The following is a 52,648-nucleotide window of genomic DNA, read 5'->3' on the forward strand; positions in this document are numbered from 1 at the left end:
GGGTGATGTCCTGGGCGGCGGCCGAGGCCGAGGCGGAGCCCGTGGCGGACGGGCTGGACGCCTGACCGGAGGAGCAGGCTCCCAGGGCCAGGGCTGAAGCGGTCACGAGTGCGAGCGCCGACAGCGTCTTCTTCATTGCGTTCCTTTCGGATGGTGCGGGCGATGGGCGGTGGTTGCGGCGGGGTCAGGCGACCCCGAGTTCGTTGAGCAGGACGAGGGCGGCCGCGCCCAGCAGCACGGCGTCCTCGCCCAGGGCGGAGGGGGTGAGTTCCAGCCGGGGCCGGAACTCCGATCGGGTGCGCGCCACGATGCAGTCGCGGGCGGCGTCGAGCAGGGCGGCGGTCGTGATCTCGGGCGGGCCGCCGACGACGATGTGCTGCAGGCCGAGCATGCCGACGACGGGCGCGAGGGCGAGCCCCAGCCGATGTCCGGCGGCCGCCAGGGCGGCATCGACGGCTGCCGAGTCCGGAGCGGCCTGCAGGCGGGCCCGCAACGCCGGCACCGACGCCCAGGTCTCCAGGCAGCCGGTCTTGCCGCAGCCGCACAGGGCGCCGTCGGACCCGATCGCCACGTGGCCGATCTCGCCGGCGTCACTGGCCGCGCCGTGCACCAGGACGCCACCGACCAGCAGCCCGGCGCCGACACCGCGCGACAGGTGCACCCGCACCAGGTCGTCCGGGGCGCCGGCGAAGCGGCGTTCGGCCAGCACCGCCACGTTGGCGTCGTTCTCCACCCGGACCGGCAGGTCCAGGTCGCCGTGCAGCAGTTCGCGTAGCGGCAGGTTGGCCCACTGCAGGTTGGGTGCCGACAGCACCGTGCCGTGCCGGTCGACGGTGCCGGGCGTTCCCACCCCCAGGCCGAGGATCGGGTGCGTGGCGGCGGCGGCCAGTTCGGCCGCGAGGCCTCGAGCGGCGGTCAGTGCGGCCTCGCCGGTGGCGCCGTCCAGCGGCGTGACGCGGGTCAGGATCGGCGTGCCGTGCAGATCGAGGACGGCGCCGCGCAGCCGGTCGCGCGCCGACAGGTCCATCGCCAGGATGTCGCGGCCGGACGGGTTCAAATCCAGCAGCGTGGAGGGCTTGCCGGGGCGTCCGACCTCACTGGTGCCGCTCTCGACCACCAGTCCGTCGTCGAGCAGTTCGCCGACCAGGTCGGAGATGGTCACCTTCGTCAGGCCGGTCGCGCGAGCGAGATCGGCACGCGAGGCGAGGGGGGAGTCGTTGAGCTCCTGCAGCACGAGCGCGAGGTTGCTGCGCCGGGCGTCCTCCGGGCGTAGCTTGCGTCGCTGCGTCGTCTGCATGGTAGTTAGTAAACCTTACTAACAATCAGTCGGGAACAACCTTCCCGTCCTGTTACCAACTCGTTATGGACTGGCTGTGCGTTGCCGTGGGGGCGTCGCCGCCGGCCCTGGAGGCGTTCCGGCCGGGCGCCTGACAGGATGAACACATGCCAGAACTCCCGCCGCGCGCCATCGCCTGGGCCGAGACGATGGCCGGACACAGCGGTGCCGGGGTGGTCCGCGCCCACGCGAGCCCCGGCGTCCGGCTCGAAGTGCCACGGGCCGTGCTGCGCGAGCAGCGGGAAGCTCGCGAGGAGCAGTTCCTGGTCGCCGGTGCCACCCGGGCCGTCGGAGCGGGGGAGCGGGCGCGCGAGGAGGCTCCGGACGCGGAGCGCACCTGCTTCGAACGGGACCGCGACCGCATCGTCCACTCGACGGCGTTCCGCCGGTTGGCCGGCAAGACGCAGGTCGTCGTGCACCCCACCGATCACCAGCGCACCCGGCTCACCCACGCGCTCGAGGTCGCGCAGGTCGCCACCTCGATCGCCCGCGGCGTCGGGGTGAACGTCACCCTGGCCGAGGCGATCGCACTGGGTCACGACTGTGGCCACGGCCCCGGGGGGCACGCCAGCGAGGACGCCTTCGACGCCTTCCTGCCCGAGGGGTACGACCACGGTCCGTGGGGCGCCGATGTGGTGCTGACCCCGCTCAACCTGTGCGTCCAGACCCTCGACGGCATTCGCAACCACTCCTGGTCGCGGCCCACGCCGGCCACGGTCGAGGGCGAGATCGTCAGTTGGGCCGACCGCATCGCCTACTGCGCGCACGACCTCGAGGACGCCATCGTCGCCGGCATCGTCACCGTCGCCGAGGTCCCAGACGCCGTCGTCGAGGTGGTCGGCGCCACCCGCCGTGAGCAGTTGAGTCGCTTCATCCGCGAGGTGATCGCCACCACCGTGGCCACCGGGTCGGTCGGTATGCGCACCGAGGTCGCCGACGCGCTCGCGACCCTGCGGGCGTTCAACTACGAACGCATCTACACCCGCCCCGAATCGCTGGTCCAGTCGGACGCCGTGATCGCCGTGCTGCGGGCCCTGGTGGAGTTCTATCTGGAACATCCGGTGGTCCTGCCGGAACCGCCCGAGGACCCCGAGCGGCTCAACCACGCCGCCGTCGCCTACGTGGGCGGGATGACCGACCGGTTCGCCTTCGACACCGCGGTGGCGCTGCTCGGTTGGGATCCGGACCGGCTGCCCCGTCCGCAGTAGCCGCCCGCGACCTCGGCCGGGCCGCCGAACAGAGGCGGCCGCTGGCGCTGGAACTGAGAGGGGGGGCGTCGTGCCCGTCAAAGAGGATCTGCTGCGGAGCCTGCCGGGCTACGCCGCCCGCAAGGGCCGCTTCGACGTCGTGAACCTGCCGGCCAGGCGGTACCTGATGATCGACGGGCACGGTGACCCGAACACGTCCCCGGCCTATGCCGATGCGCTGGCCACCTTGTATCCGGTGGCCTATCGGCTCAAGTTCCTCAGCCGGGCAGCCGGGCAAGACTACCGGGTGATGCCGCTCGAGGCGTTGTGGTGGGCCGACGACCTGGCTGCTTTCACCGCAGCCAGGGACAAGTCGGCCTGGAAGTGGACGGTGCTGAACCTGGTCCCGGACTGGATCGTCGGTGAGCAGGTCGAGCAGGCCCTCGCCGGTGTCCGGGACGCCGGGAAGGCGCCGGTGCCGGAGCGGCTGCGGGTCGAGTCGTTCACCGAGGGGATGGCGGTGCAGACCCTGCACGTCGGCAGCTACGACGACGAGGGGCCGGTGCTGGAGCGGCTGCATCACGAGGTGATCCCGGCCCACGGGTTGCGGCTGACTGGCCGCCACCACGAGATCTACCTCAACGACGCCCGGCGGACCGCGCCGCAGCGGCTGCGGACCATCCTGCGACAGCCGGTCGTCGGCTGATCGGCGTCCGACGCACCGGTGCGGCTGCGTACACTGACCGGCGTGCCTGGGTTGATCAACGAGGAGGATCTGGCGACCGTCCGAGAGCGCAGCCGGATCGAGGACGTGGTCGGCTCCTACGTGACGTTGCGCCCCGGCGGCGGGGGCGCGCTGGTCGGCCTGTGCCCCTTCCACGACGAGAAGACACCGTCGTTCCGGGTGACTCCCGCACGCGGCTTCTACTACTGCTTCGGCTGCAACGCCGGCGGTGACGTGATCGGCTTCGTCCAGCAGATCAACAACTGCAGCTTCGTCGAGGCGGTCGAGTTCCTGGCCGACAGGGTCGGCGTCCAGCTGCGGTACACCGAGGGTGGTGGGCCGCGGGTCGAGCCGGGGTTGCGCTCGCGCATCCTGGAGGCGAATCGGCTGGCGGCCGACTTCTTCGCCGGGCAGCTGACCAAACCGGACGCCGTCGCGGGCCGGCAGTTCCTCACCGAGCGGGGCTTCGACCGTGACGCGGCCGAGCATTTCGGCGTCGGCTTCGCGCCCACCGGCGGTCGCGAGCTCGCCAAGCACCTGCGCGCGCACAAGTTCAGCGACGACGAGTTGATCAAGGCCAGCCTGATCCGCGAGGGCGGCTGGGACTACTTCCAGGGCCGGCTGTTGTGGCCGATCAGGGATGCCGGACGCTCGGTGCTCGGCTTCGGCGCCCGGCGGATCTTCGACGACGACCGGATGCCGGCCAAGTACATCAACACCCGCGAGACGCCGGTGTACAAGAAGTCGCACGTGCTCTACGGGCTCGACCTGGCCCGCCAGCACATCGCCAAGAAGAACCAGGTGGTGGTGGTCGAGGGCTACACCGACGTGATGGCGGCGCATCTTGCCGGCGTCGACACCGCGGTGGCCTCGTGCGGTACGGCCTTCGGCGACGATCACGCCAGGCTGTTGTCGCGGCTGATCGGGTCGACCGATGCCCTCAAGGGCGAGGTGATCTTCACCTTCGACGGCGACGCGGCCGGGCAGGCCGCCGCGCTGAAGGTGTTCTCGGGCGACCAGCACTTCATCTCGCAGACGTATGTCGCGATCGAGCCGAGCGGGCTCGACCCATGTGACCTGCGTATTCAGCACGGCGACGCGGCGGTACGCGAACTGATCGGACGCCGCGAGCCGCTGTACCGCTACGTGATGGCCAACACGATCGGCGGCTTCGATCTGGACCGGGTGGACGGCCGGTTGGGTGCGTTGCGGGCGGCGGCGCCGCTGGTCGGCAGCGTCCGCGACCATTCGCTGGTCAATGGCTACATCCACGAGCTGGCGAAGATGCTGGGTACCGACGTCGACGAGGTGCGCCGCGAGGTCTCCAGGGCCGGACGTCGCACGCTCCCCGCCGCACAGGCGCGTCACCGGGAGCCCCCCGCCTACGACGAGCCGCCGCCCGAGGACGACGAACCGCAGCTGCTCGGACTGCCGATGCCGAATCCCCGCGACCGCACCCTGGAAGTCGAACGCGGCACGCTGAGGCTGATGGTGCGGGCCCCCGAAGTGTTCACCGACGCCTGGAACGGGGTCGCAGTCGAGGACTTCACCCATCCCACCTATGCGGCCGTCTTCGGTGCGATCCTCGCCGCCGGAGCGGCACAGGCCGACTGGCCGCAGCCGGTGCTGGCCCGGTTGGACGACGCCTCGGCGTCCTCTGTGGTGGCGGCGCTGGCGACCGAGCCACTGCTGCGTCCGGCCAGTCCGGCCTACGCCGCCGAGTACGTCGCCAAGCTGAGGCTGCTCGCGGTCTCCCGGTCGATCGCCAACCTGAAGTCGAAGCTGCAGCGCACCAACCCGGTCGACGACCAGGTGCGCTACAACCGCATGTTCGCCGGCCTGCTCGAACTGGAACAGCAGCGCCGCGAACTCAACGACATCGCGGCCGGCCCCGCACTCTGAGCGCCTGCCGGGCCAGCATGGCGAGACCGCGTCCGCTGGGTGTGCCTGTATCCCCCCAGCACTTCGGGGGAGGGTTGCAAACGCCGCCATCCCGGGCCCGCCCCGGGATCTCGTCAGTCATGCCTGCGTCCTCCGCGCAGTCTTTGGCCGCCGTCCCGGCCTGCTGGTCAATCCGCTCGGCCGCCCGTACCGGGGGTTTGGCGTTCTCTCCAACGCCTACTGCTTTCGGGAACGGTGACTGTTCTCGTGTCGTGACGTGAAAGTAGTCGCCGAAGCTGCGAGTAGTCGGCGTTGATGAGAACCCTCGGCCCCGGGGTTCGGCGTTCTCTCCAACGCCTACTGCTTTCGGGAACGGTCACTGTTCTCGTGTCGTGACGTGAAAGTAGTCGCCGAGGCTGCGAGTAGTCGGCGTTGGTGAGAACGGACGCCCCCGGCGGCTTCGGGGTTGATGAGAACGGGCGGCCCCGGCCGGCTTCGTTCACTCCGGGCTCGGGTGCTGAGCCGTCGGCACTCCGCACCCCCCGCCCAGCATTTTGTGAGCCGGCTGCGAAATCAGTGTTGTCGCGGTGTTGCCTCCCCAGGTACGCCCGCGCCGTTCCACCGACGAGACCTCTGCCGCAAGGTCGGCGTCATGGACGAGAACGCGACTGTGTTGGGGGCCGCCGAGGAGATCCGGCTGGCCAGGGCTATCGAGGCCGGCCTGTTCGCAGGCGAGAGGCTGGCCGACGGCGGCTGCTCGTCGGCCAGCGCCGGCGAGTTGGAGGCGCTGCAGCAAGCAGGACGGCAGGCCTGGCAGCAGTTCCTGCTGGCAAACCTGCGGCTGGTGCAGAGTGTGGTCAACCAGCACTCCTCCCGCGCGATCGGAGCGTCCGACGAGCTGTTCCAAGAGGGGTTCCTCGGCCTGGCCGAAGCTTTGCTGCGCTGGGATCACGCCGCCGGCTTCCGGTTCAGCACCTACGCCATGCAGTGGATCCGCCGCAGGGTGACCAATGCCTCGGTCGAGCAGCGGGTTCCCGGCTCGGCCCGGACGGCGTTGCGGGCCCGCGCCGTCCGGGGACTGGCCGACGAGCTGGGTGGCCGGCTGCGGCGGGACGCCAGCGACGCCGAACTGGCCGAACTGGTCGGGCGCAGCGAGCGCTGGGTGTCCCGGATGCGGCAGTTGCGCCCGCTGCAGTCGCTCGAACCGGAGGCGCTCACCGAAGCGCCCTGGATCAGGGCCGAGCCCGCCCCCGATGTGCTCAGGCTGCTGCCGGCGCTGCCGCCCACCGAGCAGCAGATCGTGCGGGTGCGGTTCGGGCTGGACGGCGGCGCGGCCCGGCCCCAGCGGGCGGCAGCCGCCGAACTCGGCATCTCGCTGAGCACGCTGCGACGGCACGAAACCCGGGCGCTGCGGCGCTTGCGCTCCCACCTGCTCGCCCAGCAGGCCGCCTGAGGCGGTGATAATGGCCGCATGGGCCTCTTCGACCGCGCCGGGTTGCCACCGGCCGACTACCGCAGCCTCACCGACGCGCTGGGCCGTCGCGTCCGCGTGCTCGCCTGGGCGTCGGCAGATGAAGGTCCGGTGGCCGGTCTGACGGACGCCCTCGCGGTGCGCGGACCGGACGCCTGGCGCTTCATCGGCTGGCACGAGATCACCTCCGGCGGCTGGGACGCCGAGACGGGCCGGCTGCGCTGGCGCACCTCCGACGGTGTGCAGGAGGCAGTTGCAGTGGGCGACCCGGGTGCCCTGCCCGACCTGTTCCGCGAACGGGTCGAGGCCAGCATCGTGGTGCAGGAGCGGATCGAGCTATCCCGGGGACGGGCCGCGGTGATCGTTGCCCGCCGCCGACTGGGCGGTGGCGGGGAGGCGCTCGAATGGGCACTCACCCGGCACGGCGGCAGCTTCGACGACGACCAAGTGCAGGCGGCCGAGGCGGGGCTGGCCCGGCTCCGGGCCGAATACGACATCGCGTGACTGTTCTGGTAACGTTTCTTCTCGCGCACAGCGCGATCCCCTGTAGCTCAATTGGCAGAGCATCTGACTGTTAATCAGAGGGTTCCTGGTTCGAGTCCAGGCGGGGGAGCCCTCTCAAAGGCGTTCTGACAAGGCAATGAGCCAGTCGGGACGCCTTCCGCACGTTGTCTGCCGGAAGTCAATGGGCACCAGTGCAGCTCCCACCAACGCATCCCGGCGCGGAAATGGCGTCGTCGCGGATCATCCAGGTCCGTCGCTGGATGGGCGGTGAGAGCTCCCGAGTCGCGGGGTCTGGTGGGGCAAGCGCTCGCCCAACTACCGAGCGCTCGCCAAGCTTGGCGGCGAGCCCTCGGTAGTTAGGCGAGGGTCGGGGGTCGGGCGCGGGACTGCCTCAGCGCCGACGGACGGCCTGCACCCCCAGATCGGGGTTGTCGGTGAAGAAAGCGTCCATACCGGCGCGCAGGAACACCCGGATCTCACCCACCAGGTCGCCGATGCCGGCCGGGTCGGTGCCGTGCTGGAAGTCGGCCGGCAGGAAGCTGTTCTCCCGCCGGAACGTCCAACCCACCACGGTCAGGCCGGCCCGGTGGGAGTCACGGATCACCGAGGTCGGCCTGCCTAGCGTGTTGTCGGCCTTGCGCGGAATCATCAGGTTCTTGCACAGTCCGACCTGATCGGCGTACCGGCTGACGCGGCGCAGACCGGTCGCGGTCACCATGTCGGCGTAGCTGACGTCGTTGCCCGCGACGACCTGGTCGTAGGGGGAGCCCTGGCAGTCGACGAGCTGGACGAGCCGGACCGACGTCATGCGGTTCAGTCGCTGCAGGTTGGTGATCTCGAAGCTCTGGATCACCACCGGGTCGCGGCGGCTGTGCAGCCCGAACCGGTTCAGCATCGCCACCACCTGGGGCTCGAGGTCGAAGCCCTGCTGCCGGAAGAAGGTGGAGTGCTTGATCTCGGGAATGACGGCGACCCGCTTGCCCGAGCAGGTGCGCGACGAGGTGGCGAGTTTCAGCACCTCGGCGAACGTCGGCACCTGGTAGCGGCCGTCGTAGGCGGTGTTGTCGGGCCGCAGATCGGGCAGCCGCTCGATGGCCCGCAGGGTGCGCAACTCGGCCAGGGTGAAGTCCTCGGTGAACCAGCCGGTCACCGGGTTGCCGTCCAGCACCTTGGTGGTCTTGCGGGAGGCGAACTCGGGATGGTCGGCGACGTCGGTGGTGCCGCTGATCTCGGGTTCGTGCCGGTCGACCAGGACGCCGTCGGAGGTGGTGACCAGGTCGGGCTCGATCGCGTCGGCGCACTGCTGAATGGCGAGTCGGTACGCCGCGAGGGTGTGCTCGGGGCGGTACCCGGATGCGCCACGGTGCGCGATCACCACGAGGTCGTCGCGCTCTGGGTGGTCGCGTCCACCGGCCGTGGCGGAGGTCGCGGCGAGGCCGGCGAGGATGATCGTGGCGGTGGCGACGGCCATCGCCCGGATGAGACGGTGCATGGGGGCTCCTCTCTGAGTCCGAGTCGTCAGGGGGGTGACGACTCACCGATGGGGGTACCTCGGCCCTACCATCCACCCACGATCGGACGCGATGCGCCAGCCCCCCACGAAAAGTGGCGGTCGCTGGCGGCGACCGACGGGCAGTCCCGGACCTGGGCGTCAGCCCCTGTCGGTGAGGCTGAACACGTAGTCGATCAGGTAGAACACCACCGGCAGGCACGACACTGCGAGCACCACCGCATTCAGCACGAAATGGTCGCGGAGCACCGCGATGTATTCGCGGATGACCGCGGTCGGCCAGTAGTACCGGGCGGTCGGGGCGCCGATCGCGTAGCCGGGGATCTCCAGCCGGCGCATCAGCAACGCGGCCCGGAAGGCGTGGAAGTTGTTGCCCACCGCGGCGATCGACCCGGCCACTCCGCGCTGCGCCAGCAGTTCGCTCTGAAGCGCAGATTCTGTTCGGTGTTGACCGAGCGGGCGGGCCCAGCCGCCGGATGCCGACGAAGCGCAGCCGGACGCTCTCGACGGTTGCCGTCACCCAGGCCACCAACGGAAACACCACGATGCCGAGGATTCCGGCGAGCAGTGCCAGGCCGCCCCCGATGATCGAGGTCGCGCAATAGAGCACGGATCCCCAGCCCAGCGGGCTGACCAGCATGACCATCGGGTTCGCCGGCGGCCGCAGCTTCGCGCGGACGGCGACGTCTCGCGGGTCCGGCGGCGGAAGGATCGTCACGATGCCAACCCTAGAAGGCGGCCACCTCGCGCCCCAGCACGCCACCACGAGCCGCACGGTAGTGCTGGGGCTACCACGGCCGCGGCGTCCGGCGGCACGGTGCCGCGCGAGCCCGTCGTGCGCACCCGACTATGCCGGTGGCTCAGCCCGCAGCCAGTTGGACGACGACGTTGACCGTGCAGGCCAGCACCACCGCACCCAGCAGGTAGGACAGCAGCGCATGTCGCAGCACGGCGCGGCGTACCGCCCGGGTGCGCAGCGTCGTGTCCGACACCTGATAGGTCATCCCCAGGGTGAAGGCCAGGTAGGCGAAGTCGTGGTAGTCGGGCTGGTCACCGGAGAAGTCGACGGGCGTGGCGGAGGGGTCGGCGTAGTACAGCCGCGCGTAGTGCACCGTGTACAGGGTGTGCACCAGCACCCATGACGCCACCACGCCACCCGCGCCGAGGAACGCGTCGCTGACCGAACCACCGGAGCGGGTGCCGGCCAGCAGGATGCCGACCCCGGCCACGCTCGCCACGGACGCCGCGGTCAGGATCAGCGCACTGGCCCCGTGGCTGGGGTCCTCGGTCGTCGCATGCTCGCGGGTGGCGTCGGCGTCGAAGCGGAGGATGACCAGCAGGGTCCAGCCGACGAAGGTGAGGGTCAACACGATCCAGCCGACCGCTGTCGCTGCGGGCACATCGAGCACGCCGCTCACGACGACGGCCGCAACCGCACCCAGCACGACGGACGCCGCGGTGCGCACCCAGGCCTGACCGAGCTTCATGGGCGTCAGTCAACCATCACGCCGCGGACGGATCCCACACCGCCGCGTCGGCCGGCTCAGCCGCGCGACTCGACCGGGCCGCGGGCGCCGATCCGGCTGCGCAGCAGGTGGGCCAGCAGCACCCCGGCGGCCACGAGTGTTGCGACGGCGCCGACCAGCAGCGAGCGAGGCTCGGCCAACAGCCGGCCCACCGCGATCCAGCCCAATCCCCAGGCCATCGCGACGCCGATGGCGAGCTGGCCGGGCATCGTCCGGGCCAGGACGATGCCCAGAGCGCCTGCAACCAGCAGCACCGCCACCGCTACCGTCGGAGCGGCGGCGCCCAGGTTCACGCCGCTGCCCACAGCCGCCGCGGTGACGTTCGCCACCGTGGCGACGCATACCCAGCCCAGGTAGAGGCCGAAGGTGATGCGGACGACGAGTAGCTCGGCGAGACTGCCGGGCCGCTGCCCGACCAGCCCGCGGCACAGCCGGCCGAGCACGTAGGCGAGCAGCCCGATGACCACCACGCTGCCCCACAGCGAGCCCAGTTGGGTCACGGCGAGCCATGCGCCGTTGAGCAACAGGGACGCGGCCGCCCACCAGCCGGTTCCTCGGGCAACGGGAGAGACGGCGTTGCCCGGCAGCCACTGCCACACCAGGTAACCGGTCAGCCCGACGTAGATCACCGACCAGATGCTGAACGCGGTGCCAGCTGGCGTCAGCAGCGTCGCGTCGGCGGCGAAGGCACCCCCGGAACTGCGCTGCACCTCGGTGCCGATGATGCCCAGGCCGGCCAGTGTGCCGAACACTGCCGCGATGTAGCTGAGGGTGACGGCGATCTGACGAGCGGGGTCCGGGAGTCGGTCCATGGCTCCTCCAGGGGTGGTGGGAGGGGGGACTACAGCCTAGCGGGCGGTGCAGGAGCTTCGGCGGCGTCGCCCTCGGACGAGCACGCCACCGGCGTTAGCATCGCCCCATGGGGCTACGCACTCTGATCCTGGCCGCCGGCGTCGGGGCCGGTCACAATCAGGCCGCCAGCGCGATCGAGCAGGCGCTCGGCGACATCCGCGAGGTGGAGAGCGCCCACCGGATCGACATTCTGGAGACCACCAACGAGGTGTTCCAGAAGCTGTACGACGACGCCTACTTCAGCCTGGTCTCCGAAGTTCCGTGGCTGGTCGGCTGGGGGTACGACAGCCAGGATCCGCCGTTCAAGCTGGCTCCGCTGGTGCAGTGGTGGGACAAGATGAACACCACCGCGCTGGTGAGGCAGATCCGCGACTACGACCCCGATCTGGTGATCTGCACCCACTTCCTGCCGGCCAGGCTGGTGGCGCTGCTGCTGGCCCGGCGTCAACTGCACGCGTCGCTCACCGTGGTGACCACCGACTACGACTTCCAGGGCCTGTGGCTGACCTCGCCGTTCAACCACTTCTTCCTCGCCCGCGACGAGGGCCGCGAGTTCATGCTCAGCATCGGCGTCCCCGAGGACCGGGTGCTGGCGTCCGGCATTCCGGTGCGGCCCGGACTCGACGAACCCGTCGACAACGCCGCGGTGCGCGCCCGGTTCGGACTCGACCCCGACCTGCCGGTCGTGCTCATCTCGGCGGGCGCCTCGGGCGGCAGCTACACGCTGAACATCGTGCGCCAGGTGCGGCGCAGTGAACAGAAGTTCCAGGCCGTCGTGATCTGTGGCCGCAACGAGCAGCTGCGACTCGATGTCGAGGCCGCGCTCGGCCCTCACGCCGACCGGTTCAAGGTGATCGGCTTCACCACCGAGATGGCCGATCTGATGAAGGTCGCGTCGCTGTTCGTGGGCAAGCCGGGTGGCCTGTCCTCGTCGGAGTGCATGGCGGCCGGGCTGCCGATGGTGATCATCAACCCGATCCCCGGCCAGGAGGTGCGCAACGCCGACTTCCTGGTCGAGGAGGGCGCCGCGGTGCGCTGCAACTACGCCACGACCGTCGGATACAAGATCGACCTGCTGCTGCGCGATCCCGAGCGGCTGGCGGCGATGGCAGCCAACGCCCGACGAATCGGACGCCCGCACGCCGGCCGGACCGTCGCCGAGGCGTCCCTGCAGATGCTGACCCCGCCGCTGTGGATCAGTCGCGAGGCGCAGAAGTCGATGCTGCTGGCCAGCCAGGAGGGGATAGCGGCCGCCGACCTGCCGGCGGGGCGGCGGTTGCAGGTGCTGACCGACCCGGTGACCGGTGGGTCGCGGGCCGTCCTCACCCAGACGCAGTTGCGGCCGCTGGGGGTGACGAGCTGGTCGAAGCAGGTGAAGCTGTCACGCAAGACGCTGCGCACGATGCGTTGGCAGCCCGACAACCTCGACCTTGCCGTGGCTGGCAAGTGGCTGCTGGGCGACGACAAGGTGCGTATCTTCGGCGTGGCCTGACGACGAACCACCCCCGAACCGGTCGCCGCACCGGCCGGGCGGTCGACGCGATGCCGGCCGTCCCCGTCGGCGAGCGTGATCCCGAGCCCCTTGCTCAGCCGGAGAAATCGATGCACAAGGGGATTTGGGCTAAACTGGGCGAGAATCCCGCGTCGAGGCCGTGAACCCGGCCCGTCTACGCATGCCCAGCGAAAGTGATCGATGCCCAGCCTCGCCCCGTCCGAACCCGCCCTCACCCTGCCCACTGAGCCGCTCGAGTTGCGGCTGGTGGTGACCGACCTGGACGGCACCCTGTTGGACGCCGCCGGCGAGTTGCCGGCCCGGTTCTGGGCACTGGTCGACCGGCTGCGGGAGCGCAAAATCACGCTGGCCCCGGCGTCCGGGCGGCAGTACCCGATGCTGACCCGCATGTTCGGCACCCCCGAGGGCATGGCTTTCATCGCCGAGAACGGCACCTACGTGGTGCGTGACGGCAACGAGCTGAGCAGCAGCCCGCTCGACCGTGACTGGGCCGCTCGGGTGGTCCGCTCGATCCGGGCGCTCGGTGACACGCGTGATCTCGGCGTGGTGTGGTGCGGCCGCGACTGCGCCTACATCGACCGGGTCGATGACGCGTTCGTGGCCGAGGTGTCGCGCTACTTCGCCTCGCTGCAGGTGGTGGACGACGTGCTGGCCGTGGCGGACGACCCGATCAAGCTGTCGGTGTTCGACTTCGCCGGATCCGCCGAGACCGCGGAGGCGTTGGCCGGCTGGTGCCGTCCGCACCAGGTGGTGATCTCGAGCCAGTGCTGGCTGGACGTGATGAAGCAGGGTGTCAACAAGGGCGCGGCGTTGGGCGAGCTGCAGCGCGTGCTCGGGGTGACGCCGGAGCAGACGGTGGTGTTCGGCGACTACCTCAACGACCTGGAGATGATCGAGTCGGTGCCGCACTCGTTCGCGGTCGCGAACGCGCATCCGTCGGTGCTGCGGGCCGCGAGCTACGTCGCGCCGACCAATGCCGAGCAGGGCGTCATGCAGGTGCTGGAGCGACTGCTCGACGCCGCCGACCGCGCCGCCTGATCGCTGCCGAGACCTGCCCGCGCGGCGGCGCACGACACGTCGTCGCGACCGAACGGTGGGCATGATGAACCCATGACCCCGAACGGACGACCCATCGCCCTCACCGGCGTGACCGGGAACCTGGGCGGCCGGATCGCCGACAGGCTGGCAGCCACGGACGTCCCGCTGCGGGTGCTGGCCCGTGACCCCGCCCGGGTGTCGCCCCGGCTTGGCCTCGTGGACGTGCGCCGGGCCGCCTTCGGCGACACCCAGGCCGTCACGGCAGCCCTGGACGGCGTCGACACCGTCCTGATGGTGTCTGCGGCTGAGAGTGCCGATCGTCTCGAGCAGCACCGCAGTTTCGTGGACGCGGCGGCCGCGGCCGGCGTCCGGCACCTGGTGTACGTGTCGTTCTTCGGCGCGGCGCCCGACGCAACGTTCACCCTGGCCCGTGACCACTACGTCACCGAGCAGTACCTTCGCGCCGCCGGCTTCGCGGTCACGTTCCTGAGAGACAACCTGTACGCCGACTTCCTGACCGGGCTGGTGGGGGAGGACGGCGTCATCCGTGGCCCGGCCGGCGAGGGCCGGGTGGCCGCGGTCGCCCAGGACGACATCGCGGACGCCGCCACGACCGTGCTGCTCGACCCCGCAGCCCACGCCGGTGCCACCTACGCGCTCACCGGACCGGCCGCGCTCACCCTCAGCGAGATCGCCGACACGATCGGTCGGGTGCAGGGACGCCGCGTCCGCTATCACGACGAGACCCTCGCCGAGGCCTACGGGTCGCGGGCCGGCTACGGGGCGCCCCCCTGGCAACTGGACGCCTGGGTGTCGACCTACACCGCGATCGCAGCCGGCGAACTGGCCGGGGTCAGCGACGACGTCGAGCGTCTCACCGGGCACCCGGCCACCACGCTGGAGGAGGTGCTCGCCCGCGCCGCCGCGGCCGGTCGCGGCGGCCGGTGACCAGGCCCGTCGAGTTCGTCGAGCTGGCCGAGCACGGCGAACGGTTCTACACCCGCCGCGGCGTGCAGGTCGCCTTCGCCGAACGCAAGGTCGCCGTCTGGGCCGACGACGGCCCCAGCAGCCACGCGGCGGTGGTCTCCATCCCCGAGTTGTTCGCCGAGTTCGCCGACCACCTCGGCGGGCCGGACGCCGAGTGGCTGACCCCGCTGCTCGTCCGGTTGCAGGCTGGTGAGGATCCGCAGTCACTGCGCGCCGAGGCAGTCGACGCCTACCGCGTCCGGCACGGGCAGGAACCGGCCGTGACGGTCTGGCCCCTACCCACAGCGCACGACGATGGCTCTGCGTGAGTGCCCGCCCCTACTAGGGTTCGATGCGTGCCGAAGGAAGATCCGCCCGCCCACACCCTGTCGCTGACGGTGCTGATGACGCCCGAAACCGCCAACTTCGCCGGCAACGTGCACGGCGGTCACCTGCTCAAGGTGCTCGACCAGGTCGCCTACTCGTGCGCCAGCCGCTACGCACGGCGTTACTGCGTCACCGCCGCGATCGACCGGGTCACGTTCCGCCAGGCCGTGCACGTCGGTGAGCTGGTCACCTTCCTGGCCTCGGTCAACTACACCGGACGATCCTCGCTCGAGGTCGGCATCCGGGTCGAGGCCGAGGACGTGCTCACCGGCGTCCGGCGGCACACGACCAGCTGCTACTTCGCGATGGTCGCGCTAGACGCCGACGGCAACCCCCAGCCCGTGCCGCAGCTGGAGGTGACCGACGAGCTCGGGCGCCGGCGCTGGGCCGAGGCCGAACAGCGGCGGGCATTGCGGCTGGCGGAGCGGCGCGCCGAGACAGACGACTACGGCTTATGGGTCATGCCGCGCATTTGGTAGGGGCAGGCGGCGACGTGGATGTCGTCATATACGACCCCGTGGGCGAGGCCACGCAATCAGCGGCCGTAGTGGTAGCGGCAGGCGGCGATCCGGATCTCATCGCCGACGGTCTTGTAGACGAGCCGGTGTTCGTCGGTGATGCGTCGCGACCTGTAGCCGGCGAAGTCGTGCTTGAGAGCCTGCGGCTTGCCCATGCCCTCGTCGCCGTTGCGGGCGACCTCCTCGATGAGGGTGTTGACTCGCTTGAGGACCCGACGGTCCTGCGCCTGCCACCACAGATAGTCGTCCCAGGCGTTCTCGTCCCAGACGAGGAGCATGCTCAGTCGGCCTCGATCGCGTCGTGGCGCTCACCGCGGCCGGACTCCAGTCGCTCCATGGCGTCGAGAAGGCGGCGCGCGTTCGCGGGGGAGCGCATCAGGTAGGCGGTCTCCTTGAGCGCTTCGTAGTCCTCGAGCGAGACGATCACGACGGGCTCATGCCCGGCGCGAGTGATCACGACCTCTTCTCGGTCGTTGACCACCGAGTCGAGAACCTCGGCATAGCGAGCCCGTGACTCTGTGTAGCTGAGCGTTTTCATAGTTGCGTCCTCCTACCTGTACAGAAAAGTGTACGCTCTGAGCAGCCCTTTCACGAAGGTCGGCCCCGCCCCCGGACACGCAGCGGTAGAGCGAACTCACGTTGCATCGCACCTGTGGGATGTCGATCACGGACACGCCGGACTGCGGCTGGGGAAGAGGTCATACCTTCCGGAACGCCGGTGGGGCGGGCGGGGCTCGAACCCGCGACCCAGGGATTATGAGTCCCCTGCTCTGACCTGCTGAGCTACCGCCCCCTGCCGGACGCCTGGGCCGGCATGGCATCCAAACCTCGATCCAGAGAGGCCGGACGGCCGATCGGAGTCTAGCCAACTCGAACCCGGTCAGCCCGACAGCGCCGCCTTCACCACCCACACCTTGTGGTCGGACAGCGAGCCCGGGTCGAGCAGTTCCTGGCCGCTCACCTTCAGTCCCTGGCCGAACACAGCGTCGAGTCGCTGGTCGCCGACGGCGTTGACGGTGTCGACGTGCCGGGTCGAGCGCCGGAAGCCCAACGGTTCCAGCACCGAGAACGACTTGCCGGTGTTGAAATCACCGCCCACCATGGTCGGGACGCCACGCCGATACAGCTGCATGCCGGCGGCGACGTCCTCGAGTTTGCCGCCCAGGTCGGTGACGGCACTGGGCCGCACGTGCATCGAGATGACGTCGAGGGCCAGCCCGCTCCCCTGGCGATCCCGCAGCGTCACCCGAACGGCACCGTGCACCCCGGCCGTGCCGAAGTCGACGGTGCGGCACCCGCTGTGCTGCCACTTGTGCGAATCCCACAGCACGCAGGCGTACCCCACGCAGAACAGCTTCCACCGCCTGGCTCCCAGCACCGCCCGAATGGCTTCTCGGGACGCCTCCGGCACCTCGCACAGGGCATAGACCGAACACTTCATCTGGTCGCGCAGGTACTCGCCGCGCCGCGGCGTGTCGTCTGCGAGGCCGCCGAAGCGTTCCGCACGCAGGTTCGCCTGGCCGAACCGGAAGCGGCGCCGGGGCGCGACCTCCACCAGTTCGAGTGGGACGCCGGCCTGCTGGTCGATCGCCCCCGTGTCGGCCACATCGTTGGTGCCCGGTTTGGTCAGGGCGAGCCGCATCGCCAGCACGGTGGCGAGCCGGACGACCCCGTCGGGGGTGAGGCCGTGTTCGCGCTGGAAGGCGATCACCGCGCCCTGCGTGGCCGGGCCGAACTCGTCATCGGGCCGCAGGTCGTGCCCCAGGGCGCGCAGCAGGTCGATCAGCGCCGCCACGTCCGGTCCGCGGTCGTTGCCGTCCTTGGAGAGCACCCGGTCACCGAGGACGAAGTCGGGCCGGGCGCCGGGCGGTCCCCACGGCGACTTCAGGCAGTCGAGGACGTCACGCCGGAACCGTCCCATCGGCGCGAACGGGTCGCCCGGCTTGCGCCGGGTGTGCTCCTTGTGTGCACCCACGCGCGGCGCGTCCCCGAGCGGCCAGCCTCCGGCCAGCTGGCAGGCGGCGGCGGTGGCCACGGCGGCGCGATAGGTCCACTCGTCCCACTCCTTGGCCCCGCCCGCACCGTCGATCTCGATGCCGACGGTGCGCCTGTTGATCGAGAAGGTGCGGGAGTCGGCGCCCGGATCGAGGTCGCGGTCGAGCGGGGCGGTGCCGGCCAGCACCCGCTGGTAGCAGGCCTGATGGGTGTAGCCGCCGTGGCTGGCGCCGCCGGCGCAGATGAACCGGATCCGTCGCTCCAGCACGTCGATGTGCACGTTGGCCAGCACCCGCAGCTGCGGACGGTCACGAGGGTTGACCAGGTAGCTCGTCGCGGTGGCCGCGCCGCCGGTGTGGTGCACGGTCACAGCCTGCGGCATCGTCACCGTCGAGGAGTTGGTGCGCGTGGCCCAGCCCGGCCACCAGTCCAGGTAGTCGTCCCAGCCCCAGTCGGTCAGTTTCGCGGCCACCCTGCGGTAGTAGGCGGCGTTCTGCCTGATCCCCATCGCTGCCACCTCCCACCCTGTCGGACGCCCCGCCAGCGGCCACGCTAAGCGGGTGGACGCGCTGCGGGTAGTGGACGAATTGCCCAGTCCGAGCCGGGTCGGACGCAGCTCCTGATTGGCCCGGAGGGCCTACTCGGACGCGTTCACCGCCAACTGCCCGAGCACCGTGCGGGCCTGCCAGGGGGTGATGCCGGGATGCGCCGCGGCGATCCGGGCCAGGTGCCCGGCCACCACCGGGGCGGCGAAGCTGTTGCCGGTCGCCATGATCGTCGAGCCGCCGCCCCAGGCCACCTCGACATCGATGCCGCAGGCTCCGAAGTCGGCCGGGCCCTCCGGATTGCACCACACGCGTTCCCGGTCCGTTCCGGGCGCGCAGGCGACCGAGAACACCCCGGCGAACTCGCTCGGTATCGTCCGCTTGGGCTCGTTGGCCATCGCACAGACAAGCAGCGTCCGCCGCCGAACGGCGCGGTCGACAAGCTCGTGGAACACGTCGAACCAGCGGTCGTTGGTGGTCGACAGGCTGAGGTTCGCCACGGCCACCCCGTTGTCGAGGCACCACTCCAGGCCGTGGGCGAAGGCGAGCGCCGAGCCGCGCAGATTCGGCCCCAGCACCCGCACGCTGACCAGTTCGACCTGCGGCGCCAGCGACGAGATGATGCTGGCGCAGGCCGTGCCGTGGCCGTACAGGTCGTCGTGCCGCCCCGACTCGACCCGGACGCCGCCGGGCGCGTCGGCGTCCAGGGTGACCGCCACCCATTGGGCGACCGGGCCGACCAGCGGGTGGTCGCCGTCGATCCCCGAGTCGATCACCGCCACCCGGACGCCGCGTCCGGTGCGGTCGCCGTAGGCCCAGTCCGGGGTGAGCGGGGCGGGCAGGTCCAGCCTCGGCGCACGGCCCGGCCCGCCGTCGTGGAACGCGTCCGACCAGGCGGGCAGGTCGTCGGTGGCGCTCATCGGTCGATGGCGTCCAGGACCGCGAGCAACGCCGTGCGTGCCCGGGCCCGATCGGCCGCGGGGAGCCGGTCCAGCCGTGCCTGGAGGTCGTCGGACGGGCCGTGCTGGGCACTGAGCAGCTCCGCGACCAGTTCGGTGACCCGGCCCAGGGGCAGCGCGTCGGCCAGCGGGGAGGGGGTGCCGGAGCGGTCCAACAGCGTCAGCACCGCGACCACCTCGCCGTGGCCGTCCTCGACCGGAATGCACTGGATCGCCGACGGCAGGTAGCCGGTGGCCAGCGCCGTCTCGCGGGCGAAGCGGGGGTCTGATTCGGGTTCGCGCACCGTCAGCGACTGGCCGGTGGCGGCGGCGAAGCCGGCGATGCCGCGGCCGGCGGGCAGCCGGGCACCGACGATGGCCTCGGCGCCGGCGCCGTCGGCGGCCACGTAGTGCAGATGGTCGTCGGCCACGGTGGCCACCGACACCGCCGCCGAACCGGTGCCCCACCGGACCAGTGCGCACACCGCCTGTAGTCCGCTCACACCGAAGATCCTCCCAGCAGGTCGCGGGTTTCGCCCACCGCATCCCCGGCCGAACTCGGGTGGCAGTGCCGACGCCCCGGCCGCCGTCGAACCGCCGACCGGGCGCGCACGACCCCTGGACTTGACCGATCTGTCGCCGTCCGCACAGCCGATGCGTAGCGCCCAACACACGTCCAGGCATTCCGCGGCACCGTTGTCGTGGGTCATACTCGTCCCAGAGTGGACCGGGGAGGTGCGGCGATGGCCGTGATCCGGTGTGGCGCGTGTGGCTCCGAAAGCACTGTCGGCAAGCGGTTCTGTGCGGACTGCGGGACGCCGCTGCAGTTGGCGTGCCCGTCGTGCGGCGGACAGGTCGGCCAGGGCCAGCGGTTCTGCGGCGACTGCGGCACGCCGTTGACCGGCCCGGCCGTTGGCGCCGCGGGCGTCCCGCCCCAGGCGTCGACCCTCGACCCCGCAACCTCCCTCGACCGGACGGCGTCCCAGGCCGCACCGCTGTCGCAGCGGCGGCTGTGTTCGGTGCTGTTCGTCGATCTGGTCGGCTTCACGACTGTCTCGGAGGCCCGCGACCCCGAAGAGGTGCGCGAACTGCTAAGCGGCTACTTCGATCTGGCCCGCACCGTCGTGGGCCGCTACGGCGGCACCATCGAGAAGTTCATCGGCGACGCGGTGATGGCCGTGTGGGGCACCCCGGTCGCCACCGAACTGGACGCCGAACGCGCCGTGCGGGCCGCGCTCGACCTGGTCGACGGCGTCCAGCAGCTAGGTGCCGAGTGCGGCATTCCGCAGTTGACCGCGCGGGCCGGGGTGCTGACCGGCGAGGTGGCGGTGACCATCGGCGCCACCAACCAGGGCATGGTGGCCGGCGACGCGGTGAACACTGCCGCCCGGATCCAGAGCGCCGCCGCCCCCGGCACCGTCTACATCGACGCCACCACCCAGCGGCTGACGGCCGACGCCATCCTCGCCGCCGAGCGCGGCCCCCACCTGCTCAAGGGCAAGACCGAGCCTGAGCCGCTGTGGCAGGCGACCCAGGTGGTGTCGGCGACCGGCGGCACCCAGCGCGTCGACGGCCTGGAGGCGCCGCTGATCGGCCGCAACGCCGAGTTCCGGTCGATCCGGGAGATGTTCCACGCCAGCGCCGATCGGCGACAGCCCAGGCTGGTGCTGGTCACCGGCCCGGCCGGGGTCGGCAAGTCGAGGCTCGGCTGGGAGTTCGAGAAGTACGTCGACGGCCTGGTCGACACCACGCTGTGGCACCGCGGCCGCTGCCTGGCCTACGGCCAGGGCATGGTCTACTGGGCGCTCGCCGAAGTCGTTCGGCAACGCTTCCGGATCGCCGAGGACGACCCCCCCGACGTGGCCGCCGCCCGCTTCGCCGAGGGCCTCGACCGCTGGGTGCCGGACGCCGCCGAGCGCGACTTCATCGCCCCGCGGCTCGGCCGGCTGATCGGCGTCGCCGGCCGCGGCGACAGCGGTGCCTCCCTGGCCCGCGAGGACCTGTTCGCCGGCTGGCGCCGGTTCTTCGAACGGTTGGCCGCAACCCACCCGGTCACCATCCTGATCGAGGACCTGCACCATGGCGCGGCCGACCTGCTGGACTTCCTGGACCATCTGGTCGACTGGGCACACAACCTGCCCATCTTCGTGCTCGCGTTCGGCCGCAGCGAGCTGGAGCTGACCAACCCCGGCTTCGGTTCGGGACGCAACCGGGCCACGATCGCCCTCGACCCGCTGGACGCCACCTCGATGGACGCCATCGTGGACGCCCTCGTGCCCGGCATGCCGGCCGTCGCCCGCCGGCAGATCACCGAACGCTCCGAGGGCATCCCGCTGTACGCGGTGGAGTCGATCCGCGCGCTGGTCGACCGGGGCGTCATCCAAGAGACGGACGCCGGCTACCGCCTGGTCGGCGGCGCACAGGCCATCGGCCGGCTCGCAGTGCCCGACAGCCTGCGGGCCCTGCTGGCGGCCCGGCTGGACGCCCTCGACCCGGTGGCCCGGCGGGTGGTCGCCGACGCGTCCGTGCTGGGTGCCACGTTCCCCGCCGAGGCGCTGATGGCGGTCTCGGGGCTCGACCGGCCCGAGGCGTCCCGGGTGCTCGCCGACCTGCTGCGCCGCGAGGTGTTCACCATCAGCGCCGACCCGCTGTCTCCGCAGCGCGGCAACTACGGCTTCGCCCAGGAAATGCTGCGTCAGGTCGCCTACGACACCCTGTCGCGACGCGACCGCAAGACCCGTCACCTGCGCGTCGCCCAGCACCTGCGCGACACCTTTCCCAACGACGGCGAAGAGGTGGTGGACGCGGTCGCCCGGCACTACGCCGACGCGCTCGATGCGGCCCCCGAGGACGCCGACCGGGACGAGATCCAGCAGCAGCTCGTGTCCACGCTGGTGCGGGCGGCGGAACGGTCCCGGCGCACGGGGGCTCCGGGACGCGCCGCGGAATCGTTCGCCGCGGCGGCCGACCTGTTGGTCGGCGACGAACCGTTGACGGCGGCCCGGCTGCTGATCCGCGCCGCCGACACCGGCGGTGTGGCCACCGATCAGTTCCAGATCGTCGGTTGGGCCGAGCGTGCCGGCGAGCTGGCCCGCGCGGCCGGTGCCGGCCGGATCGAGGCGATCGCGATGATGTGGAAGGGCCGGTCGTTGCGGCGGCTGGGCCGGCACACCGAGGCGCGCGAGCTGCTCAGCCACGCCCTGTCGGTGCTGCGAACCGACCCCGATCTGGACACCCTGGACGCCCTGGAGTCGCTGGCCTCGCTGGAGACGTTCGCCGGGACCACCGACGGCCTGACGGTGTTGGGAGAGATGTTCGAGCTTGCCAACAAGCTCGGGGTGGACGACCAGCGGTTCCCCAGGTTGCTGGTCAGTCAGGCCATCCATCACGAGAACGTGGGGGAGCACCGGCTGGCCGAGATGTACTTCCGCGAAGCCATCCGCTACGCCGAACGCGACGGTCTGCTCTACGAGGTGGCCGAGGCGTCCCTCAACCTGGGCAACGCGCTGTTGTGCACCGACCCGCGGGCGAGCATCGAGCCCACCCAGCGCGCCATCGACGCCGCGGTGGAGAGCGGCGGCACCTACCTGCTGGGCACCGCCTTCGCCAACCTGGCCTACGCGCACCTGCAACTCGAGGACTGGGACAAGGCCGAGCAGGCGCTGCACAGCCCGCTGCTGGAAGTGCTGGACGAGGAGTCCTACATCATGATCGGGCGCGCCCTGCTGCACGGGCTGCGCGGCGAGTCGGAGGCGGCCCGGCAGTCGCTGGCGCGACTGAGCGACGAGTTCATGGGCAGCGAGGACCCGCAGGACCGGGCCAGCCTGGCGTCCGCCAAAGCCGCCCTGGCGCTGGCCGATGGCGACCTGGAGGGCGCCTTCGGGTACGCGATCAGTTGCCTCACCTACCTGGGGACGCAGCTGCCCTTCGGCGGCGATGACGGCCGCATCGTCTGGCCCCTGGCCGCGCGCGCCGCGCACGAACTCGGCCGGTTCACCGACGAGGCCGACCTGCTGGCCGCGTACGAGGCGCAGCCCAAGGGCGCGGTGGCTCCGCTGCAACGGGCCGAGGCCGAACTCGTCACCGCCCGGCTCGCCGCGGTCAGCGGCGATCAGCAGGCGGCCGGACTCTTCGACAAGGCGGTGGCGACGGTGCGGCGGATCTCGCCGCCCTACAACCTGGCCCACGCGCTGCTCGACCACGCGGAGTATCTGCTCGGTGCGGGCGAGGGAGCCGGCGTGGCCGCGCTGATCGACGAGGCCCTGGCCATCGCCGTCCAACTCAGGTGCCTGCCACTGGCGGCGCGCGCCGAGACGGTGTCGGCGGCCGCGTCCGCGGGCTACGACGTGGCCGCGCCCGTGGTCAGCGGGCCGTCGGCACCGTCGCCGGACACGGCAACGGGCGGGATCTCCCCCCAGGATCCCGCCCGTACGCCCGCTGCCGAAGGTGCTCAGGTCAGATGACCCGTGCCCCCACCCCCCGTCGGCGCCGGCCGCTGCGGCGTCCGGTCGGTGACCGGATGCTCGTCGTCCAGGAACATCCCGAACCGGCCGTGACCCTCGACCTCGATGGGATCGACCTGGGCCGGACGCCGGCGCTGCGGCTGTCCGTCCCGAGCGGAGGGGTATGTGCGGATGTGACCCTCGACGTCGTCCCCCACGACGGGCTGTGCCCCCGTTGCCCGGTCACTGTCGCTCATGGTCCGCTCCCTCATTCGATCGCCCTCGGTTCGTCCGAGCCGATGGGAACATCCTGGCCGCTCGCGACCGGCCCGTCTGTGCGCACCGGCACCGCCGGTGCGTACCGGAGACGACACAACGCGGCAGGTGCGGCGCCGACGCCACGGGGGAGTGGTCATTGATGGAGTGGGAGATCCTGCGCAACCTCGAACCGGGGGACCGTCGCCGGGTGCTGGCCGGCGCTTCCCGCCGCCGCTACCGCAACGGCGAGCACCTGTTCCACCAGTCCGATCCCGGTGACTCGGTGCACCTGATCGAACGCGGCCACGTGGCCATCCAGGTGGTGAACCCGCAGGGCACCACGTTGATCCTGACCGTGCTCGGTCCCGGCGGCTTCTTCGGCGAGCAGGCGCTGCTCGATCCGGAATCGCGGCGCACGGCGTCCGCGGTGGCGGTGGGTGCGGTCGAAACGGCGGAGCTGCGCCGAACCCGCTTCCACGAGCTGCAGCGGCAGCACCCGCAGGTCACCATCGTGCTGGTCGAGATGCTGGCGGCGCAGGTGCGCAGGCTGTCCGAGCAGCTGCTGGACGCGCACACCTTGAGCGCCGAACAGCGCGTGCTGAAGCAGTTGCGGGTGCTGGCCGACAGCTTCGCCGAGGGCGAGTCGGCCGTCATACCGCTCACCCAGGAAGACCTGGCCAGCCTGGCCGGCACGACCCGGCCAACAGCCAATCGGGCCCTGCAGGGTCTGGTGGACGCCGGCCGCATCGTGTTGCGACGTGGCCGCATCGAGGTGCCGGCCCGGTCGGCGCTGGGCGAACCCGAACGCCGCCGCTAGCCCTCCGGGCGCGGGGGGAATCCGTACAGCGTGGGCAGGGCTGTGGTCGGCGTGGAGGTGTGCACGAGCCGGTCGGGGTACACGTGCAGCAGGCTGATCGCCTGCCCGCCGCCCTGGCCGCGCACCCAGCCGTCGGGCGCGAGGGGGTCGGTGCTATAGCAGCAGGCGGCCGCCACCCACACCGGCACCCCGGCGAAGCTGCTGCTGGTGGCGTAGTGCAGGTGCCCGGCGATGATGCCGCGGACGTCGCGGCCGGCCAGCACGGCGGCGAGCCGCTGCTGGCCGTGCAGCTCGATCGTGTCCGAGGGGGCGATCACCACCGGCAACGGCGGGTGGTGCATCGCGATGACGGTGCCCCGCGGCGCGGGCTCGGCCAGCGTCGCGGCCAGCCAATCGAGCTGGTCGTCGCTCAGGGCGCCGTGGTGCAGCCCCGCCACGCTGGTGTCGAGCGCCACCAACCGCAGCCCCGCCAGATCGTGCACGGCGACCAGCTCCGTTCCGGCGGCTGGGGCGTCGACACCGCCGAGCAGTTCGCTGCGGAACGCGTCGGCGCGGTCGTGGTTGCCCATCACCCAGATCAGGGCTGCGCCGAACTGCTGCGCCACCGGTTCGAGCAGCGCCCGGGCCCGGGCGTAGGAGGCCTGCGCGCCGTCGTCGGCGACGTCGCCGGTCACCACGATCGCTGCCGGGACGACACCGGACGCGGTGAGCCGGCCGATCGCGTCGCCGAGCTGGGCGTCGGCGTCCACCACCCCGAACAGCGGAGCCGCGTCCGCGGTGAGGTGCAGGTCGCTGAGGTGCACGATCACCTGCTCGGCGAGCGGATGCTGACCCGGTGTCATGCGCGTACCGTAGTGCGCCGCGTGCCTCCGTGGGAGAGGGTGCCGACCGGCAGACGACGGCGGCCCCGGGAGCCTCCCGGGACCGCCGTGTCGCGCCGCCTCAGCCGGCCGGGTTGGCCACCCGGTTGCGGGTCTGGGCGTTGTCGGCCCTGGCTTGGCTGCGCTGGGCGCCGGTGACGCACACGTCGTCGCCCACCCAGGCCTCCCGCCACACGTAGCCCTGCCGGCAGGTGTGCGCCCCGTAGGCGCCGTTGACCCAGCGCGACGCCTTCACGGCGTTGTCGTTGGCCACCTGCGCCCGGGTCGCGCCGGTCACGCAGACATAGTCGGCGGCGTCCCCCTGACGCCAGACGTAGCCGGGGGCGCAGGTGTTCGGTCCGTAGACCAGCCGGGCCGGGTTGCGCCGGGCGGAGGCCTGGGCGTTGTCGGCCTTGGCCTGGGTGCGTTGGGCGCCGGTGACGCACACGTCGTCGCCGCTGAACGCCTCGCGCCACACGTAGCCCTGCACGCAGGTGTGCGGACCGTAGGCGCCGTTGACCCAGCGCGACGCCTTCACGGCGTTGTCGGCGGCCACCTGTGACCGGGTCGCCCCGGTCACGCAGACGTGGTCGGAAGCGCGCGCCTCGCGCCACACCCAGCCCTGCAGGCAACGGTCGGCGATCTGCGAGGTGATCTGCACGGTCGCGGTGCTGCCGGTGGTGAGTACCTTGATGGTGACGCCGTTGGCGCTGATCGACTGGGCCGGCGGCTTGCCGGCGGTGTTCAGCGCTCGCAGCAGGGTCGGCGTCCCGTTCTTCACCTCGTGGATCAACACGGTGGACTTCGGAATGCCCTTGGTCCAGCCCGACTTCGACTGGTACTCCACGGTGTAGTAGTTGTACAGGTCACCGGGGTTGAACGGGACGCGGACCAGCAGGCTGCCGCTGCGGGAGCGCTTCTGCAGCGGCGCCAGCCGGACGACGCCGGACGATCCGCCGCCCGAGCCGAAGGTGCGGACGCGGTCCATCGGCAGCCAACCCAACTTGTCGCGGTTGTAGGCGTTCATCCCGACGCCGGCCTCGCCGAAGGTGCCGGTGTCGAAGCTGTAGACGTGCTGGGCGCTCATCTGATCCCACATGTCGTCGTACTCGCCGGGTTGCGACCACGTCGCGTTCTGGTAGCTGGTGTCGTTGCTGAACGAATGCCCGAGGTCGTAGCCGTGCAGCATCTCGTGCGAGGCGAAGCGGACGTTCCAGGCGCCCGGGTCGAGCAGCACCCGCCCTCCGGACGCTCCGGAGTCCATCTGGGCGTTGATGATGACGGCGATCCGGTTGCCGGCCGGGACGCTGTAGCCGGCGTTGGCCGCGGTGTTCACGCAGTCGTTGATCTTGTCCCAGCGCGACTTGCCCGCCTCCTGGGCCTGCGTGTACGGCATGGTGTACCACCCCCGGACGTCGGCGTTGATCGCGACCTTGCCGTAGCTCTGGTTGAGGAAGTAGTCGTACAACCCCTTCATACCGGCCCCGGCGGAGCCGAAGAACTGCTTGAAGAAGGTCTTGGTCTGCGGCTCGCCCGAGACGTCCGACATCTTGCACAGCAGCACCGACCAACCGTTCTCGGTGCGGATCGGGACGGCCTGCGCGCTCGGCGTCAGGCCGGGAAGGACGGCCAGGCCGGCCAGCGCGGAAACGCCGGCAGCGGCGGCCCGCAACCCGAACCGGGCGACTGCGGTGGCTGGTGGACAGGATCGAAGCATGGGCGTTCCCCCTCGTGAGCCGGCGCCGTGGCCGGACTGTTGCCTGGCTGGGGAGAGCGGACGGGGTCGGCGCAGATACCGGACTGGGTAGTTGTACCGCCGGCATCCGGCCGGGGCAGGGACTCGCCATTCCGGGCTTGCCCCGGTGACTGGGGTGCCGGCCCAGGGACGATGAAATCCCGTCGTTGGCCGGATGACGACCAGCGGTTCAGGCGAAGAGTGCCTGTCCGATGTAGCTTCCGGTGGGCGGGCCCGGGGGAATGGCGAAGATGCCCGAGCCCACGTGCCGGATGTACTCGTTGAGCAGGTCGAACCTGCCGAGCCGGTTCTGCAGGTCGATGAAGTGCTGGGGGTCGTTCTGGTAGCTGATGAACAGCAGTCCGGCGTCCAGCAGGCCCTGGTCGTTGAGACCGTCGGTGAAGTTGTAGCCGCGGCGCAGGATCTTCACTCCAGCGTTGTTCTCGGGTGCGGCCAGCGCGATGTGCGAGGCCTGGTCGATCACGTAGCCGCCGTCACCACGCGCGGCGAAGTCGGGCGTGTCGAACTCGGCGGTGCCGGTCAGCGGGGCGCCCTCGTCCTTGGTGCGGCCGAAGATGCGCTGCTGGTCGGAGATCCGGTCGAAGTCCCACGTCTCGATGGTCATGGTGATCTTGCGGACCACCTGGTAGGTTCCGCCCGCCATCCACCCGGCGTCCTCGCCCAGCCACACGAACCGGTCGTAGTCGTCGTCGCCGGCCACATTGCGGGTGCCGTCCTTGAACCCCATCAGGTTGCGTGGGGTCTCCTGGCCGGGCCCGGCGCTGGCCCGGCCGAAGCCGAGCACCACCCAGTGGGTGTGCGCCGTGGTGGTCACCATCCGGGCCAGGTTCCGCACGGCGTGGTAGGCCACCTGTGGGTCGTCGGCGCACGCCTGCAGGGACAGGTCGCCGCCGGTCAGTCCGGCCTGCAGCACGTCGCCGGGAATGCGCGGCAGGTCGGCCAGCAGCGCCGGCCGCTTGGCGGCCAGGCCGTAGCGGTCGTCGAAGACGCCGGGGCCGAGCCCGACGGTCACGGTGAGGGACGCCGGGGCGAGTCCGTACGCCTCACCGGTGTCGGTGCCCACGGCGTCCGGACGGCTGGGCTCGACGGTGCCGATCGTCTTGCCCTGGGTGAGTTGGGCGATCGCCGCGCTCCACCGGGCCAGCAGCACCTGCAGGTCCTGGGCGTCGGTGCCGGCGTTGAGGTTGAACGTCATGAACACCGAGTGCCGTTGCGGCGGGGTGCGGATGCCGGCCTGGTGGGTCTGGTCGTAGAAGGGGACGATCCGCGTCAGGTCGACCTCGTCGGTGGCGGAAGTGCTCGCCGAGGTGGGTGTCGTCGCGGGCTGGGTCGCGCCGGTCAGCAGGCCGGCGGTGACCCCAGCGCCCACCGTCGCACCCGCGGCAGCGGCCGCCGCGCCGCCGGCCAGGAGCCGGCGGCGGGACGGCCCCGACGCAGCGGGGGGTGGCGTCCGGTTCTGCGTCACTTGGCCGTGGCCACCTTCTCGGCGATCTTCTGCATCGGCTGCTGCAGCGCCAGCACCGCCTGGCTGAGCGTCTTGGAATGCTTGCCGCGGTTCGCCGACGTCCAGGGCAGGTAGCCGCCGGGGGCCGACTTGTCGCGCAGTTCGGCCAGCGCGGCGTCCACGTTGCCGAACTCGGTGACGACCTGGTTCATCAGGTCGGCGTCGATCTTCTCCAGGCCGGGCTGCAGGTAGGCGAACGCCTGCCGGGCACCCTCGACGTTGGCGGCGAAGTCGTTCAGGTCGGTGTGGCTGTACGCCTCCTCCTCGCCGGTGATCTTGCCCGACTGGACCTCTTCGAGCAGGGCGGCGGCACCGTTGGCGAGATCCTCGGGCTTGAACTCCAGGGTCTTCACCACCTCGACGAGGGTGCCGACGTTGGTGCTCAGGTCGGCGGCGTACTTCTTGGTGTCGGAGGTTATCTCACCGTTCTTCCACAGGTCGCGCTCGACGGCGTGGAAGCCCGACCAGCCGACCTTCTCGTCGAGGTTCGAGGCGCGCATGTCGATCAGGTAGTCGAGGTTGCCGGCGTTGTCGTCGACCTTGAACCCCTCCATCACGAAGCCCTCGACGTCGGACTCGATCTTCTCGTAGAAGGGGCGGGCCTGGACGTAGGCGGCCTTCGCCTCGTCGACGTCGCCGGAGTCGACGGCGGTCTTGAGGTTGGTCACGGCCGTCGCCATGTCCTCCGCCTGGCCGACCACCCAGGTCTGGTACTCCTTGGCGCCCTCGTTGAGCAGGGTGGCCGTGCTGCCGGTCGGGGACGCTGCGGCCTGCCCGGTGACGGTGAAGGTCTGCGTCTCGGGCTCCGCGCCCAGGCAGTACAGGGTGTACGTGCCGCCGTCGAGGGTGACGGTGAAGCTGGCGGCGGGCAGGCCGGGGGCCAGGTTCTCCTTCTCGCCGAGGATCTTCAACTCGCTCTGCAACTCGACCTCGGTGATGGCGGTCGAACTGACGTTCTCGACGGTGAAGGTGACCGGCCCGGCCGGCGCCGTCAGGTGGTCGGCGGTGCAGGCGTCGCCGCCGTCACCGGTCAGCGTGACCTTCACCTGGGCGGCGCCGCCGGTGACCGGTGCGCTCCCGTCGGCGCCGGAGCTGGCGGCGGGACTGTTGCTGGCGACCGGCGTGGTGGCGCAGGCCGCCAGCGCCGCGGTCAGGACGAGGGCGGTACTGGCGCCGGCCACCGTCGTGAACTTACGAGACATGGAGATTCCTCCTGGTTGGTGATTCTGCTGCCGCGACGCCAGGGTCGGGCGCGGGGTGCAGGCCGCGACGGGCGCGGACTGCGCTGAGCGTGACGAGCAGGGCGGCCAGCAGCAGCAGGCCGGGGACCGCCCGTCCCCACAGGTTGTGTTCGACCTGGGCCGTCGCGAGCCGGCGGACGGCCTCCGCGGTGCCGGTGACCCGGGCCGAGTCGAGGCCGAGGCTCGTCGAAGCGATCGTGGTGCCGTCGGGCAGGGTGCCCGAGACGGTGAGCGTGCGGCTGCCGGCCAGGCCGCCCCCGGACAGGGTGAGGGTGGTCGCCTCGGTCTGGCTGAAGTCCAGCACCTCACCGCCCACCAGCCACAGCGTCCGCTCGCCGGTGTGCGTCCACTGCGCGTCGAACGGTCCGGTGGCCAGTTGCGGGTTGATGCCCACCGGCAGGCGTCCGCCGTTGAGCGCGACCAGGTCGTCCAGGGTCAGGGTGGCGGGCAGGGCGGCGCCGGCCTCGGGCATCGTCTGGGTGTGGGCCACGGCGTCCTGGACGCCGGCGTGCGGTCCGGGCGTGCCGGCACCCAGCGGCATGGAGTCGCTGCTGCCGTTGACGGTGATGGTCGCGGCGTCGCCCTCGACGGTGATGCTGCCGACCGGGGTGCCGCCGGCGTCCACCACGGTTGCCGGCCCAGGCACCGCGAGCGAGGGGGACGCGAAGAGTGCGAACAGCGCCCCGGCGACCACGGCCAGTCCGCCCGCGATGGCGAACCGGAGCCGCACCGCGGCAGCCGGTCCCGGCCGGTGCTTCTTCGGCCAGTACAGGTAGAGCGCCATCGGCACCAGGTAGGCGAACCAGCCGACCACCTGGATCAGCACCGGGTAAGGCGGGATGCCCAGGACGCCGGTGAACAGCGCCCCCTGCACCGAACCGGGCGGCGCGAGCCACGACAGGTCGAGGGTGCGCTGCTGGCCGGCGTTGAGCCAGCCGGCTTCGCGCATGGTGCCCAGCGTGTTGACGACCAGGCCGGCCGCGACGAGCAGCAGGAAGCCGCTGGTGTAGCTGAAGAACTTGCCCAGATTGAGCTTCATGCCGCCGGTGTAGAGGCCGTAACCCATCACGACCGCCGTGAGAATGCCCAGCGCCGCACCGGTCGCGGCGAGCCCCGCATTGGTCGAGGCCGAGAACGTGGCCAGCAGGAAGACCGCGGTCTCGAAGCCCTCCTTGAGGACGGCGAGGAACGCCATCACCACCATGGCGCGGCTGGTGCCCTCACCGAGCGCCTCACTCGCGGTCTGCTCGAGCTCGCGTTTGAGGCCGCGGGCGTTGGTGTTCATCCACAGCACCATGCCGGTGACGAAAACGATCGCGACGATCCCGATGATCGCCTCCATGCCCTCCTGGGCGGCCTGCGGCAGGCTCTGCTCGACCAGCTTCAGCCCGATTCCGACGCCCAGGCTGAGCAGCACGGCGGCGGCGACACCGATCAGCATCGGCGTCAGCGAACGGCCGTTGCGTTTGAGGAACGCGGCGATGATGCCCACGATCAGGGCTGCTTCGAGCCCCTCACGCAGGCCGATGATGAAGGTTGCCAGCACGTTGCGGTTCCGCGGTTCTTCTCGGTGGTACTCGCGCGGTCTCAACGCCAGGGTGGGCCGTGCGGGTGGTTAGCGTCGCCTAACCTAACTCAATGATGGGCTGTCCGTCGCCCGCGACGCGCGGCGTCCAGATTTGGCACCTACCCTTCCCGCATGAGGCGACTGCGACTGATCCTGCTGCTGCTGGTGGTGGGCCTGCTCGGGTACGGGATCTGCTGGCTGCAGCCGATGGTGCTGCGGCCGGCGTTGGTACCCGGCCAGGACGCCGTCACCGACGAGGCGAGCCTGACGGCACGCGTCGAGCTGGACGACGCCGGCGGGCGGGTACTGAACATCCGTCCGGCCCAAGGCGAGGGCTCGGTGCTCCTGGTGCTCTACCCCGGCGGGCTGGTGCGCCCGCAGGCCTACGAGTGGCTGGGCCGGGCGCTGGCGGCGCACGGCGTCCAGACCGTGATCCCGGAGTTCTTCGCCGACCTTGCCGTGACCGCGAAGGACCGGGCGGACAGCCTGATCGAGCACTACGCCCATGGGCGTCCGGTGGTGCTGGCCGGGCATTCGCTGGGCGGCGCGATGGCCGCCGACTACGCCGCCCGCAACGGCGACCGGCTGGCCGGCCTCGTGCTGATGGGTGCCTATCCGCCCGATGGCGTCGACCTGAGTGGCAACCATTTCGGTGCGCTGTCGTTGCTGGCCGAGAACGACACGGTCGCCGACGCAGCCACGGTGCGCGCGGCGGTCTCACGTGAAGGCCCCGGCAGCCGACTCGAGGTGATCCCCGGGGCGGTGCACGCCTTCTTCGGCCGTTACGGGCCCCAGGCCGGTGACGGCATCCCGACGGTCAGCCGGGCCGAGGCCGAGGCGGTGATCGTCCGGCTGATGGCCGGGTATCTCACGTCCCTCGGCTGACCGCGAGCGGTTGGATCGTCGGGACGGTTGTTGCGGTCCACTGGCGGACCGTGGAAACGGTTCTTCCGGTCCACTCTCTTCGTCGGCACCGATGGGACGCCCGGCGTCCGCCCACCCCCGAACGGGGGCTGGTCGCCGCCAAGGGCCGGGACTAGGGTCGACGATGACCAGCACAGCGGTCGCGCAGGCGGCCCGTCCCCGAAGGAGTGACATGAGCGACAACCCCAGGGAGACCCTGTCCGACGATGAGATCGTCACCGATCCCGTCCCCGGAGCCGGCCCGGTCGGTGATGCCGACGGTGTGGACGGTGACGGCACCGACGGCACCGATGGTGACTCGGGTGACGCCGACGGTGTGGACGGTGACGGCACCGACGGCACCGATGGTGATTCCGGTGACGCCGACGGTGTGGACGGTGACGGCACCGACGGCACCGATGGTGATTCCGGTGACGCCGACGGTGTGGACGGTGACGGCACCGACGGCACCGATGGTGACTCGGGCGACGCCGACGGGGTAGACGCCTGAGCATGGATCCGCTGACCCTGCTCGCCGGCGACCCCAGCACCTTCATCGAGGAGGTCTGGGGTCGCCGCATCCTTGTCCACAAGGTCGAACCGGGGCTGCTGGAGGGCATCTTCGGCATCGACCAGGCCGACCACCTGCTCACCGAGACCGCCATGCGGACCCCGCAGTTGCGGCTCGCGAAGAACGGGTCGGTACTGCCCGAGTCGCGCTACACCCGCTATGCCACGATCGCCGGCAAGCAGCTGACCGGCCTGGTCGACGCCCGCAGGTTGCTCGACGAGTTCGAGAACGGCGCCACGGTCGTCTTCCAGGGTCTGCAGCGCTACTGGCAGCCGTTGCGCGCGCTGGTGCGTGGCCTCGAGGAGCAGCTCGGCCACCCGTGCCAGGCCAACGCGTACCTCACCCCGCCCGGCTCGCAGGGCTTCGCGCTGCACTCCGACACCCACGACGTGTTCGTCTTCCAGACCTACGGCGCCAAACAGTGGGAGGTGCACGACGAAGGCGGCGCGCACCAGGTGATGATGCTGCCGGGCACCTCGATGTATCTGCCCACCGGGACGCCGCACGCGGCCCGGACCCAGGCCACGGCGTCCCTGCACGTGACCCTCGGGATCAACCGCTACGTGTGGCGTGACCTGCTCAAGAGGGTCGTCGACCCCCTGCTCGAGAAGGCGGACGACCCGCTGCCGGCCGCCCTCTTCGCCGACCCGGACGCGCTCGCGGCGGCCCTGCGCGAACGGCTCGCGACCTTTGCCGAGGCCGTCCGGGACGCCGACGCCGGTGCCGTGGTGAAGCGTCACGAGCGGGTCTTCGCCTCCGGACGCCAGCCGCTGCTGGGTGGTGCCCTGATGGACGTGCTCGACGCCCCCGGGCTGGCCTCAGGCACGGCTTTGCGCCGGCGTCCGGGCAGCACCTGCCTGCTGCGGCCGGCAGGGGAGAACCTGCTGTTGCTGCTGGGCGACCGTAGGGTCAGCGTGCCGGCCCGCATCCGACCGGCCATCGAGGCAGTGCTGGCCCGCGATGAGTTGACCCCGGCGGACCTGCACGACGTGCTCGACGAGCAGTCGGCGATCGTGCTGGCCCGGCGCCTGGTCCGCGAGGGCCTGCTGGAGGTCGTTCGTTGACCTTCCGCTGCTCGTCGGCCAGCGAGCAGCGGGGGGAGTCCCTGATCGCGACCGCCTCGACCGTTCGGCTCTGGCTGCTGATGGAGGACCCCGGGCCGTGGGGCCCGGACATCCTGCGCAGCCGGCGGCTGCCGGGGGCGGCGCGCGATCCGGTGCTGCACTGGCAGCGGCAGTTCGGCGTCCGGCCCCTGCTGATCCGGCGGCCCGGCCGCAATCTGGCCGGGCCGCGCCGGGTCTTCGTGATCAACGCGCACCACGGCTGGTGCCAGACGACCCTGATGTCGAGCCTGGCCGAGGTGGCCGATCTCGACCTGTCCGGCGTCCGTGGGCCGGACGGGGTGGGTCTCGACCCGCACCCGGACCCGGTGTTGCTGGTGTGCACCCACGGACGCCACGACGCGTGCTGTGCCGAGCGGGGGCGTCCCCTGGCCGGCGCGCTCGCGGGGCGCTGGCCCGAGCTGGTCTGGGAGTCGTCCCACCTGGGCGGGGACCGGTTCGCCGCGAACCTGCTGGTGCTGCCCGGGGCGCACAGCTATGGGCGCCTGGAGCCTGACCAGGGGTTCGACGTCGTCGCCGAGCACCTCGCCGGACGCCTCACCCTGGACGCCTACCGCGGCCATTGCACCTTGCCCTGGCCGCAGCAGGCCGCCGAGAACGCGCTGCGCCGCGAGCTCGGCCTGCGCGAGCTGGGGGCGGTGCGGGTGAGTGGGGCGACCCGTGACGGCACCCTCTTCGCTGTGACCCTCGAGGCGTCCGGACGCCGCTACCGGGTCGACCTGCGGCACGGCTCGCGCGGCCCCGAGCAGTTGACCTGCCGCGCCACCGGCACCTCAGGGGCCGTGTACTACGAGGTGATCGGCATCACCGCCCTCGATTGAGTGGACCGTGGGAACGGTTCTTCCGGTCCACCTCACTACGGAGCCGAAGCCGGATACCCGACGCTCAGCGCCAGCGACCGTCGGTCGGCACCACCATCGGGGTACCGGACGCCGGGTCGTCGATCACCAGGCAGTTCAGTTCGAACACCTCGCGCACCAAATCGACGGTCAGCACCTGCGCCGGTTGACCGGACGCCACCACCGCGCCGGCCTTCATCACGATCAGGTGGGATGCGTAGCGCGCGGCCTGGTTGAGGTCGTGCAGCACGGCCACGATCGTGGTGCCGTCGCGGTGCAGCCGCGCGAACAGGTCGAGCATCTCGATCTGGTGGGTGAGGTCGAGGAACGTCGTGGGCTCGTCGAGCAGCAGCACCGGCGTCCGCTGGGCGATCGCCATCGCGGCCCACACCCGCTGCCGCTGGCCACCGGACAGCTCCGCCACCTCGCGGGTCGCCAGCTCGGCCACGTTGGTGGCCGCCATCGCTGTGCGGACGGCCTCCTCGTCGACGTCGGTCCACTGCCGGATCAGCTTCTGGTACGGGAACCGTCCCCGGCTGACCAGGTCGACCACGGTGATCCCGTCCGGCGCGATGGACGACTGGGGCAGCAGCCCCACCTGGCGCGCGAACTCCTTGGGCCGGAAGTCGGCGAGCGGGCGCCCGTCCAGCGTCACCCGGCCGGACGCCGGCCGCAGCAGCCGCGACAGGGAACGCAGCAGGGTGCTCTTGCCGCAGGCGTTCGGGCCGATGATGACCGTGAACTCGCGATCGGGGATGTCCACGCTGAGCCCGCTGCTCACCACCCGCTGGTCGTAGCGCAGCGTCACGTCCCGCGCCCGCAGCCGCGGCGCAGCCACCTGGTCACCGACCGGCTGTGCAACCATCAGCGCCTCCTCGCTTCCTGAATCAGCAGGCTCAGCAGATAGGCCCCGCCGAGCACGACCGTGACGATGCCGACGGGGACGTCGACGGGCAGTGCGTGCTGGGCGATCAGGTCGGCGCCGAGCAGCAGGAAGGCGCCCACCGCGGCCGACGACACCAGCGGGATGCCGGCCGAGCCGGCCAGCCGGCGCGCCACCTGCGGGGCGGCCAGCGCAACGAACGCGATCGGGCCGGCGGACGCCGTGACGATCGCCACCAGGGCGACCGCGAACAGCACCAGGCCGATGCGGGTGCGCTCCACGGGCACGCCGTGGGCGGCGGCGGCATCGTCGCCCAGTTCGAGCTGCCGCAGTCCGGGCACCAGCAGCAGCCCGGGCAGGCACAGCAGCAGGCCGACCGCCGCCGTCACCAGCACCGGCCAGGACAACAGCGAGATCGAGCCGGCGCCCCAGATGGCCGCGGCCATCGCCACCTCCTCCTGCGCGCGCAGCAACAGGAACAGGTTGACCGCGTGCAGCATGGCGGTGACCGCGATCCCGACGATGATCAACCGGAAGCCCTGCATGCCGCGGCGGTAGGCCAGCACGTAGACCACCAGCGCCGTGAGCAGGCCGCCGACCAGGGCGCCGACGGACGCCGAGACCGCCCCCGCGCCCACCACGGTGAGCGCCACCAGGGCGCCGGTGTAGGCGCCGGTGGAGAACCCGATCACGTCGGGAGAGCCCAGCGGATTGCGGGTCAGCGACTGGAACACCGCCCCCGACACGGCGAGCCCCGCGCCGAAGACCAGGGCGCCCAGCACCCGCGGCAGCCGCCAGTCCCGCACCACCGTCGAGCTGAACGAGCCGTCGGTGGCGAACAGCGCGTGCACCACCTCGCTGGGGGACAGCGGCAGATCCCCCAGGCCGAGCGCGATCACGCCGAGCACTAGGGTCGCCAGGCCCACACCGCCGACCACCACGACGCCGCGGGCCGGTACCCATCCCCCGACCAGGGGGACGGGAATGCTGCCGCGGCGCGGGTGTGCCAGCACCCGGGTTAGTCCTTCGGTGACCACGCTCACAGTTCGCTCGCCTTCCTGCGGCGGACCAGCACGATCAGCACCGGCGCCCCGATCAGGGCCGTCACGATGCCGGCGGGCAGTTCACCGGGGGGTACCAGCACCCGCCCCACGACGTCCGCCGACAGCAAGAGCACCGGGGCCGCCAGCACCGAGTACGCCACGATCCAGCGCTGGTCGGGGCCGACAATCCAGCGCACCATGTGTGGCACCATCAGGCCGACGAACGCGATGGGCCCGGCCAGGGCGGTCGCCGACCCGGCCAGCAGCATCACCGCGGTGACTGCCAGCACCCGGGTGCGCATCACGTTGTCGCCGAGCGCAGCGGCGAGGTCGTCGCCGAGGGCGATCGCGTTGAGCGACGAGCCGAGCGCGAGCGCGATGACGAGTCCGGCGCCGACGAAGGGCAACGCCCACCACAGCAGGTTGATGTCGCGGTCGAGCAGTGATCCGGACTGCCAGGCCGTCATGGCGGCGAACCGCTCCCGGTCGGTGAGCACGATCGCCTGCGTGATGCCCGCCAGTACCGCGCCCAACGCGACCCCGGCCAGAATGAGCCGCACCGGGCTGGCGCCGCCGCGGCCCAGCGAACCGATCGCGTAGACAAGGACGGACGCCGCGAACGCCCCCAGGAAGGCGAGGGCGAGGGTCCCGAGCGGACCGGCAGCAACACCGAGGGCGGTGCCCAGCGCCAGGGCGAAGGCGGCGCCCGAGTTCACTCCGAGAATGCCCGGGTCGGCCAGCGGGTTGCGGGTGACGGCCTGGATGAGCGCCCCCGCCACGCCCAGGGCGGCGCCGACGGCCAGCCCGATCAGCGTGCGCGGCACCCGCAGTTGCCGCACGACCAGCGCGTTCTGCCCGGAATCCTGACCGAACAGGATCTGCAGCACCTCCAGCGGCGGGATGGCCCGGGCCCCCACCGCGAGGCTCGCCAGCACCGCCGCCACGAGGAGCACGAGGACCACCAGCAGACCAACCGCGCGACTGGCCGGACTACGGGTTTCGCCGGCCGCGGTGGCGGCGGCGATCCCGGGGCGCGGTCGTAGGGCGGTCACTTGGGAGATCCTAGGTAGCCTTACCTAACTGTCTCATTTCGGCACCCACGCGTATCGAAATTGCCCACAGGTTCGGCGTCCCCAACGCCCCTACCGCGGAGGAACCCATGCGTCTGCGAATCATTGCGGCCACCGTTGTCGCCACCCTGGCCGCCGCCTTGTCGGCCTGCTCGTCCACACCTCAGACCTCGGCGGTCTCGTCCGCCCCGGCGGACGTGCCGTCCGGCACCACGCCCGACGCGTACCCCGCGACCGTGACCACCAAGTTCGGCGACGTCACGGTCGAGGACAAGCCGACCCGCATCGTCGCCCTCGGCTGGGGCGATGCCGAGACGGCGCTGGCGTTGGGCTCGCAGCCGGTCGGGGCGTCCGACTGGTTGGGCTTCGGCGGTGAGGGCGTCGGCCCTTGGGCGAAGGGCCTGTACAGCACCGCCCCGGAGATCATCGGGACGCTCGAGCCCTCCTACGAGAAGATCGCCGCCCTCAAGCCCGACCTCATCCTCGACACCAAGAGTTCCGGCGACCAGGCCCGCTACGACCGGTTGAAGTCGATCGCGCCCACGATCGGCGTGCCCGAGGGCGGCGACAGCTACCTCACCACCCAGGAGCAGCAGGTGACGATGATCGCCGCCGCCCTCGGCGAGTCCGAGAAGGGGACGGCGCTGCTGAAGGAGATCGAGGACGCCTTCGCCGCCGCGGCGTCCGCCCACAGCGGCTGGGCGGGCAAGACGATGACGGCGGCCACGAAGACCGCCGACGGCTGGGGCGCCTACATCGAGGGCAGCGAGCGCGTCGCGTTCATGCAGCGGCTCGGCTTCGTGCAGAACCCGAAGATCGCCGCCATGCAGACCAACGCCACCGGCTTCTCGGTGAGCATCTCCCCCGAGAACCTCGACGAGATCGACGCCGACGTGATCGTCGCGTTCCCGATCTTCATCGAGACCGACCAGCTCACCGGGGACGCCGCCTGGACGGCGGTGCCGGCGGTGGCCGAGGGTCGGGCCGTGGTGATCGACGGCGACCTGGCCTCGGCCTACTCGCTGGGCAGCACGCTGGCCACCAAGTACGCCATCGAGAACCTGGTGCCCAAGCTCAAGGCCGCGATCAAGTAGCGGACGCCGCCGCGTCGCCTTGCTCGGGCGGGCCCGAGCCGGGAGAGTCACCCCATGAGGTTCCTGTTCCTGGGCGCGGGCGCGATCGGCACCTACGTCGGAGGCAGCCTGGCGGCGGCCGGCGAGGACGTGACGTTCATCGAGCGGCCCGAGACGGCGGCGCTGATCGCCGAGCACGGCCTGCGGATCAGAACCGCTGACCGCACCCAGGTGGTCACCGAGGTGACCGTGCACGGCACCGCCGCGGAGGCGCTCGCCGCCGGCCCCTACGACATCGGCGTCTTCGCGCTCAAGTCGTTCGACACCGGCACCGCCCTGGCCGAGTTGCTCGCCACCGGCCACGACGTGCCGACCATCCTGTCGCTGCAGAACGGGGTCGACAACGAGGCCACCATCGCGGCCGCGCTGGGCGCCGACCGGGTGCTGGCCGGCACCGTCGCCACCGCGGTCAGCAAGCCCGGCGTCGGCGAGGTGGTCGAAGAGAAGCACCGGGGGATCGGGGTCGCGCTCGGCCACCGGCTGAGCGAAGAACTGGTCGCCGCGCTCGATCGGGCCGGCCTGTCCGGTAAGCCGTTCGCCGATGCCGGGTCGATGAAGTGGTCGAAGCTGCTGACCAACCTGACCGGCAACGCGACCTCCGCGATCCTCGACCGCAGCGTCGCCGAACTGTTCGCCGACAAGAGCAGTTACGGCATCGAGGTGGCGGTGCTGCGCGAATGCCTGGCGGTGATGAAGGCGCTGGGGCATCGGGTCGTCGACCTGCCCGGGACGCCGGTGCGGGCTCTCGCGCTGGCCACCAGACTGCCCCGGTTCATCGCCCAGCCTGCCCTCACCAGGGCGCTGGGCGCCGGACGGGGCGACAAGATGCCCAGCTTCCACATCGACCTGCACGGCGGGCGGGGTCGCACCGAGGTGTCGTTCCTCAACGGTGCGGTGGCCCGGCACGGCGAGGCGGCCGGAGTCCCCACCCCGGTCAACGCCCTGCTCACCAGCACCCTCGAGGCGCTGAGCGCCGGTGACCTGCCGATCGACACCTACCGGCACGATCCGGACGCCCTACTCGCCCGCCTCTGAACCCACGCCGCGTCGCCCCGGGCTCCGCGTCGCGGGCCGTGGCGCTGCCTGCGTGGGGGATCAGCCCACGGCTGCGGAGGCGTCCACCAGCAACTGGAAGTCCCTGATGTCCTCGGCGCTCGGCGAGAACCCGAGCCGGAGCACGACCAGGCGCTGCGACGGCACCACGAACAGCTTCTGGCCGTCGTGGCCACTGGCCCAGTACGCGTCGGCGGGCATCGCGTCGTACAACAGCGACCCGTCCGACTGCCGGTTCGTCCACCAGCCGGCGGCGTAGTTCAGGTCCTCGTGGGAGGCCGGGGTGCGGGCGGTCGTGGTCTGCTCGATCCAGTGCTCGGGGATCATCGCGCGACCGTTCCACACCCCGTCGTCGAGGGCGAACTGGCCGATCGCGGCCCAGTCCCGCGGCGTCATCCACAGATACGAGCTGCACACCGGCGTCCCGGTCGGGTCGGCCTCGAAGACCGCCGACGACAACCCCAGCGGTGCGAGCAGTTCCTTGCGCGGCAGGTCGGGACCCTGGCCGGACCTGGCCTGCAGCACGTTGCACAGCAGGTTGGTCGACCCCGACGAATACTGCTGGCTGGTCCCGACCGGATGCGCCAGCGGCTGCGACGCCACGAACCCGGCCATGTCGGTGCTGTCGTACAGCATCTGGGTGATCGGCGTGCCCAGGTCGTAGGTCTCGTCCCAGGCCAGCCCGCTGCGCATCCGCATCAGGTCCTCGACGGTGATGGCGGCGCGCTCGTCGGTCCACTCCGGGCGCAGGTGATCGTCGGCGATCGTCACCACGCCCTTGGCCACCAGGACTCCGGTGAGCAGCGAGGTGACCGACTTGGCCATCGACCAACCCAGCTGCGGGGTCTCGGCGCTGAACCCGTCGGCGTACCGTTCGGCCACGATCCGGCCGTCGGAGACCACCAGCACCGCGCGCGTGCCCAGCTGCTCCCGGGCCTCGGGGGCCAGGTCGTCACCGAAGGCATGGGCGAGGGCCGTCGCCAGCTCACCGGACGCCGCCGGGGTCGGCTGGTCGTGCAACGGGTTGTTCGCCGGGTCGATGACGGTGGCCGGGCCGAAGTCGGGGGGCGAGTCGCCCACCGTGCAGCCGAAACCCTCCACGGGCCAGGCCCGCTGCCCGGCCAGGAAGCCGAGCACCGACGCCCGGTACCCGGCACCGTCGGCGGCGACCCGCAGGTAGGGCACCAGCGGGTTGGGCGGCAGGTCTTCGGTGATCGGACGACCCGCGATCGTCGCCAGCGCGCAGGCGTTGTGCGCGGCGTAGCCGGTGCCGGTCCGCAGCAGCGGCCGGATCCACAGATAGCCGCCGGCCACCGCGATCAACAGCAGCGCCACCACGCCGCTCAACACACGCAGCCACAACCGTCCACGTCGACGCATGGCGGGAGACTAGCGCCCGGCGTCCAGAAGCTGCAGAATCACCGACCCCACGGCTTCCGGCTGTGGCCCGCCGGCCGTGCCGAAGCCCGCCTCGAGCAGCAGCGGATGCCCCGCCTCGATGGCGTACGGATGCCCCGACCAGGCCAGCATCTGCAGGTCGTTGGGCATGTCGCCGAAGGCCGCGACGTCGGCGGCGTCCACGCCCAGGTCACGGCACAGTCCCGCCAGACCGGACGCCTTGGTCACCCCGGGCGCGCTGATCTCCAGCAGCCCGTACTCGCCCAGGTGCGAGTGGGTCAGGGTCAGCCGGTCGCCGACGACGTCGGCGCCCTGCAGGGCGAGGGCGTCGCTGTCCAGCTCGGCGTGGAAGGCGCACAGCTTCAGGACCGGCTCGTCCCGTCGCGCCAGGTCGGGCAGTTCGCCGACGGTCAGCCAGGGCCCCTTTTCCTGCTGCAGCTGCGGTTCGCAACCGAAGTGCTGTCCCCATTCGAACGCGAAGACCGTGCCGGGGATCGCAGCGCGCAGATCGTGCGCGACCTCGAGGGCCAGGTCGGCGTCCAGGCTGTGGGTGACGGTGTGGCGATGCTCGCGAAGGTCGAACACGCCGGCGCCGTTGCTGACCACCACCTCGGGGTGCACGCCGGGCAGGTCGTCCAGCACCTGCAGCCAGCGCGAGGGGCGTCCGGTGGCGACCACGACCGGGACGCCCTCGCGGGCGGCCAGGGCGACGGCCCGACGGTTGAGCTCCGACACCTCACCGAGCGGGTCGACGAACGTGCCGTCCAGGTCGGTGGCGATGAGCCTGATGGTCACAGTCGCGAGTTGGGGCTGCGACCGCTGCCGGGCGAACCGGACTGCGGTGAGGGCGAGCCCGACTGCGGGGACGGCGACCCGGACTGCGGAGACGGCGAGCCCGACTGCGGGGACGGCGAGCCCGACTGAGGGGACGGCGAGCCCGACTGCGGGGACGGCGACCCCGACTGGGGCGAGGGTGAACCCGAGCCACCCGACTGGGGCGACGAGGTCGGCGGCACCGGTGGCGGCGGGCTCTGCTGCGGCGACTGCTGGAAGATCAGGATGGCGATCAGCACGGCCAGTGCGGCCAGCAGCAGCATCAACAGCCAGGACGCCAGGATCGACACCCAGCCCGAGCGGTCGTGGCGGCCGGGCCACGGCAGCGGCCACAGCCGCGCCACCCCGGGGCCGGTCCGGTCGATCCAGTGCAGCCGGTAGTCGGGGCCGGCGGGGGAGCCCTTCTGCGGCAGCCGGGCCAGCTCCACCTCGTCCAGAATGCGGGACGCCTCGGCGACGGCGGCCGGCGAGCCGTCGTAGGCCAGCGCCACCCAGGGTGCCAGGGGGTCGTCTCCGGGATCGACCGGGTCGTCGTCCTCGTGCCGGAACTTGTGGCCCAGCCGGCCCTCGTCCTGGCCGTGCCCGCCGCGCGCCACCACGGTGTCGATGTGCAGCTGGTTGACCACCCCCGCCAGCCGATCCCGTGCCGCGGCGTCGTTGGCGGCGCCCTCCGACAGCAGAATGAGCATCACCGGCGTGTTGGCCTCGTCGTGGCCGGCGAACGTCACCCCGGACGGCGTCGCCACCAGCCGGGCGTCCAGCCAGAAATCACCGACCTTGGGGGGATCCTCGCTGAGCAGCGGGGTGAGCGGCACCGCAGCGGACGCCGCACCGTCACCGGTGGGCGGGGGGCCCGCAGGTCCGGGGCCGGAGGGTGGAGGTCCGGACGACGAGGGGCCCGGCGACGAGGGGTCACCGGGTGCCGGGTTGTGCTGCTCGGACATCGGCTCCCATCTCATCACACCGCCCAAACGGCCCCGGCCATGAAGCGCGACCCATTCTGCCCGATCCGGGGAGCCCGCCGGTCGGCCACCGGACCACTGGCTCGGCGCCCCGGTAAGGTTGCTGCAGATCCGGCGGGCCCAGCCCGTCCAGCTGAGCAGCGAGCAGGAGAACGCGCGTGTCGAATCCGACCCAGGGCCCCGGGCAACAGCCGCAGGGCAATCCGGCCACCCGTGAGGCAGCCCGCGTGCTGGGCGAGGCGATCGCCCAGGTGCAGCGGGTCATCGTCGGTCAGGAGCACATGGTCGAGCAACTGATGGTCGGCCTGCTCGCCAAGGGGCACGTGCTGCTCGAGGGCGTCCCCGGTGTCGCGAAGACGCTGGCGGTGCGCAGCTTCGCCACCGTGGTCGGCGGCGACTTCTCCCGCATCCAGTTCACCCCCGACCTGGTGCCCTCCGACATCGTCGGCACGCGCATCTACTCCGCGCGGCAGGAGAAGTTCGACATCTCGCTCGGCCCGGTCTTCGTCAACTTCGTGCTGGCCGACGAGATCAACCGCGCTCCGGCCAAGGTGCAGTCGGCCATGCTCGAGCTGATGGCCGAACGCCAGGTGTCGATCGGCGGCGCCACCTACCCGGTGCCGAAGCCGTTCATCGTGATCGCCACCCAGAACCCGATCGAGTCCGAGGGCGTCTACCCGCTGCCCGAGGCTCAGCGCGACCGCTTCCTGCTGAAGGTCGACGTGCCCTACCCGCGCGGCAACGAGGAGTTCGAGATCCTGCGCCGGATGAGCGTCACCCCGCCCGAGCCCACCAACATCCTCAACCCGGACCGGATCAGGGAACTGCAGGACCAGGCGTCCAACGTCTTCGTGCACAATCTGGTCGCCGAATACATCGTCCGGCTGGTGCTGGCCACCCGGACCCCGGCGGAGTTCGGCATGCCCGACCTCGCTCCGGTGATCCAGATCGGCTGCTCGCCGCGCGCGACGCTGGGTCTGGTGGCCGCCGCCCGTGCGCTTGCCCTGATCCACGGCCGTGACTACGTGCTGCCCACCGACGTGCAGGCCGTCGCCAAGGACGTCATGTCGCACCGTCTCGTGCTGGGCTTCGACGCGGTCGCCGACAACATCGCACCGGCCCAGGTGGTCGACCGGATCGTGGCCATGGTGCCGCCGCCCACGCCGGTGTGGAACCAGCAGCAGCGTGAGCAGTCGCACGGCCAGCACCGCCACAACCCCAGCTACAGCAACTGAGCCCGCGACCAGGAGCCGAGGGCCGTTGACCCAGCAACCCATGCAGTTCGAACCCCCCGCCGACGATCTCGGCGTGGTTGAGTCGGTGCTGCGCGAACCCACCCGCTCGACCCTGCCGCTGCACAAGCTGGCACCCGAGGCGGCGTTGCGCCGGCTGGAGCTGACCATCGTCCGCCGGCTGGAGGGGTTCCTGCACGGCGACCACCGGGGGCTGCTGCCGGGACCGGGGTCGGAGACCAACGACGCCCGCCTCTACGTGCCCGGCCAGGACGACGTGCGCAAGATGGACTGGGCCGTCACCGCCCGCACCCAGAGCCCGCACGTGCGGGACACGATCGCCGACCGCGAACTCGAGGTGTGGGCCCTGCTCGACGTCACACCGTCGATGAACTGGGGCACCGAGGGGGTCACCAAACGCGACCTGGGGATCGCTGCGGTGGCGACCATCGGGTTCCTGTCCCAGAAGATGGGGGACCGGTTCGGGGGCCTGATCATGAGGCCCGAGGCCATCCGCCGGCTGCCCGCCCGCTCCGGGCGCACGGCCCTGTACGGGTTGCTGCGCCGGATGCTCAACGAGCCCATCGTGCCCGACCACTCCACCGGTCCCTACACGCTGGCCGCCGGCATCGAGCAGCTGACCCGGCTGCAGCGCCGGCGCGGCATGCGCATCGTCGTATCCGACTTCCTCTCGGCCGGCGACTCCGAACTCGACCCGAACATCGAACCCGACTGGGAGCGGCCGATGCGCCGGCTGGCGGTGCGCAACCAGGTGCTCGCGGTCGAGGTGGTCGACAAGCGCGAGATCGAGTTCCCCGATGTCGGCGACATCCTCATCCGGGACCCCGAGACGGACTTCCAGCGCTACGTGAACACCAGCGACGCCTCGGCCCGCTCGCGGATGGACGCCGCGTCCGCCGCCCAGCGCGAACGGATCCGGATCGCGCTGCGCCGCGCAGGGGTCGCGCACATCCAGTTGCGTACCGATAGAGACTGGGTGCAGGACATCGCCCGTTTCGTGCTCGCCTACCGTCGGGTGGCGGGCATGTTGCATCAACCGCCGCAGGGGGTGAGCAAGTGAATCTCGAACAGATGTTCCTCAATCCGGAACGGTTGTGGTGGCTGCTGCTCATCCCGGTGCTGGTGGCCGCCTACATCTACCTCGGCAGGCGCAAGAACCGCTCGGGAATGCGCTTCACCAACACCTCCGTGCTGGGTGCGGTGGTGCCGGTCCAGTCGCAGTGGCGGCGGCATCTGGCGGTGGCGTTGTCGCTGCTCAGCCTCGCGGCGCTGACCATCGCCTGGGGGCGACCCAGCGGGGTCGATCACGTGCCGCGGGAACGCGCGACCGTCGTGCTGGTGCTCGACGTCTCGCAGTCGATGGCGGCCACCGACGTGAAGCCGAACCGGTTGGACGCCGCCAAGGCGGCGGCGAAGGAGTTCGTCGCCTCGATGCCTGCGGCGTACAACGTGGCCCTGGTCAGCCTGTCCGGCAACCCGGCGTCCCGAATGCCGCCGACGACCGATCGCGGCCAGGTGAACCGGGCGATCGACGCGCTCACGCTGCAGGATTCGACCGCGGTGGGTGACGCCATCAACGTGGCGATGTCGACGCTGCAGTCGGCGCCGAAGGCCGACGACGGGTCGGTGCCACCGGGCGCGATCGTGCTGCTGTCCGACGGGCAGAACACCGCCGGCCGCTCGCCCACCCAGGAGGCGGCCGAGGCGGCCAAGGCGAAGGTGCCGATCTACACCATCGCCTACGGCACCGAGAACGGCTACGTCGACCTCGACGGCAAGCGCGAGCCGGTCCCCCCGGACAAGGACCTGTTGCAGCGGATCGCCAGCCTGACCAACGGTCAGTTCTACACCGCCGAGAACGTCGGCCAGCTGTCCAGCGTCTACGAGAACATCCGCAGTGAGGTCGGTTACGAAGAGGTGCGCAAGGAGGTGACCGCGACCTGGGCCGGCTACGGTCTGGCGTTCGCCGTGGTCGCCGCCCTCGCCGCGGTCTCGTTGGGAGCGAGGTGGCCATGATCCCGATGATCACGTTCATGGAGGGGCAGCGGCTGTGGTGGCTGCTGCTGATCCCGGTGCTGCTCGTGCTGTACTTCGGGCTGCTGCACCGCAAGAGCACCCGCAGCCGCACCAGCGGCATCAGCAACCTGGACAAGGTGCTGCCCAAGCAGCAGGCGTGGAAGCGGCACATCGCCGTGGGTGCGGCCGTGCTGTCGCTGGCGGCGCTGAACGTGGCGTTCGCCAAGCCGTCCGATCAGGTGGACGTGCCGCGCGACCGCGCGACGATCGTGCTGACCCTGGACGTGTCCCGCTCGATGATCGCCGAGGACGTCCAGCCCAACCGCCTGGACGCCGCCAAGGAGGCGGCCAAGGAGTTCCTCGGCATGCTGCCGGCGAGGTTCAACGTTGCCCTGGTGGCGTTCGCGGGTTCGGCGTCCGTGGTCGTCGCGCCGACCACCGACCGCGGGCTGGTGTCCCGTGCCATCGAGGGGCTTGAGGTGGCGCCGTCCACCGCGATCGGCGAGGGCGTCTACTCGGCCCTGGACGCCATGGCGCTGGCCCCGCCCGACCCCGACCACCCCGACGATCCGGCGCCCGGCGCGATCGTGCTGCTGTCGGACGGCTTCACCAACATCGGCCGCAAGTCGGCCTCCGCGGCCGAGGAGGCCAAGAAGCAGGGCATTCCCATCTACACCATCGCCTACGGCACCGAGGACGGCTACGTCGTCGACGGCGGCCGACGCGAACCGGTGCCGGTCAACCACGAGGAACTGCAGCGGGTCGCCGACATCTCCGGCGGGAAGAAGTTCGCCGCCGGCTCGGAGTCGGAGCTGAAGCAGGTCTACGCCAGCATCGCCGAGCAGGTCGGCTACGTGAAGGAGGAGCAGGAGGTCACCGAGGTCTACACCGGTTACGCCCTGTTCTTCGCGCTGCTGGCCGCGTGCGCGGTGATCTCCCTGGGCGCCCGCTGGCCCTGAGCCCGCGGAGGCCGGTTCTACCCCGTCCGGGTTCTCTCTTCGGCTCCGCGTGCGGCGCGCCGACGGTGGCGACTTCCCCCTCGGCGACGGTTCCCCGAACTCGCCTAACTACCGAGCGCTCGCCGACCTTGGCGAGCGCTCGGTAGTTGGGCGAGCGCGTGGAGGCGGGGGAGGGGCCACGTGGGAGGTTCGGACGCCGCGGGTAGTCTGCGGATCGTGAGCGAACCCCGTCCGACCCCGGCGATCGTCCTCGTGGGTGAAGCACACCTGCACGCCATGCTGCGCGAGTTCACCCACCGTTACGGTCAGGACTACGCCCTCCATCCGTGCAACCTGGAGGATTTCATCGACACCGTCCTCGAACTGAAGCAGGGCGGCGTCCCGATCGCGATGGTGGGGGCGGAGTTCAACCTCGGTGAGCACACGGCGGCACACCTGTTCCACAAGTTGCAGGTCAAGCTGCCGACCGCCCGCAGGCTGGTGCTGGTGCCCCGTGAGGAGTTCCGGGCGTCCCTGGAGCCGCTGCGCGCCAGCCTCGCCTAGGGCGAGATCGACGCCTACCTGGCGTTGCCGTCCGGGCCCCGCGACGAGGAGTTCCACGCAGCGGTCGCCGAGTCGCTGTCGGAATGGGGCTGGTCGGTGGCCACGCCCGAGGTGGTGATGGTCGAGATCGTCGCCGATCCCGGTGGGGTGAAGTCGCGCCGGCTGTGCGACTTCCTGGAGCGGATGGGCACCCCGCACCGCGTCCACGAGCCGGACTCGGACCGTGCGGTGGCCCTGCTGGGCGACGTCGACGGCGTCCGGCTCCCGGCGGTCAAACCGGCCGAGCTTCCGGTGCTGTTCGACCCCAGCCTGACCGACCTGGCGCAGCTGGTGCTCGGCAATGCCGCCGACGTACTAAACGGCGGCGTGGCCGACCTGGTCGTGGTGGGCGCCGGCCCTGCCGGTCTCGCCGCTGCCGTGTACGGCGCATCCGAAGGGCTGGACGTCGTGGTGGTCGAAGCCGAGGCGATCGGCGGCCAGGCGGGCACCAGTTCGATGATCCGCAACTATCTGGGCTTCCCACGCGGCATTTCGGGGATGCGGCTGGCGCAGCGGGCGCGCGCCCAGGCGCTGCGTTTCGGCGCCCGTTTCGTGGCGGGCTGCCGAGTCAGCGCGTTGCGGACCGGACGCCGGGGCGAGCCGCTGGAGATCATCACCCCGGCCGGCTCCGTGTCGGGACGCGCAGTGCTGGTCGCCAGCGGGGTCGCGTACCGCCGGCTCGGCGTGCCCGAGCTGGAGGAGTTCCTGGGCCGCGGCGTCAACTACGGCGCGGCGGCCAGTACCGCTCGCGACATGCGGGGCCGCGACGTGGTCGTGGTGGGCGGCGGCAACAGTGCGGGGCAGGCCGCCGTGCACCTGGCCAGGTTCGCGCGCTCGGTCACCATGGTGATCCGCCGCGGCAGCCTGGCCGACACCATGTCGAGCTACCTGATCCGCGAGGTGGAGGCGCACCCACGGATCACTCTGGCCTGCGGCACCGAGGTCACCGGGGGCGGCGGCACCAACAGCTTGGAATGGCTCGAACTGACCGACCGGGGCGGCGGCGAGGCCCGGCGCGTCGAGGCGTCCGGGCTGTACCTGCTGCTGGGCGCCGAGCCGCACTGCGAGTGGCTGCCCCCCGAGTTGGCTCTGGACGAGCGCGGCTTCGTGCTCAGCGGGACGGACGTCCCGGCCGGGTCGCGCCCCGGGCTGGAGCCTTTCGCGCCGTTGGCCACCAGCGTTCCCGGCGTGTTCGTCGCCGGTGACATCCGGTCGGGCTCGATGAAGCGGGTGGCGTCGGCCAGCGGTGAGGGCGCTGCCGCGATCCCGCTGGTGCATGCCTGGCTGGCGGTCATTCGTTCGGCGTCCGTCGGGTGATCGCCGGCCCTGATCGACGAGGTCAGCGCCCCTCGAACCTGGCCGGTTTCCCGCTCAGATAGGACGCCATTGCAGCCTGCGCGTCGGCGGTGCGGGCCAGCATCGCGGTGACCGGGTGCAGTCGGGACGCCGCGGCGTCCGGATCGTGCACGGCGAGCCGCGCGTTGGCGAGCGTCGCCTGCACGGCTAGCGGCGCCTGGGCGGCGATGCGTTCGGCGAGTTCGACGGCGGCGCCCAGTTGCCGTCCGTCGGGCACCACCTGCTGCACGAGCCCGATCCGGTGCGCCTCGGCGGCGTCGAAGAAGTCTCCGGTCAGCAGCCAGCGCATGGCGTCGCCCCAGCCCAGCCGCGGCAGCCGCACGGTGGCGCCGCCGAAGGCGATGATCCCGCGGGCCACCTCGAGTTGCGCGAACCGGGTGGACGCCGCGGCGACGACGACGTCCGCGGCCAGAGCGAGTTCGACGCCCAGCGTCAGGCAGGTGCCCTGCACCGCCACCACCACGGGCTTCGCCACCGGATCGGTGGCCACCCCCCACGGGTCGATGGTTCCCGGCGGCAGCAGTTCGAGGTCGCCGGCGACCAGACCGGGGCCGAGGTCGGCGAGATCGAGGCCGCCGGTGAAGTGGTCGCCGAGTGCGTGCACGACACCGACCCGCAGGTCGGGATCGGTGTGCAGACGGGTGTAGGCGCGGGCCAGGCCGTGCAGCATGGTCAAGTCGGCGGCGTTGCGCTTGCCCGGCCGGTTCAGCCCGATCAGCAGCAGGTGGTCGCGCTGCTCGACCAGCACCCTGTCGTCGCTCATCGCCCCATCCAACCCGGCGCCGCCGGCCTTGTCACCCCGGACGCCGCCGGCGCCACCTCGCGCGCCGCGGCGGCGTCCTCGACCTCTTCGCGGGTCAGGCCGAGCAGAAACAGCACCGCATCCAGATAGGGCAGGTTGAGCGATGTGTCCGCCGAGGCGCGAACGGCGGGCTTGGCGTTGAAGGCGATGCCCAGTCCGGCGGCGGCCAGCATGTCGAGGTCGTTGGCGCCGTCGCCGATCGCGATCGTCCGGGACAGCGGCAATCCCTCCAGCGCGGCCCATTCCCGCAGCTTGGCGGCCTTGGCGGCCCGGTCGACGATCTGCCCGGCGATCTGCCCGGTCAGCCGGTCGTCGACGACCTCCAACCGGTTGCCGTGCGCGTAGCGGATGCCCAGCTCGGCGGCCAGCGGCGCCACCACCTCGATGAACCCCCCCGAGACCACGCCGATCGACAGCGCCAGGTCGCGCAGGGTCGTCACCAGGGTGCGTGCCCCCGGGGTGAACCGGACGGCGGCGCGCACCTCGTCGAGCGCGGACGCCGGCAGTCCGGCCAGCAGCGCGACGCGGGCCCGCAGGCTGTCGGCGAAGTCGAGCTCGCCCAGCATCGCGCGCTCGGTGACGGCTCTCACCTCGGCGGCGCAGCCGGCCTGCTCGGCGAGCAGGTCGATCACCTCGTCGCGGATCAGGGTCGAGTCGACGTCCATCACGATCAGCCGCCGGCCCTGGCGCGCCAGACCGGCCGGGGCGACCGACACGTCGAAGCCGGCGCCGGCAGCCACGCTGGCCAGTGCCGGACGCAGGGCGGCGGGTTCGGCGTTGGACACCCACAACTCGACGGTCGTCAGCGGCGTCCGGGACAGGCGGCGGCTGCGGTCGACGTTGCCGCCCAGCGCGGTGATCACGTCGGTGGTGATGGCGAGGTGACTGGCGAGCAGGGGACGGCCGAGCACGGTGACCACGGCCCGGTTGTGCCGGGGCGGGTTGTCGCCGACCCCCTCGGTGAGGGTCAACGCGAGACCGAGCCGGGCACAGACACCGGCCAACCGGTCCTCGACGGCGTCGCTGGCCTCCGGTGCCACCACCAGCAGCACACCGATGCTGAGCCGGCCGCGAACCACCGTCTGTTCGAGGTCCAGCACCTCGGCGTCCAGCTCGGCGATGGCGGCCATCAGCCGGTTCAGCAGGCCGGGGGAGTCGGCACCGGTGATGGTCGCGGCGAGCGAGAACTGGTCCGTCACTCGTGGGATTCTGCCACGGCGCGACAGCGCGAACGGGTCCTGGGGCGGCCGCGGACGCTGCCGTCCGGACCGTGGGGACGGTTCCCTCGGGTCCACGTACCGCCGGCGGCGCGGACCGCGAGAACCGTCCCATGGTCCAGAACCGGTACGGCTAGTCCTCGCGGGCCTCTTCGTTGGCCTTGTCGTTGGCCTTCTGGATCGCGTCGACCAGTTCGTCCTTGGTCATCGTCCAGCGGCCCCTGACCTCGAGCCGGCGGGCGATGCCGAGCAGGTGCTCCTTGGTGGCGTTGGCGTCCACCCCGCCGGCGGACTCGGCGTCGTTGAGGCCGCCGATCTCGGCCCGGTCGTCCGAGGGCCCGGGGGAGTCCTTGGCCTCCCAATGGTCGCCGACCTTCTCGTAGGAGTGCTTCAACGACGCGTAGGCGGTGGCGTTCGCGCGGCCCTCGTCGTCGTAGGAGTCCATGGCGGCGTCGTAGGTCTTGGCGAAGGTGCGCTGCGCCTTGTCGTCCGAGCGCTGAACAGGGCTGGGCAGCTCGTCGGGTTTGGCCTTGCCGCTCCTGGTGGTCTTCGGCATGCGACCAGTCTGCGCCCGGTGAACCGCCGACGACACGCCCGAAACGGTGATCGGACGTCGACGCCGGTTGGTCGGGGTGGGACTCGTGAGGCAGAATGGACCCACTCCGACGCCGGGTGATGCAGGGGAAGGCAGCCACTCGGCCGAAGGAGAAGACCATGGCGACCACCCATGGAGTGGTGCAGATCCACTCTGCGCCGTCCGCACTGTGCCCACATGTCGAATGGGCGGTGGGCGGCGTCGTCGGCGTGCCCATCCAACTGTCCTGGACGCCCCAACCCGCCGAACGTGCGTCGTACCGCGCCGAGTATGCCTGGACGGGCCCGGTCGGCTCGTCGGCCAGGCTGGCCAGTGCCCTGAAGGGCTGGCAGCGGCTGCGATTCGAGGTCACCGAGCAGGCGAGCGCGACGTCGGAGGGCGTGCGGTACTCCTACACGCCGGCGCTGGGCATCTTCCACGCCACCACCGGACTTCACGGCGACGTGATGGTCAACGAACAGCGGCTCAAGCTCGCCCTCGCCCGCGAGGCACTGGGCGGTCGCAGCCTGCACGATGCGGTCGCCGACCTGCTCGGCACCGCGTGGGACGACGAACTTGAGGTCTTCCGGCAGGCCGGCGAGGGCGGCGACGTCCGCTGGCTGCACCAGGTCGTCTGACTTCCACCCACCGCTCGCCCAACTACCGAACGCTCGCCAAGGTTGGCGAGCACTCGGTAGTTGGGCGAGCGGTGGGAGGGGGTGGCGGGTCAGCCGGTGACGTTC

General features: G+C 71.3%; 51 protein-coding genes and 2 tRNA genes (1 of these 53 cut by a window edge). 26 read left to right on the forward strand and 27 right to left on the reverse strand.

Features of this window, described 5'->3' with window-relative positions:
• Together OIE40_RS10855 and OIE40_RS10860 are read right to left on the reverse strand one after the other, a co-directional pair.
• On the reverse strand, window positions 1–136 hold the 5' portion of the coding sequence (locus OIE40_RS10855; protein WP_264702243.1) for an extracellular solute-binding protein. The gene continues 1,232 nt to the left of window position 1, outside the view; 136 of the gene's 1,368 nt are visible here — the first part of the coding sequence; the start codon lies at window positions 134–136; its stop codon lies beyond the left edge, outside the window.
• Between the two features lie 48 nt (window positions 137–184).
• A complete protein-coding gene (locus OIE40_RS10860) occupies window positions 185–1,297 on the reverse strand; it encodes an ROK family transcriptional regulator (RefSeq protein ID WP_264702244.1) in 1,113 nt (370 codons plus the stop codon).
• A 146-nt stretch (window positions 1,298–1,443) separates the two neighbouring features.
• On the opposite strand from OIE40_RS10860, the gene OIE40_RS10865 reads away from it, so the two are divergent.
• From OIE40_RS10865 to OIE40_RS10890, 6 genes are all read left to right on the forward strand, one after another.
• Entirely contained in the window at window positions 1,444–2,544 is a 1,101-nt protein-coding gene (locus tag OIE40_RS10865) for an HD domain-containing protein (protein WP_264702245.1), read from the forward strand.
• Between the two features lie 70 nt (window positions 2,545–2,614).
• A complete protein-coding gene (locus OIE40_RS10870; protein ID WP_264702246.1) occupies window positions 2,615–3,229 on the forward strand; it encodes a GyrI-like domain-containing protein in 615 nt (204 codons plus the stop codon).
• 24 nt (window positions 3,230–3,253) lie between these two features.
• Complete coding sequence (gene dnaG, locus OIE40_RS10875; protein ID WP_264702354.1) at window positions 3,254–5,149, forward strand: DNA primase; 1,896 nt, start codon at window positions 3,254–3,256, stop codon at window positions 5,147–5,149.
• A 631-nt stretch (window positions 5,150–5,780) separates the two neighbouring features.
• On the forward strand, window positions 5,781–6,581 hold the full coding sequence (locus OIE40_RS10880) for a sigma-70 family RNA polymerase sigma factor (RefSeq protein ID WP_264702247.1): 801 nt from the start codon (window positions 5,781–5,783) through the stop codon (window positions 6,579–6,581).
• An 18-nt stretch (window positions 6,582–6,599) separates the two neighbouring features.
• Window positions 6,600–7,103, forward strand: coding sequence for a hypothetical protein (locus OIE40_RS10885; RefSeq protein WP_264702248.1), 504 nt, complete (start codon window positions 6,600–6,602; stop codon window positions 7,101–7,103).
• A gap of 36 nt (window positions 7,104–7,139) precedes the next feature.
• Window positions 7,140–7,212 (forward strand) — tRNA-Asn (locus OIE40_RS10890).
• A 282-nt stretch (window positions 7,213–7,494) separates the two neighbouring features.
• On the opposite strand, the gene OIE40_RS10895 is transcribed toward OIE40_RS10890, so the two are convergent.
• The 4 genes from OIE40_RS10895 to OIE40_RS10910 form a co-directional block, all read right to left on the reverse strand.
• On the reverse strand, window positions 7,495–8,595 hold the full coding sequence (locus OIE40_RS10895) for a glycerophosphodiester phosphodiesterase (protein WP_264702249.1): 1,101 nt from the start codon (window positions 8,593–8,595) through the stop codon (window positions 7,495–7,497).
• 159 nt (window positions 8,596–8,754) lie between these two features.
• Window positions 8,755–9,012 (reverse strand): YdcF family protein, encoded by a 258-nt coding sequence (locus OIE40_RS10900; RefSeq protein ID WP_264702250.1) that lies wholly within the window; start codon window positions 9,010–9,012, stop codon window positions 8,755–8,757.
• A gap of 461 nt (window positions 9,013–9,473) precedes the next feature.
• The gene (locus OIE40_RS10905) at window positions 9,474–10,100 is read right to left on the reverse strand and encodes a DUF1345 domain-containing protein (protein ID WP_264702252.1); all 627 of its coding nucleotides are present in this window, start codon (window positions 10,098–10,100) and stop codon (window positions 9,474–9,476) included.
• A gap of 56 nt (window positions 10,101–10,156) precedes the next feature.
• A complete protein-coding gene (locus OIE40_RS10910) occupies window positions 10,157–10,951 on the reverse strand; it encodes a hypothetical protein (protein WP_264702254.1) in 795 nt (264 codons plus the stop codon).
• Window positions 10,952–11,058: 107 nt separating this feature from the next.
• Between OIE40_RS10910 and OIE40_RS10915 the strand changes: the two genes are divergently transcribed.
• The 5 genes from OIE40_RS10915 to OIE40_RS10935 all read left to right on the forward strand — a co-directional run bounded on the left by OIE40_RS10915 (window position 11,059) and on the right by OIE40_RS10935 (window position 15,374).
• Window positions 11,059–12,483 carry an MGDG synthase family glycosyltransferase gene (locus OIE40_RS10915; RefSeq protein WP_264702256.1) on the forward strand — a complete coding sequence of 475 codons (1,425 nt, stop codon included), beginning with the start codon at window positions 11,059–11,061 and terminating at the stop codon, window positions 12,481–12,483.
• A gap of 201 nt (window positions 12,484–12,684) precedes the next feature.
• On the forward strand, window positions 12,685–13,542 hold the full coding sequence (locus OIE40_RS10920) for an HAD family hydrolase (protein WP_264702258.1): 858 nt from the start codon (window positions 12,685–12,687) through the stop codon (window positions 13,540–13,542).
• Between the two features lie 72 nt (window positions 13,543–13,614).
• Window positions 13,615–14,490, forward strand: coding sequence for an SDR family oxidoreductase (locus OIE40_RS10925; protein WP_264702260.1), 876 nt, complete (start codon window positions 13,615–13,617; stop codon window positions 14,488–14,490).
• A complete protein-coding gene (locus tag OIE40_RS10930) occupies window positions 14,487–14,837 on the forward strand; it encodes a hypothetical protein (RefSeq protein ID WP_264702262.1) in 351 nt (116 codons plus the stop codon). Before OIE40_RS10925 ends, OIE40_RS10930 begins: the two co-directional genes overlap by 4 nt.
• Before the next feature lie 27 nt (window positions 14,838–14,864).
• Window positions 14,865–15,374 (forward strand): acyl-CoA thioesterase, encoded by a 510-nt coding sequence (locus tag OIE40_RS10935; RefSeq protein WP_264702264.1) that lies wholly within the window; start codon window positions 14,865–14,867, stop codon window positions 15,372–15,374.
• Window positions 15,375–15,430: 56 nt separating this feature from the next.
• Here the strand turns inward: OIE40_RS10935 and OIE40_RS10940 are convergent, their stop codons facing one another.
• The 6 genes from OIE40_RS10940 to OIE40_RS10965 all read right to left on the reverse strand — a co-directional run bounded on the left by OIE40_RS10940 (window position 15,431) and on the right by OIE40_RS10965 (window position 19,394).
• The gene (locus OIE40_RS10940) at window positions 15,431–15,691 is read right to left on the reverse strand and encodes a Txe/YoeB family addiction module toxin (RefSeq protein ID WP_264702266.1); all 261 of its coding nucleotides are present in this window, start codon (window positions 15,689–15,691) and stop codon (window positions 15,431–15,433) included.
• Window positions 15,692–15,693: 2 nt separating this feature from the next.
• Window positions 15,694–15,951 (reverse strand): type II toxin-antitoxin system Phd/YefM family antitoxin, encoded by a 258-nt coding sequence (locus tag OIE40_RS10945; protein WP_264702268.1) that lies wholly within the window; start codon window positions 15,949–15,951, stop codon window positions 15,694–15,696.
• Between the two features lie 181 nt (window positions 15,952–16,132).
• Window positions 16,133–16,206: transfer RNA gene (locus tag OIE40_RS10950), tRNA-Ile, on the reverse strand.
• Window positions 16,207–16,293: 87 nt separating this feature from the next.
• On the reverse strand, window positions 16,294–17,916 hold the full coding sequence (locus tag OIE40_RS10955; RefSeq protein WP_264702355.1) for a peptidoglycan-binding domain-containing protein: 1,623 nt from the start codon (window positions 17,914–17,916) through the stop codon (window positions 16,294–16,296).
• Window positions 17,917–18,045: 129 nt separating this feature from the next.
• A complete protein-coding gene (locus OIE40_RS10960; RefSeq protein ID WP_264702270.1) occupies window positions 18,046–18,873 on the reverse strand; it encodes a S8 family serine peptidase in 828 nt (275 codons plus the stop codon).
• A complete protein-coding gene (locus OIE40_RS10965; protein WP_264702271.1) occupies window positions 18,870–19,394 on the reverse strand; it encodes a GAF domain-containing protein in 525 nt (174 codons plus the stop codon). Before OIE40_RS10965 ends, OIE40_RS10960 begins: the two co-directional genes overlap by 4 nt.
• Window positions 19,395–19,634: 240 nt before the next feature.
• Here OIE40_RS10965 and OIE40_RS10970 point away from each other — a divergent pair, with 240 nt between their 5' ends.
• A complete protein-coding gene (locus OIE40_RS10970; protein ID WP_264702273.1) occupies window positions 19,635–23,354 on the forward strand; it encodes an AAA family ATPase in 3,720 nt (1,239 codons plus the stop codon).
• Here OIE40_RS10970 and OIE40_RS10975 read toward each other — a convergent pair.
• The gene (locus tag OIE40_RS10975) at window positions 23,342–23,590 is read right to left on the reverse strand and encodes a hypothetical protein (RefSeq protein ID WP_264702275.1); all 249 of its coding nucleotides are present in this window, start codon (window positions 23,588–23,590) and stop codon (window positions 23,342–23,344) included. The genes OIE40_RS10970 and OIE40_RS10975 overlap by 13 nt on opposite strands.
• A gap of 161 nt (window positions 23,591–23,751) precedes the next feature.
• Between OIE40_RS10975 and OIE40_RS10980 the strand changes: the two genes are divergently transcribed.
• The gene (locus OIE40_RS10980; RefSeq protein WP_264702276.1) at window positions 23,752–24,408 is read left to right on the forward strand and encodes a Crp/Fnr family transcriptional regulator; all 657 of its coding nucleotides are present in this window, start codon (window positions 23,752–23,754) and stop codon (window positions 24,406–24,408) included.
• Here the strand turns inward: OIE40_RS10980 and OIE40_RS10985 are convergent.
• The 5 genes from OIE40_RS10985 to efeU all read right to left on the reverse strand — a co-directional run bounded on the left by OIE40_RS10985 (window position 24,405) and on the right by efeU (window position 31,315).
• The gene (locus OIE40_RS10985; RefSeq protein WP_264702279.1) at window positions 24,405–25,250 is read right to left on the reverse strand and encodes a phosphodiesterase; all 846 of its coding nucleotides are present in this window, start codon (window positions 25,248–25,250) and stop codon (window positions 24,405–24,407) included. The two genes, OIE40_RS10980 and OIE40_RS10985, sit on opposite strands and share 4 nt — an antisense overlap.
• A 100-nt stretch (window positions 25,251–25,350) precedes the next feature.
• Entirely contained in the window at window positions 25,351–26,985 is a 1,635-nt protein-coding gene (locus tag OIE40_RS10990; RefSeq protein ID WP_264702281.1) for a metallopeptidase domain-containing protein, read from the reverse strand.
• Window positions 26,986–27,193: 208 nt separating this feature from the next.
• Entirely contained in the window at window positions 27,194–28,489 is a 1,296-nt protein-coding gene (gene efeB, locus OIE40_RS10995) for an iron uptake transporter deferrochelatase/peroxidase subunit (protein WP_264702283.1), read from the reverse strand.
• Window positions 28,486–29,730, reverse strand: coding sequence for an iron uptake system protein EfeO (gene efeO, locus OIE40_RS11000; protein ID WP_264702285.1), 1,245 nt, complete (start codon window positions 29,728–29,730; stop codon window positions 28,486–28,488). The genes efeB and efeO overlap by 4 nt, the downstream gene beginning before the upstream one ends.
• Complete coding sequence (efeU, locus tag OIE40_RS11005; protein WP_264702286.1) at window positions 29,720–31,315, reverse strand: iron uptake transporter permease EfeU; 1,596 nt, start codon at window positions 31,313–31,315, stop codon at window positions 29,720–29,722. Before efeU ends, efeO begins: the two co-directional genes overlap by 11 nt.
• A gap of 153 nt (window positions 31,316–31,468) precedes the next feature.
• On the opposite strand from efeU, the gene OIE40_RS11010 reads away from it, so the two are divergent.
• The 4 genes from OIE40_RS11010 to OIE40_RS11025 all read left to right on the forward strand — a co-directional run bounded on the left by OIE40_RS11010 (window position 31,469) and on the right by OIE40_RS11025 (window position 34,752).
• Window positions 31,469–32,221: an alpha/beta hydrolase gene (locus tag OIE40_RS11010; RefSeq protein WP_264702288.1), complete on the forward strand. Its 753-nt coding sequence runs from the start codon at window positions 31,469–31,471 to the stop codon at window positions 32,219–32,221.
• A 211-nt stretch (window positions 32,222–32,432) separates the two neighbouring features.
• A complete protein-coding gene (locus OIE40_RS11015) occupies window positions 32,433–32,750 on the forward strand; it encodes a hypothetical protein (protein WP_264702290.1) in 318 nt (105 codons plus the stop codon).
• A 2-nt stretch (window positions 32,751–32,752) separates the two neighbouring features.
• A complete protein-coding gene (locus OIE40_RS11020) occupies window positions 32,753–33,874 on the forward strand; it encodes a JmjC domain-containing protein (RefSeq protein WP_264702291.1) in 1,122 nt (373 codons plus the stop codon).
• Window positions 33,871–34,752 (forward strand): ferredoxin family protein, encoded by an 882-nt coding sequence (locus tag OIE40_RS11025; RefSeq protein ID WP_264702292.1) that lies wholly within the window; start codon window positions 33,871–33,873, stop codon window positions 34,750–34,752. The genes OIE40_RS11020 and OIE40_RS11025 overlap by 4 nt, the downstream gene beginning before the upstream one ends.
• A 64-nt stretch (window positions 34,753–34,816) precedes the next feature.
• Here OIE40_RS11025 and OIE40_RS11030 read toward each other — a convergent pair whose 3' ends face one another.
• The 3 genes from OIE40_RS11030 to OIE40_RS11040 are packed head-to-tail and all read right to left on the reverse strand — an operon-like array spanning window position 34,817 to window position 37,748.
• Window positions 34,817–35,635 (reverse strand): ABC transporter ATP-binding protein, encoded by an 819-nt coding sequence (locus OIE40_RS11030; RefSeq protein ID WP_264702294.1) that lies wholly within the window; start codon window positions 35,633–35,635, stop codon window positions 34,817–34,819.
• Window positions 35,635–36,696 (reverse strand): FecCD family ABC transporter permease, encoded by a 1,062-nt coding sequence (locus tag OIE40_RS11035; RefSeq protein ID WP_264702296.1) that lies wholly within the window; start codon window positions 36,694–36,696, stop codon window positions 35,635–35,637. Before OIE40_RS11035 ends, OIE40_RS11030 begins: the two co-directional genes overlap by 1 nt.
• Window positions 36,693–37,748 (reverse strand): FecCD family ABC transporter permease, encoded by a 1,056-nt coding sequence (locus tag OIE40_RS11040; RefSeq protein WP_264702298.1) that lies wholly within the window; start codon window positions 37,746–37,748, stop codon window positions 36,693–36,695. The genes OIE40_RS11035 and OIE40_RS11040 overlap by 4 nt, the downstream gene beginning before the upstream one ends.
• Before the next feature lie 107 nt (window positions 37,749–37,855).
• Here OIE40_RS11040 and OIE40_RS11045 point away from each other — a divergent pair, with 107 nt between their 5' ends.
• Window positions 37,856–38,860, forward strand: a complete 1,005-nt coding sequence (locus tag OIE40_RS11045) for an iron-siderophore ABC transporter substrate-binding protein (RefSeq protein WP_264702300.1) — start codon at window positions 37,856–37,858, stop codon at window positions 38,858–38,860.
• A gap of 54 nt (window positions 38,861–38,914) precedes the next feature.
• Window positions 38,915–39,934, forward strand: a complete 1,020-nt coding sequence (locus tag OIE40_RS11050; protein ID WP_264702302.1) for a ketopantoate reductase family protein — start codon at window positions 38,915–38,917, stop codon at window positions 39,932–39,934.
• A gap of 60 nt (window positions 39,935–39,994) precedes the next feature.
• Here OIE40_RS11050 and OIE40_RS11055 read toward each other — a convergent pair whose 3' ends face one another.
• Genes OIE40_RS11055 through OIE40_RS11065 form a run of 3 tightly spaced genes read right to left on the reverse strand, consistent with a single transcriptional unit; the run spans window position 39,995 to window position 42,873 of the window.
• Entirely contained in the window at window positions 39,995–41,332 is a 1,338-nt protein-coding gene (locus OIE40_RS11055; RefSeq protein WP_264702303.1) for a serine hydrolase domain-containing protein, read from the reverse strand.
• 9 nt (window positions 41,333–41,341) lie between these two features.
• The gene (locus OIE40_RS11060) at window positions 41,342–42,145 is read right to left on the reverse strand and encodes an HAD family hydrolase (protein ID WP_264702305.1); all 804 of its coding nucleotides are present in this window, start codon (window positions 42,143–42,145) and stop codon (window positions 41,342–41,344) included.
• Window positions 42,142–42,873 (reverse strand): hypothetical protein, encoded by a 732-nt coding sequence (locus OIE40_RS11065; RefSeq protein WP_413774492.1) that lies wholly within the window; start codon window positions 42,871–42,873, stop codon window positions 42,142–42,144. Before OIE40_RS11065 ends, OIE40_RS11060 begins: the two co-directional genes overlap by 4 nt.
• 431 nt (window positions 42,874–43,304) lie before the next feature.
• Here OIE40_RS11065 and OIE40_RS11070 point away from each other — a divergent pair, with 431 nt between their 5' ends.
• The 6 genes from OIE40_RS11070 to OIE40_RS11095 all read left to right on the forward strand — a co-directional run bounded on the left by OIE40_RS11070 (window position 43,305) and on the right by OIE40_RS11095 (window position 49,273).
• Window positions 43,305–44,381, forward strand: coding sequence for an AAA family ATPase (locus tag OIE40_RS11070; RefSeq protein WP_264702308.1), 1,077 nt, complete (start codon window positions 43,305–43,307; stop codon window positions 44,379–44,381).
• A 40-nt stretch (window positions 44,382–44,421) separates the two neighbouring features.
• Window positions 44,422–45,459, forward strand: coding sequence for a DUF58 domain-containing protein (locus tag OIE40_RS11075; protein ID WP_413774489.1), 1,038 nt, complete (start codon window positions 44,422–44,424; stop codon window positions 45,457–45,459).
• Window positions 45,460–45,470: 11 nt separating this feature from the next.
• A complete protein-coding gene (locus tag OIE40_RS11080) occupies window positions 45,471–46,415 on the forward strand; it encodes a VWA domain-containing protein (RefSeq protein WP_264702357.1) in 945 nt (314 codons plus the stop codon).
• Window positions 46,406–47,374: a VWA domain-containing protein gene (locus tag OIE40_RS11085; RefSeq protein ID WP_264702309.1), complete on the forward strand. Its 969-nt coding sequence runs from the start codon at window positions 46,406–46,408 to the stop codon at window positions 47,372–47,374. The genes OIE40_RS11080 and OIE40_RS11085 overlap by 10 nt, the downstream gene beginning before the upstream one ends.
• A gap of 216 nt (window positions 47,375–47,590) precedes the next feature.
• The gene (locus OIE40_RS11090; RefSeq protein WP_264702310.1) at window positions 47,591–47,917 is read left to right on the forward strand and encodes a hypothetical protein; all 327 of its coding nucleotides are present in this window, start codon (window positions 47,591–47,593) and stop codon (window positions 47,915–47,917) included.
• A 24-nt stretch (window positions 47,918–47,941) separates the two neighbouring features.
• Window positions 47,942–49,273 carry an NAD(P)/FAD-dependent oxidoreductase gene (locus OIE40_RS11095; RefSeq protein WP_264702311.1) on the forward strand — a complete coding sequence of 444 codons (1,332 nt, stop codon included), beginning with the start codon at window positions 47,942–47,944 and terminating at the stop codon, window positions 49,271–49,273.
• A 22-nt stretch (window positions 49,274–49,295) separates the two neighbouring features.
• On the opposite strand, the gene OIE40_RS11100 is transcribed toward OIE40_RS11095, so the two are convergent.
• The 3 genes from OIE40_RS11100 to OIE40_RS11110 all read right to left on the reverse strand — a co-directional run bounded on the left by OIE40_RS11100 (window position 49,296) and on the right by OIE40_RS11110 (window position 51,887).
• Window positions 49,296–50,075, reverse strand: coding sequence for a crotonase/enoyl-CoA hydratase family protein (locus tag OIE40_RS11100; protein ID WP_264702313.1), 780 nt, complete (start codon window positions 50,073–50,075; stop codon window positions 49,296–49,298).
• A complete protein-coding gene (gene serB, locus OIE40_RS11105) occupies window positions 50,072–51,313 on the reverse strand; it encodes a phosphoserine phosphatase SerB (RefSeq protein ID WP_264702314.1) in 1,242 nt (413 codons plus the stop codon). The genes OIE40_RS11100 and serB overlap by 4 nt, the downstream gene beginning before the upstream one ends.
• 151 nt (window positions 51,314–51,464) lie before the next feature.
• The gene (locus OIE40_RS11110; RefSeq protein WP_264702316.1) at window positions 51,465–51,887 is read right to left on the reverse strand and encodes a ChaB family protein; all 423 of its coding nucleotides are present in this window, start codon (window positions 51,885–51,887) and stop codon (window positions 51,465–51,467) included.
• 158 nt (window positions 51,888–52,045) lie between these two features.
• Here OIE40_RS11110 and OIE40_RS11115 point away from each other — a divergent pair, with 158 nt between their 5' ends.
• Window positions 52,046–52,543 carry a DUF3145 domain-containing protein gene (locus tag OIE40_RS11115; RefSeq protein ID WP_264702318.1) on the forward strand — a complete coding sequence of 166 codons (498 nt, stop codon included), beginning with the start codon at window positions 52,046–52,048 and terminating at the stop codon, window positions 52,541–52,543.
• The last annotated feature ends 105 nt before the right edge of the window (window positions 52,544–52,648 follow it).

It is taken from the genome of Micropruina sonneratiae (assembly GCF_025972045.1).
GTDB classification, from domain to species: domain Bacteria; phylum Actinomycetota; class Actinomycetes; order Propionibacteriales; family Propionibacteriaceae; genus Micropruina; species Micropruina sonneratiae.

Coding starts and splice junctions, on each gene's coding strand:
- OIE40_RS10955 (WP_264702355.1), bottom strand. CDS start 17,916: ATGGGGATCAGGCAGAACGCCGCCTACTACCGCAGGGTGGCCGCGAAA.
- OIE40_RS10990 (WP_264702281.1), bottom strand. CDS start 26,985: ATGCTTCGATCCTGTCCACCAGCCACCGCAGTCGCCCGGTTCGGGTTG.
- OIE40_RS10910 (WP_264702254.1), bottom strand. CDS start 10,951: ATGGACCGACTCCCGGACCCCGCTCGTCAGATCGCCGTCACCCTCAGC.
- OIE40_RS10905 (WP_264702252.1), bottom strand. CDS start 10,100: ATGAAGCTCGGTCAGGCCTGGGTGCGCACCGCGGCGTCCGTCGTGCTG.
- OIE40_RS10865 (WP_264702245.1), top strand. CDS start 1,444: ATGCCAGAACTCCCGCCGCGCGCCATCGCCTGGGCCGAGACGATGGCC.
- OIE40_RS11020 (WP_264702291.1), top strand. CDS start 32,753: ATGGATCCGCTGACCCTGCTCGCCGGCGACCCCAGCACCTTCATCGAG.
- OIE40_RS11010 (WP_264702288.1), top strand. CDS start 31,469: ATGAGGCGACTGCGACTGATCCTGCTGCTGCTGGTGGTGGGCCTGCTC.
- OIE40_RS10960 (WP_264702270.1), bottom strand. CDS start 18,873: ATGAGCGCCACCGACGACCTGCCCGCCTGGTCGGACGCGTTCCACGAC.
- OIE40_RS10885 (WP_264702248.1), top strand. CDS start 6,600: ATGGGCCTCTTCGACCGCGCCGGGTTGCCACCGGCCGACTACCGCAGC.
- OIE40_RS10880 (WP_264702247.1), top strand. CDS start 5,781: ATGGACGAGAACGCGACTGTGTTGGGGGCCGCCGAGGAGATCCGGCTG.
- OIE40_RS10920 (WP_264702258.1), top strand. CDS start 12,685: ATGCCCAGCCTCGCCCCGTCCGAACCCGCCCTCACCCTGCCCACTGAG.
- OIE40_RS10860 (WP_264702244.1), bottom strand. CDS start 1,297: ATGCAGACGACGCAGCGACGCAAGCTACGCCCGGAGGACGCCCGGCGC.
- OIE40_RS10895 (WP_264702249.1), bottom strand. CDS start 8,595: ATGCACCGTCTCATCCGGGCGATGGCCGTCGCCACCGCCACGATCATC.
- OIE40_RS10970 (WP_264702273.1), top strand. CDS start 19,635: ATGGCCGTGATCCGGTGTGGCGCGTGTGGCTCCGAAAGCACTGTCGGC.
- OIE40_RS10985 (WP_264702279.1), bottom strand. CDS start 25,250: ATGACACCGGGTCAGCATCCGCTCGCCGAGCAGGTGATCGTGCACCTC.
- OIE40_RS11050 (WP_264702302.1), top strand. CDS start 38,915: ATGAGGTTCCTGTTCCTGGGCGCGGGCGCGATCGGCACCTACGTCGGA.
- OIE40_RS10980 (WP_264702276.1), top strand. CDS start 23,752: ATGGAGTGGGAGATCCTGCGCAACCTCGAACCGGGGGACCGTCGCCGG.
- OIE40_RS10925 (WP_264702260.1), top strand. CDS start 13,615: ATGACCCCGAACGGACGACCCATCGCCCTCACCGGCGTGACCGGGAAC.
- OIE40_RS11030 (WP_264702294.1), bottom strand. CDS start 35,635: ATGGTTGCACAGCCGGTCGGTGACCAGGTGGCTGCGCCGCGGCTGCGG.
- OIE40_RS11065 (WP_413774492.1), bottom strand. CDS start 42,873: ATGCTCATTCTGCTGTCGGAGGGCGCCGCCAACGACGCCGCGGCACGG.
- efeO (WP_264702285.1), bottom strand. CDS start 29,730: ATGTCTCGTAAGTTCACGACGGTGGCCGGCGCCAGTACCGCCCTCGTC.
- OIE40_RS10940 (WP_264702266.1), bottom strand. CDS start 15,691: ATGCTCCTCGTCTGGGACGAGAACGCCTGGGACGACTATCTGTGGTGG.
- OIE40_RS11080 (WP_264702357.1), top strand. CDS start 45,471: ATGTTCCTCAATCCGGAACGGTTGTGGTGGCTGCTGCTCATCCCGGTG.
- OIE40_RS10945 (WP_264702268.1), bottom strand. CDS start 15,951: ATGAAAACGCTCAGCTACACAGAGTCACGGGCTCGCTATGCCGAGGTT.
- OIE40_RS11110 (WP_264702316.1), bottom strand. CDS start 51,887: ATGCCGAAGACCACCAGGAGCGGCAAGGCCAAACCCGACGAGCTGCCC.
- OIE40_RS11045 (WP_264702300.1), top strand. CDS start 37,856: ATGCGTCTGCGAATCATTGCGGCCACCGTTGTCGCCACCCTGGCCGCC.
- OIE40_RS11075 (WP_413774489.1), top strand. CDS start 44,422: ATGCAGTTCGAACCCCCCGCCGACGATCTCGGCGTGGTTGAGTCGGTG.
- OIE40_RS10975 (WP_264702275.1), bottom strand. CDS start 23,590: ATGAGCGACAGTGACCGGGCAACGGGGGCACAGCCCGTCGTGGGGGAC.
- OIE40_RS11055 (WP_264702303.1), bottom strand. CDS start 41,332: ATGCGTCGACGTGGACGGTTGTGGCTGCGTGTGTTGAGCGGCGTGGTG.
- OIE40_RS11100 (WP_264702313.1), bottom strand. CDS start 50,075: ATGAGCGACGACAGGGTGCTGGTCGAGCAGCGCGACCACCTGCTGCTG.
- OIE40_RS10915 (WP_264702256.1), top strand. CDS start 11,059: ATGGGGCTACGCACTCTGATCCTGGCCGCCGGCGTCGGGGCCGGTCAC.
- OIE40_RS11015 (WP_264702290.1), top strand. CDS start 32,433: ATGAGCGACAACCCCAGGGAGACCCTGTCCGACGATGAGATCGTCACC.
- OIE40_RS11115 (WP_264702318.1), top strand. CDS start 52,046: ATGGCGACCACCCATGGAGTGGTGCAGATCCACTCTGCGCCGTCCGCA.